Source organism: Mesorhizobium sp. LSHC420B00 (genome assembly GCF_000503055.1).
Classification (GTDB): Bacteria; Pseudomonadota; Alphaproteobacteria; order Rhizobiales; family Rhizobiaceae; genus Mesorhizobium.
The window spans coordinates 1-56,112 of the sequence record NZ_AYVY01000023.1 but is presented as its reverse complement, the minus strand read 5'-3'; the positions used below and the strand labels follow the sequence as shown (position 1 = coordinate 56,112).

56 protein-coding genes, 1 tRNA gene and 2 pseudogenes (1 of these 59 only partly in view) are annotated in these 56,112 nt (G+C 63.6%); 38 read left to right on the top strand and 21 right to left on the bottom strand.

The window, feature by feature from the left end:
• From X760_RS65470 to X760_RS65430, 9 genes are all read left to right on the top strand, one after another.
• A protein-coding gene (locus X760_RS65470) for a spermidine/putrescine ABC transporter substrate-binding protein (RefSeq protein ID WP_023721356.1) crosses the window boundary here: on the top strand, positions 1 to 1,081 show its 3' portion. The gene continues 83 nt to the left of window position 1, outside the view; the window shows 1,081 of its 1,164 coding nt (coding positions 84–1,164); the start codon falls outside the window, past its left edge; it ends in the stop codon at positions 1,079 to 1,081.
• Between the two features lie 76 nt (positions 1,082 to 1,157).
• A complete protein-coding gene (locus tag X760_RS65465) occupies positions 1,158 to 2,021 on the top strand; it encodes an ABC transporter permease (protein WP_023721355.1) in 864 nt (287 codons plus the stop codon).
• A complete protein-coding gene (locus X760_RS65460) occupies positions 2,021 to 2,833 on the top strand; it encodes an ABC transporter permease (RefSeq protein WP_023721354.1) in 813 nt (270 codons plus the stop codon). The genes X760_RS65465 and X760_RS65460 overlap by 1 nt, the downstream gene beginning before the upstream one ends.
• Positions 2,834 to 2,844: 11 nt before the next feature.
• The gene (locus X760_RS65455; protein WP_023721353.1) at positions 2,845 to 3,606 is read left to right on the top strand and encodes a glucose 1-dehydrogenase; all 762 of its coding nucleotides are present in this window, start codon (positions 2,845 to 2,847) and stop codon (positions 3,604 to 3,606) included.
• A gap of 140 nt (positions 3,607 to 3,746) precedes the next feature.
• Positions 3,747 to 4,955 (top strand): 3-oxoadipyl-CoA thiolase, encoded by a 1,209-nt coding sequence (pcaF, locus tag X760_RS65450; protein ID WP_023721352.1) that lies wholly within the window; start codon positions 3,747 to 3,749, stop codon positions 4,953 to 4,955.
• A gap of 167 nt (positions 4,956 to 5,122) precedes the next feature.
• Positions 5,123 to 6,154 carry a BMP family protein gene (locus X760_RS65445; RefSeq protein WP_023721351.1) on the top strand — a complete coding sequence of 344 codons (1,032 nt, stop codon included), beginning with the start codon at positions 5,123 to 5,125 and terminating at the stop codon, positions 6,152 to 6,154.
• Between the two features lie 183 nt (positions 6,155 to 6,337).
• A complete protein-coding gene (locus tag X760_RS65440; RefSeq protein ID WP_023721350.1) occupies positions 6,338 to 7,843 on the top strand; it encodes an ABC transporter ATP-binding protein in 1,506 nt (501 codons plus the stop codon).
• Positions 7,843 to 8,898: an ABC transporter permease gene (locus X760_RS65435; protein WP_023721349.1), complete on the top strand. Its 1,056-nt coding sequence runs from the start codon at positions 7,843 to 7,845 to the stop codon at positions 8,896 to 8,898. The genes X760_RS65440 and X760_RS65435 overlap by 1 nt, the downstream gene beginning before the upstream one ends.
• Complete coding sequence (locus X760_RS65430) at positions 8,895 to 9,839, top strand: ABC transporter permease (protein ID WP_023721348.1); 945 nt, start codon at positions 8,895 to 8,897, stop codon at positions 9,837 to 9,839. Before X760_RS65435 ends, X760_RS65430 begins: the two co-directional genes overlap by 4 nt.
• Positions 9,840 to 9,853: 14 nt before the next feature.
• Here X760_RS65430 and X760_RS65425 read toward each other — a convergent pair whose 3' ends face one another.
• Entirely contained in the window at positions 9,854 to 10,621 is a 768-nt protein-coding gene (locus X760_RS65425; RefSeq protein ID WP_023721347.1) for an SDR family oxidoreductase, read from the bottom strand.
• Positions 10,622 to 10,887: 266 nt separating this feature from the next.
• On the opposite strand from X760_RS65425, the gene X760_RS75145 reads away from it, so the two are divergent.
• On the top strand, positions 10,888 to 11,043 hold the full coding sequence (locus tag X760_RS75145; RefSeq protein ID WP_023678176.1) for a hypothetical protein: 156 nt from the start codon (positions 10,888 to 10,890) through the stop codon (positions 11,041 to 11,043).
• A 130-nt stretch (positions 11,044 to 11,173) separates the two neighbouring features.
• Complete coding sequence (locus tag X760_RS65420) at positions 11,174 to 12,121, top strand: LLM class flavin-dependent oxidoreductase (protein ID WP_023721346.1); 948 nt, start codon at positions 11,174 to 11,176, stop codon at positions 12,119 to 12,121.
• Between the two features lie 36 nt (positions 12,122 to 12,157).
• Here the strand turns inward: X760_RS65420 and X760_RS65415 are convergent, their stop codons facing one another.
• The 3 genes from X760_RS65415 to X760_RS65405 all read right to left on the bottom strand — a co-directional run bounded on the left by X760_RS65415 (position 12,158) and on the right by X760_RS65405 (position 15,059).
• Positions 12,158 to 13,108, bottom strand: a complete 951-nt coding sequence (locus tag X760_RS65415) for a dihydrodipicolinate synthase family protein (protein ID WP_280940428.1) — start codon at positions 13,106 to 13,108, stop codon at positions 12,158 to 12,160.
• Positions 13,098 to 14,093 (bottom strand): Gfo/Idh/MocA family oxidoreductase, encoded by a 996-nt coding sequence (locus X760_RS65410; RefSeq protein WP_023721344.1) that lies wholly within the window; start codon positions 14,091 to 14,093, stop codon positions 13,098 to 13,100. The genes X760_RS65415 and X760_RS65410 overlap by 11 nt, the downstream gene beginning before the upstream one ends.
• 93 nt (positions 14,094 to 14,186) lie before the next feature.
• Positions 14,187 to 15,059 (bottom strand): Gfo/Idh/MocA family oxidoreductase, encoded by an 873-nt coding sequence (locus X760_RS65405; protein ID WP_023721342.1) that lies wholly within the window; start codon positions 15,057 to 15,059, stop codon positions 14,187 to 14,189.
• Between the two features lie 97 nt (positions 15,060 to 15,156).
• Here X760_RS65405 and X760_RS65400 point away from each other — a divergent pair, with 97 nt between their 5' ends.
• From X760_RS65400 to X760_RS65370, 7 genes are all read left to right on the top strand, one after another.
• Positions 15,157 to 15,870, top strand: coding sequence for a FadR/GntR family transcriptional regulator (locus X760_RS65400; RefSeq protein ID WP_031194640.1), 714 nt, complete (start codon positions 15,157 to 15,159; stop codon positions 15,868 to 15,870).
• Between the two features lie 32 nt (positions 15,871 to 15,902).
• A complete protein-coding gene (locus X760_RS65395) occupies positions 15,903 to 17,483 on the top strand; it encodes an ABC transporter substrate-binding protein (protein WP_023721340.1) in 1,581 nt (526 codons plus the stop codon).
• Between the two features lie 66 nt (positions 17,484 to 17,549).
• Positions 17,550 to 18,509 (top strand): ABC transporter permease, encoded by a 960-nt coding sequence (locus X760_RS65390; RefSeq protein WP_023721339.1) that lies wholly within the window; start codon positions 17,550 to 17,552, stop codon positions 18,507 to 18,509.
• Positions 18,509 to 19,411: an ABC transporter permease gene (locus X760_RS65385; protein WP_156948179.1), complete on the top strand. Its 903-nt coding sequence runs from the start codon at positions 18,509 to 18,511 to the stop codon at positions 19,409 to 19,411. The genes X760_RS65390 and X760_RS65385 overlap by 1 nt, the downstream gene beginning before the upstream one ends.
• Before the next feature lie 18 nt (positions 19,412 to 19,429).
• Complete coding sequence (locus X760_RS65380; RefSeq protein WP_023721337.1) at positions 19,430 to 20,347, top strand: dihydrodipicolinate synthase family protein; 918 nt, start codon at positions 19,430 to 19,432, stop codon at positions 20,345 to 20,347.
• On the top strand, positions 20,344 to 21,354 hold the full coding sequence (locus tag X760_RS65375) for an ABC transporter ATP-binding protein (protein WP_023721336.1): 1,011 nt from the start codon (positions 20,344 to 20,346) through the stop codon (positions 21,352 to 21,354). Before X760_RS65380 ends, X760_RS65375 begins: the two co-directional genes overlap by 4 nt.
• Positions 21,354 to 22,322 (top strand): ABC transporter ATP-binding protein, encoded by a 969-nt coding sequence (locus tag X760_RS65370; protein ID WP_023721335.1) that lies wholly within the window; start codon positions 21,354 to 21,356, stop codon positions 22,320 to 22,322. Before X760_RS65375 ends, X760_RS65370 begins: the two co-directional genes overlap by 1 nt.
• A gap of 16 nt (positions 22,323 to 22,338) precedes the next feature.
• Here the strand turns inward: X760_RS65370 and X760_RS65365 are convergent, their stop codons facing one another.
• The 3 genes from X760_RS65365 to X760_RS65355 form a co-directional block, all read right to left on the bottom strand.
• On the bottom strand, positions 22,339 to 23,052 hold the full coding sequence (locus X760_RS65365) for a haloacid dehalogenase type II (RefSeq protein WP_023721334.1): 714 nt from the start codon (positions 23,050 to 23,052) through the stop codon (positions 22,339 to 22,341).
• 290 nt (positions 23,053 to 23,342) lie between these two features.
• Positions 23,343 to 23,675, bottom strand: a complete 333-nt coding sequence (locus X760_RS65360; protein ID WP_023721333.1) for a DUF167 family protein — start codon at positions 23,673 to 23,675, stop codon at positions 23,343 to 23,345.
• Positions 23,672 to 23,974 carry a YggT family protein gene (locus tag X760_RS65355; protein WP_023721332.1) on the bottom strand — a complete coding sequence of 101 codons (303 nt, stop codon included), beginning with the start codon at positions 23,972 to 23,974 and terminating at the stop codon, positions 23,672 to 23,674. Before X760_RS65355 ends, X760_RS65360 begins: the two co-directional genes overlap by 4 nt.
• 164 nt (positions 23,975 to 24,138) lie before the next feature.
• Here X760_RS65355 and X760_RS65350 point away from each other — a divergent pair.
• From X760_RS65350 to X760_RS65330, 6 genes are all read left to right on the top strand, one after another.
• Positions 24,139 to 24,214: transfer RNA gene (locus X760_RS65350), tRNA-Ala, on the top strand.
• A gap of 629 nt (positions 24,215 to 24,843) precedes the next feature.
• Positions 24,844 to 25,743 carry a DMT family transporter gene (locus X760_RS65345; RefSeq protein WP_023721331.1) on the top strand — a complete coding sequence of 300 codons (900 nt, stop codon included), beginning with the start codon at positions 24,844 to 24,846 and terminating at the stop codon, positions 25,741 to 25,743.
• A complete protein-coding gene (locus X760_RS65340; RefSeq protein WP_023721330.1) occupies positions 25,740 to 26,369 on the top strand; it encodes a LysE family transporter in 630 nt (209 codons plus the stop codon). Before X760_RS65345 ends, X760_RS65340 begins: the two co-directional genes overlap by 4 nt.
• A gap of 65 nt (positions 26,370 to 26,434) precedes the next feature.
• Positions 26,435 to 27,274: a hypothetical protein gene (locus X760_RS0139035; protein WP_031194636.1), complete on the top strand. Its 840-nt coding sequence runs from the start codon at positions 26,435 to 26,437 to the stop codon at positions 27,272 to 27,274.
• Between the two features lie 51 nt (positions 27,275 to 27,325).
• Positions 27,326 to 28,012, top strand: a complete 687-nt coding sequence (locus X760_RS65335; protein ID WP_084642899.1) for a TIGR00730 family Rossman fold protein — start codon at positions 27,326 to 27,328, stop codon at positions 28,010 to 28,012.
• Entirely contained in the window at positions 28,009 to 28,230 is a 222-nt protein-coding gene (locus tag X760_RS65330; RefSeq protein WP_023721327.1) for a hypothetical protein, read from the top strand. The genes X760_RS65335 and X760_RS65330 overlap by 4 nt, the downstream gene beginning before the upstream one ends.
• Here the strand turns inward: X760_RS65330 and X760_RS65325 are convergent.
• The 6 genes from X760_RS65325 to X760_RS65300 form a co-directional block, all read right to left on the bottom strand.
• Complete coding sequence (locus X760_RS65325) at positions 28,227 to 30,281, bottom strand: M3 family metallopeptidase (RefSeq protein WP_023721326.1); 2,055 nt, start codon at positions 30,279 to 30,281, stop codon at positions 28,227 to 28,229. The two genes, X760_RS65330 and X760_RS65325, sit on opposite strands and share 4 nt — an antisense overlap.
• 90 nt (positions 30,282 to 30,371) lie before the next feature.
• Positions 30,372 to 30,782, bottom strand: a complete 411-nt coding sequence (locus X760_RS65320) for a hypothetical protein (RefSeq protein WP_023721325.1) — start codon at positions 30,780 to 30,782, stop codon at positions 30,372 to 30,374.
• Between the two features lie 11 nt (positions 30,783 to 30,793).
• A complete protein-coding gene (locus tag X760_RS65315) occupies positions 30,794 to 31,438 on the bottom strand; it encodes a carbonic anhydrase (protein WP_023721324.1) in 645 nt (214 codons plus the stop codon).
• A 167-nt stretch (positions 31,439 to 31,605) separates the two neighbouring features.
• Entirely contained in the window at positions 31,606 to 32,631 is a 1,026-nt protein-coding gene (locus X760_RS65310; RefSeq protein ID WP_023721323.1) for a transporter, read from the bottom strand.
• 84 nt (positions 32,632 to 32,715) lie between these two features.
• Complete coding sequence (locus X760_RS65305) at positions 32,716 to 34,320, bottom strand: inorganic phosphate transporter (protein ID WP_023721322.1); 1,605 nt, start codon at positions 34,318 to 34,320, stop codon at positions 32,716 to 32,718.
• A 120-nt stretch (positions 34,321 to 34,440) separates the two neighbouring features.
• Positions 34,441 to 34,977, bottom strand: a complete 537-nt coding sequence (locus tag X760_RS65300; RefSeq protein WP_023721321.1) for a TetR/AcrR family transcriptional regulator — start codon at positions 34,975 to 34,977, stop codon at positions 34,441 to 34,443.
• Between the two features lie 144 nt (positions 34,978 to 35,121).
• Between X760_RS65300 and X760_RS65295 the strand changes: the two genes are divergently transcribed.
• The gene (locus tag X760_RS65295; protein WP_023721320.1) at positions 35,122 to 36,405 is read left to right on the top strand and encodes an efflux RND transporter periplasmic adaptor subunit; all 1,284 of its coding nucleotides are present in this window, start codon (positions 35,122 to 35,124) and stop codon (positions 36,403 to 36,405) included.
• Positions 36,402 to 39,327 (top strand): annotated as a pseudogene (locus tag X760_RS65290) (efflux RND transporter permease subunit). Before X760_RS65295 ends, X760_RS65290 begins: the two are co-directional and overlap by 4 nt.
• A gap of 70 nt (positions 39,328 to 39,397) precedes the next feature.
• On the opposite strand, the gene X760_RS65285 reads toward X760_RS65290, so the two are convergent.
• Positions 39,398 to 39,862, bottom strand: coding sequence for a L,D-transpeptidase (locus X760_RS65285; RefSeq protein WP_023721319.1), 465 nt, complete (start codon positions 39,860 to 39,862; stop codon positions 39,398 to 39,400).
• Between the two features lie 604 nt (positions 39,863 to 40,466).
• Here X760_RS65285 and X760_RS75135 point away from each other — a divergent pair.
• On the top strand, positions 40,467 to 40,634 hold the full coding sequence (locus tag X760_RS75135; RefSeq protein WP_023721318.1) for a hypothetical protein: 168 nt from the start codon (positions 40,467 to 40,469) through the stop codon (positions 40,632 to 40,634).
• A gap of 78 nt (positions 40,635 to 40,712) precedes the next feature.
• Here the strand turns inward: X760_RS75135 and X760_RS65280 are convergent, their stop codons facing one another.
• Entirely contained in the window at positions 40,713 to 41,399 is a 687-nt protein-coding gene (locus X760_RS65280; protein ID WP_023721317.1) for a response regulator transcription factor, read from the bottom strand.
• A 46-nt stretch (positions 41,400 to 41,445) separates the two neighbouring features.
• On the opposite strand from X760_RS65280, the gene X760_RS65275 reads away from it, so the two are divergent.
• Positions 41,446 to 42,225 carry a response regulator transcription factor gene (locus X760_RS65275; RefSeq protein WP_198030534.1) on the top strand — a complete coding sequence of 260 codons (780 nt, stop codon included), beginning with the start codon at positions 41,446 to 41,448 and terminating at the stop codon, positions 42,223 to 42,225.
• A gap of 39 nt (positions 42,226 to 42,264) precedes the next feature.
• Positions 42,265 to 44,352: a PAS domain S-box protein gene (locus X760_RS65270; RefSeq protein ID WP_031194628.1), complete on the top strand. Its 2,088-nt coding sequence runs from the start codon at positions 42,265 to 42,267 to the stop codon at positions 44,350 to 44,352.
• A 93-nt stretch (positions 44,353 to 44,445) separates the two neighbouring features.
• Here X760_RS65270 and X760_RS65265 read toward each other — a convergent pair whose 3' ends face one another.
• Complete coding sequence (locus X760_RS65265; protein ID WP_023721314.1) at positions 44,446 to 44,850, bottom strand: hypothetical protein; 405 nt, start codon at positions 44,848 to 44,850, stop codon at positions 44,446 to 44,448.
• A 420-nt stretch (positions 44,851 to 45,270) separates the two neighbouring features.
• On the opposite strand from X760_RS65265, the gene X760_RS65260 reads away from it, so the two are divergent.
• Entirely contained in the window at positions 45,271 to 46,473 is a 1,203-nt protein-coding gene (locus X760_RS65260; protein ID WP_023721313.1) for an aromatic ring-hydroxylating dioxygenase subunit alpha, read from the top strand.
• Positions 46,474 to 46,504: 31 nt separating this feature from the next.
• Here X760_RS65260 and X760_RS65255 read toward each other — a convergent pair whose 3' ends face one another.
• From X760_RS65255 to X760_RS65245, 3 genes are all read right to left on the bottom strand, one after another.
• Positions 46,505 to 47,287, bottom strand: a complete 783-nt coding sequence (locus X760_RS65255) for a DUF429 domain-containing protein (protein ID WP_031194627.1) — start codon at positions 47,285 to 47,287, stop codon at positions 46,505 to 46,507.
• 62 nt (positions 47,288 to 47,349) lie between these two features.
• Positions 47,350 to 48,234 carry a pyridoxal kinase PdxY gene (gene pdxY / locus X760_RS65250; RefSeq protein ID WP_023721311.1) on the bottom strand — a complete coding sequence of 295 codons (885 nt, stop codon included), beginning with the start codon at positions 48,232 to 48,234 and terminating at the stop codon, positions 47,350 to 47,352.
• 11 nt (positions 48,235 to 48,245) lie between these two features.
• Positions 48,246 to 48,497: a hypothetical protein gene (locus tag X760_RS65245; RefSeq protein ID WP_023721310.1), complete on the bottom strand. Its 252-nt coding sequence runs from the start codon at positions 48,495 to 48,497 to the stop codon at positions 48,246 to 48,248.
• Positions 48,498 to 48,659: 162 nt separating this feature from the next.
• Here X760_RS65245 and X760_RS65240 point away from each other — a divergent pair, with 162 nt between their 5' ends.
• From X760_RS65240 to ppa, 7 genes and pseudogenes are all read left to right on the top strand, one after another.
• A complete protein-coding gene (locus tag X760_RS65240; RefSeq protein ID WP_023721309.1) occupies positions 48,660 to 49,298 on the top strand; it encodes a LemA family protein in 639 nt (212 codons plus the stop codon).
• Positions 49,299 to 49,404: 106 nt separating this feature from the next.
• A pseudogene (locus tag X760_RS65235) lies at positions 49,405 to 50,241 on the top strand (YgcG family protein); the annotation flags it as partial.
• The gene (locus X760_RS0139020; RefSeq protein ID WP_348633246.1) at positions 50,187 to 50,951 is read left to right on the top strand and encodes a TPM domain-containing protein; all 765 of its coding nucleotides are present in this window, start codon (positions 50,187 to 50,189) and stop codon (positions 50,949 to 50,951) included. The pseudogene X760_RS65235 and the gene X760_RS0139020, both read left to right, overlap by 55 nt.
• A 52-nt stretch (positions 50,952 to 51,003) precedes the next feature.
• A complete protein-coding gene (locus tag X760_RS65230; protein WP_084642903.1) occupies positions 51,004 to 51,390 on the top strand; it encodes a TPM domain-containing protein in 387 nt (128 codons plus the stop codon).
• Between the two features lie 10 nt (positions 51,391 to 51,400).
• Positions 51,401 to 52,039: a TPM domain-containing protein gene (locus tag X760_RS65225; protein ID WP_023721305.1), complete on the top strand. Its 639-nt coding sequence runs from the start codon at positions 51,401 to 51,403 to the stop codon at positions 52,037 to 52,039.
• A gap of 117 nt (positions 52,040 to 52,156) precedes the next feature.
• The gene (locus X760_RS65220) at positions 52,157 to 52,663 is read left to right on the top strand and encodes a GNAT family N-acetyltransferase (RefSeq protein ID WP_023678138.1); all 507 of its coding nucleotides are present in this window, start codon (positions 52,157 to 52,159) and stop codon (positions 52,661 to 52,663) included.
• A 115-nt stretch (positions 52,664 to 52,778) separates the two neighbouring features.
• Entirely contained in the window at positions 52,779 to 53,309 is a 531-nt protein-coding gene (ppa, locus tag X760_RS65215) for an inorganic diphosphatase (protein WP_023721304.1), read from the top strand.
• A 17-nt stretch (positions 53,310 to 53,326) separates the two neighbouring features.
• Here ppa and X760_RS65210 read toward each other — a convergent pair whose 3' ends face one another.
• Both X760_RS65210 and X760_RS65205 read right to left on the bottom strand, forming a co-directional pair.
• On the bottom strand, positions 53,327 to 53,917 hold the full coding sequence (locus X760_RS65210; RefSeq protein WP_023721303.1) for a hypothetical protein: 591 nt from the start codon (positions 53,915 to 53,917) through the stop codon (positions 53,327 to 53,329).
• A gap of 97 nt (positions 53,918 to 54,014) precedes the next feature.
• Positions 54,015 to 54,620 (bottom strand): TetR/AcrR family transcriptional regulator, encoded by a 606-nt coding sequence (locus X760_RS65205; protein WP_031194622.1) that lies wholly within the window; start codon positions 54,618 to 54,620, stop codon positions 54,015 to 54,017.
• An 81-nt stretch (positions 54,621 to 54,701) separates the two neighbouring features.
• On the opposite strand from X760_RS65205, the gene X760_RS65200 reads away from it, so the two are divergent.
• Positions 54,702 to 55,985: an MFS transporter gene (locus tag X760_RS65200; protein WP_031194621.1), complete on the top strand. Its 1,284-nt coding sequence runs from the start codon at positions 54,702 to 54,704 to the stop codon at positions 55,983 to 55,985.
• Positions 55,986 to 56,112: the final 127 nt, after the last annotated feature.

Genomic DNA, 56,112 nt, shown 5'->3' with positions numbered 1-56,112 from the left:
CGGCCGCCGCGAGTTCCTTGGCCTTACCGGCCTGGGCATCGCAACGGCGGTGATGGCCCGCGAGCTCGGCATCATGCCGACGCCGGCTTTCGCCCAGGAAGGTCTTGGCGACCGCATGTCGATTGCCACCTGGCCCAATTATCACGACCCGGCGACGTTCGAGAATTTCCAGGCCGAGACCGGCGTTGCCGTCGAGGTCAATGTGTTCGGCTCAAACGAGGAGATGCTGGCCAAGCTGCAGGCCGGCGCCTCGGGCTGGAGCCTTTTCGTTCCAACCAACTACACGATCTCGACTTACAAGAAGCTCGGCATCATCGAAGCGCTCGATATGGCCAAGCTTGCCAATTATGACGGCTCGCAAGAAGACCCGCGCTTCACTGGGGAAGGCACCATCGACGGCGTGACCTACGCTGTGCCGAAGAATTGGGGCACCACCGGCTTTGCCGTCAACACCAAGAAACTGGCCAAGCCGATGACGAGCTGGAAGGAATTCTGGGACACGGCGATGGCGGAGGGCGACGGCCGGACCATGGTTCATGATTACCAGCTGACCACGATCGGCAACGCGCTGAAATATTTCGGCTTCTCGTTCAACTCGCTGAAGCCGGACGAACTCGCCAAGGCGGAGGAATTGCTGCTGAAGGTCAAGCCGCATCTGTTCGCGGTCTCCAGCGACTACCAGCCGTCGATGCGTGCCGGCGACGCCTGGATGACGATGTGCTGGACCAATGACGGGGCGCAGCTCCACCGCGACATCCCCGAAATCGCCTACGTGCTTGGCAAGGAAGGCGGCGAGATCTGGACCGACTTCTACGCAATCCCCAAGGATGCGCCCAACAAGCCTGCGGGTTATGCCTTGCTCAACTATTTGATGAACCCGAAAGTCGCGGTCAGGGAGCACCTGGCCAACGGTGCGCCTTCCACCGATGCGCGGGTCAATGCGCTGCTGCCCAAGGAGGTGCTGGAAAATCCGATCCTCTATCCGGCGGCGGATCTGCTCAAGCCACTCGAATTCGGTGCAGCCGCGACCTTGACCGACCCGGGCCGGGCCGAATTGATGGCACGCTTCAAGTCGGCTTGAACCGGGCGGACCAAAGGTCCGATGCAGGCAACTCCCCCGGCGGACAGATGTCCGCCGGCATCGGGGCGATTTTTCAATGCGCAGCAATGTTCTTCGTCACAATCTCCTGACCGCCCTGCTGCTCGGTCCGGCGACCGCATGGCTGTTGGTGTTTTTAGTTTTGCCGTTCGTGGCGATCGCCGTTTTCAGCGTCGGCGAGCGGGCGCCGGAAGGCGGCTATCAGGCCGCTTTCACCTTGGCGCAGTATGCCAATCTTCCGGCGCGGGCGACCGCCTTCTGGAACACCATGGTGCTGGCGCCGGCCGGTGCACTGGCCTGTCTTCTCGTTGCCTATCCGGTCGCCTATTACCTCGCCTTGCGCGCGCCGGAGCGGTGGCGGCTGATCCTGCTTGCGCTTGTCGTCATCCCGTTCTGGACCAGCCTGCTGATGCGGACTTATGCCTGGATGTATGTGCTTGGCGGGCGCGGCGTCCCAGCTCTGCTGGCCTATGTCGGGATGGAGGATGTGCGGCTGATCAATACGCCGGGAGCGGTTCTGCTCGGCACCGTCTATGGTTATCTGCCGCTGATGATCCTGCCGGTCTATGTCAGCCTCGAGCGGCTCGATCGCCGGCTGCTGGAGGCCTCCGCCGATCTCGGCGCGACGCCGATCTCGACATTCCTCGGCGTGACGCTGCGGCTGTCGCTGCCAGGTGTGATGACCGGCTTCTCGCTGGTCATGATCCTGTTGCTCGGCGAATATCTGATCCCAACGCTACTCGGCGGCGGCAAGGTCTTCTTCATCGGCAACGCGCTGGTCGATCTGTTCCTGCAATCGCGCAACTGGCCGTTCGGATCGGCAATCGCCATAACCCTTGTAGCGGTTTCCGTGGTCGTGCTGCTTGCCGCGAACCGCATTTCGACACGGCTTTCGGGTGCCCGCCGGGTGGACCTGATCTGATGCGTGCCTTCGTCGTTGCGGTCTTTGCCTTTCTCTACCTGCCGATCGCGCTGGTGGTGCTGTTCTCGTTCAACGCCGGCCACCACGCCAGCGAGTTCACTGGCTTCTCGGTGCAATGGTACGGCAAGGCACTGGCGAACCCGTTCCTGGTCGAAGCGCTGAAGAACAGCCTGTTAATCGCCACGACCAGCGCCTTGCTCGCGGCACTCTGCGGCACCGCGGCGGCGCTTGGCCTGGCGCGTGTCGGCGCGCGGACGCGAGCCGTCTTCGATGCGCTTTTGGGTGCTGCGATCGTCGTTCCTGGCGTCGTCATCGGCATCTCGACGCTGGTCGCGCTGGTCCAGCTATTCGGGGTGGTCAACCCGTTTGTCGCTTCGCTGTGGCCGAACGATCAGCCACCGCGCCTGGCGCTCGGCTATGGCTCGATCATCGCCGCGCACGGGCTGTTTTCGATGGCGCTGGTGGCGATGATCGTCGGCACGCGCCTCGGCAGCCTCGACCGCAATCTGGTCGAGGCTTCGAGCGATCTTTACGCCACCCCGCTGACGACGTTCCGCAGCATCGTGTTGCCGCAGATCATGCCGGCGGTGGTCGCCGGCTTCCTGCTCGCCTTCACATTCTCCTTCGACGATTTCATCGTCGCTTTTTTCGTCGCCGGCGCGCAGACGACATTGCCGATCTATGTCTTTGCCTCGATCCGGCGCGGGGTCACGCCGGAGATCAATGCCATCGCGACGATCGTGCTCGTCGCCTCCGTTCTGCTCGTGGTGCTCGCCCAATGGCAATTGCGCCAGCGAAAACCATCCCACTGAAAGACAAAAACATGATTCTGAAAGATCGCATCGCCGTGGTGACGGGCGCCGGGTCGGGGATCGGGCGTGCCGGCGCCATGATAATGGCCAGGGAAGGCGCGCTCGTGGTGATCGCCGACAGGGACCAGGCGGCGGGGGAAGCAACCGCTTCCGACATTCGTGCGTCCGGCGGTCGGGCCGAAGCCGTCGCCACCGATGTCGGCGACGATGCGGCGGTCGAGCAGCTCGTCGCAGGAACGCTGGGCCGGCATCGGCGGATCGACATCCTGCACAATCATGCCGGGATCCAGGTCGGCGGCACGCTGACCGAAGTCGGCGCCGACGGCATGGATGCCTCCTGGCGGATCAATGTGCGGGCGCAGTTCCTCGCGGCCAGGCTGGTCATGCCGTCGATGATCGCGCAAGGCGGCGGGGTGATCCTGAATACCGCCTCGAATTCGGGTGTGTTCTACGACCGCGAAATGATCGCCTACGCGACCTCAAAACATGCCGTGGTGGCGATGACCCGGCAGATGTCGCTCGACTATGCCCGGCACAATGTCCGCGTCAACGCGTTGTGCCCCGGCTGGGTCGACACGCCCTTCAACGAACCGTTTATCGCGCAGATGGGCGGGCGGGCGGCGATCGAAAACTATGTCCGCACCAAGATCCCCATGCAGCGCTGGGCCAGCGCCCAGGAAATCGCCGAAGCGATCCTGTTTCTCGTTTCCGACCGCTCGTCCTTCATGACCGGGCAGGCGTTGGTGATCGACGGCGGTGAAAGCATCGGCTGATCCGCAGCTCCCGGCGGGCGGGAGCTGAAATTCCCTTTGGCCTAACGGCCGGCGGCAAGATGTGCTTTCGTCTCAAGGAGAATGCGGCCAACATGGCTGGGCCGGGAGCAGAAATCGTCAGCGCAAAGGGAAGCTGCATAATGGCCGAGGCCTATATCTGCGACTATATCCGCACGCCGATCGGCCGCTTCGGCGGTTCGTTGTCGGCGGTGCGTGCCGACGATCTCGGCGCAATCCCGCTGAGGGCGCTGGTCGAGCGCAATCCCGGCATCGACTGGGCTGCCATCGACGACGTCGTCTATGGCTGCGCCAATCAGGCCGGTGAGGACAATCGCAATGTGGCGCGCATGGTACTGCTGCTGGCCGGCCTGCCGAAGGAGATTTCCGGCTCGACCGTCAATCGCCTCTGCGGTTCGGGCATGGATGCCGTCATCATCGCAGCGCGCGCGATCAAGGCCGGCGAGGCGGAGCTGATGATATCCGGCGGCGTCGAATCGATGTCGCGCGCACCGTTCGTGCTGCCGAAGGCCGAGACCGCGTTTTCGCGCAATGCCGAAGTTCACGATACCACGATCGGCTGGCGCTTCGTCAATCCACTGATGAAGAAGCAATACGGCGTCGATTCGATGCCGGAGACGGGCGAGAACGTGGCGGAAGAGTTCGCCGTCTCTCGCGCCGACCAGGATGCGTTTGCCGTGCGCAGCCAGGACAAGGCGGTCGCCGCACAAGCCAATGGCCGGCTGGCAAAGGAAATCACGCCGGTGACGATCGCGCAGCGCAAGGGTGACCCGATCGTCGTCGTCTCGAAGGACGAACATCCGCGCTCGGGTACCACGATCGAGGCGCTGGCCAAATTGCCGACGCCGTTCCGGCAAGGCGGCACGGTTACGGCCGGCAACGCGTCGGGCGTTAACGATGGTGCCGGGGCGCTGATCGTCGCCTCGGAAACCGCCGTGAAAAGATACGGGTTGACGCCGATCGCCCGCATCCTCGGCGGTGCCACCGCCGGCGTGGCGCCGCGCATCATGGGCATTGGTCCGGTGCCGGCCACGCAGAAGCTATGCGCCCGGCTCGGCCTGGAGCCGCAACAATTCGATGTCATCGAGCTCAACGAGGCCTTCGCCTCGCAAGGCATCGCCGTGCTGCGCCAACTCGGCATTGCCGAGGATGCGGAGCACGTCAACCCGAATGGCGGCGCCATCGCGCTCGGCCATCCGCTCGGCATGTCCGGGGCGCGCATCACCGGCACGGCGGCATTGGAACTGCGCGAACGCGGCGGCCGCTACGGCCTCGCGACCATGTGCATCGGTGTCGGCCAGGGCATAGCGGTGGCGCTGGAGAGATTGTGAGCGAGCAACTCCGGCCGTTCTGAAGGTGCGGCTGCGCGAATTCCCACGTCGTTCTGCCCTTCAAATTTGACCATGTGGACAAAAGCCGGGCACCGTTCCATAGTTCCTTCGCTGATATTCCAGAGAAGAGAGCCGGCTCGACACGGCGCCAATCAGAGGGGCATGCAATGGACAACGGGAAGAGCAGAATCCAATCGAAACGCGAAGGGCTTTCGCGACGCAACGTGCTGGAGCTGGGCGCGCTCGGCCTTGCGGCGGCGATGCTGCCGGGCAGCGCCTTTGCTAAGACCAAGAAGCTGAAAGTGGCGGCGATCTTCGCCACGCCGATCGAGGAGCCGTGGGACAACCAGATCCACGTCGCCCTGCAGAAGGCCGAGAAGGAACTCGGCATCGAGTACAAATGGTCGGAGAAGGTGCAGACCGCCGATTTCAGCCGTGTCATGCGCGAATATGCGCAAGGCGGCTATGAGCTGGTGCTGGGCGATGCCTTCGCCGCCGAGCGCGAATCCCGCAGGACCGCCAAGCAGTTCCCGAAGACCGCCTTCCTGTTCGGCTCCGGCGCCGGGCCGGCCGAGCCGAACTTCGGCGTTTTCGACAACTGGATTCACGAGCCGGCCTATCTGTCCGGCATGATCGCCGGAAAGATGTCGAAATCGGGCACGATCGGCGCGGTCGCGGCTATGGGCATTCCGGAAGTGAACCGGCTGGTCAACGCCTTCTTTGCCGGCGCCAGGGAGGTCAATCCCAACATCAAGAAGAAGGTCGCCTTCATCGGCTCGTTCTTCGATCCGCCAAAGGCAAAGGAAGCGGCTGTTGCCCAGATCGACGCTGGCGTCGACGTCATCTATGCCGAGCGCTTCGGCGTCATCGAAGCGGCGGCGGAGAAGAAGATCCTCGCCATCTCCAACATGTCGGACCAGTCGAGCCTCGGCCCCGACACGGTGATCACCGGGCCGGTCTGGGACATGTATCCGACCGTCGAGCAGGCGATCAAGCTGGTCAAGGCCGGGGTCTTCACCGCGCAGGATTACGGCGATTTCTCGCGCATGGCCAAGGGCGGCTCCTACCTCGCGCCGTACCATAAATTCGACAAGACGCTGCCGGCCGAGGTCAAGGAATTGGTCGAGAGGAAGAAGGCCGAGATCCTCGACGGCAATTTCCGAGTCGACGTGGACGAGAATACGCCGGTCTCGGACTGAGTGCGCCCGCCCCTCCCCCTTGAGGGGAGGGTGGCCCGCAGGGCCGGGTGGGGTCCTCCGCGACGCGCTCCGTCTCTTAAGTCAAAAGTCGAGGCGGTTGAGGCGACCCCTCCCGCCTCGCTTCGCTCGGTACCTCCCCGCAAGGGGGAAGGGTATCCGCGCCATCTCTCACCAGGAGTGCCCTTGCCCGCCCCTCTCATCGAAATGCGCGGCATCACCAAGAGCTTCGGCGCCGTCAAGGCGAACGAGGCCGTCGATCTCAGCGTCGCGCCGGGTGAAATCCTCGGGTTGCTCGGCGAAAACGGCGCCGGCAAGACGACGCTGATGAACGTGCTGTTCGGCGCCTATGCGCCCGACGCCGGCGAGATCCTGGTGCAGGACCGGCCAGTGGCGATCAACAGCTCGGCCGATGCGCTGGCCGCCGGCATCGGCATGGTGCACCAGCATTTTCATCTCGCACCGCGACTTTCGGTGCTGGAGAACCTCTTGATCGGCATTCCCGGCAGATCGGGCCGGATCGACCGCGCCGGGGGGCTGGCGCGGCTCGCCGAGATCGGCCGCCAGCATGGGCTGGCGCTCGACCCGGACCTTCCCGTTTCGGCGCTGTCGGTCGGCGAGCAACAGCGGCTCGAAATCGTCAAGGCATTGTTTCGCGGCGCAAGGCTGCTGATCCTCGACGAGCCGACGGCGGTGCTGGCGCCAACCGAGGTCGACGGACTGTTTTCGGCGCTGCGCTCGATGGCGGCACAGGGGCTCGGCATCATCTTCATCTCGCACAAGCTCAACGAGGTGCGGGCGCTGACGCATCGCTGCGTCGTGCTCAGGCACGGGCGCGTTGCCGGCCGCGTCGATACGCCGGCCAGCACGATATCTTCGGAGATGGCGCGGCTGATGTGCGGCCACGAGATCGTGCCTCCGGCCAGGGGACCGTCGACACCGGGTCCGGCGGTGCTGACCCTCGATGGTATCTCGACATCGCATCATTCCGGCATGGCGCTGCGCGATGTGTCGCTGTCGGTACGCGGCGGCGAGATCCTCGGCATTGCCGGCGTCTCCGGCAACGGCCAGCGGGCGCTTGCCGGGGTCATCTCCGGCGTGCGAGCGCCCGATGCCGGCCGCATGACGATAGCCGGCAAAGCCGTTTCGCGGTTCTCGCCGAGCGCAGTGCAGGCGCTCGGCCTTGGCCGCATCCCGGAAGACCGTATGACGACCGGGCTGGTCACCAATCTGCCGCTTGCCGATTCGATGGTGCTGCCGCGCATCGGCACGGTGGCGTTCAGCCGCAACGGCCTGCTCAGACAGGATGCGATCCGCACCTTCGCCGAGGCGCAGATCAAGGCCTACGATATACGTTGCCCCGGGCCGATGACGCGCGCCGGGGCGCTGTCCGGCGGCAATCTGCAGAAGGCGCTTTTGGCGCGCGAACTCGCCTTCGACCCAAAGGTGCTGATCGTTTCGCAGCCGACACGCGGCCTCGATATTGGTGCCGCGCGCTTCATCCACGAAAAATTCCTCGACATGCGCGCCAAGGGCTGCGGCATTATCGTTATCGGCGAGGACCTGGAAGAGTTGCTGATGCTCTGCGACCGCATTGCCGTGATGTATGAGGGCCGCATCGTCGGCACGCTGAACAGCGCCGATGCCAGCGTCGCCAGACTCGGGTTGATGATGACCGGGGCGGAGGCCTGATGTTCCGTCTCGAGGCCCGCACCTCAACGCCCGCCTGGTTCAATCTGGCGCTGCCGCTGCTCGCCATCGGCGCGACGCTGATCCTGTGCAGCGGCCTCATTGCATTGGCCGGCGCCGGCGTCGTCGAGGCATATGGCGTGATGTTTTCGGCGTCGTTGGGCGACAGCTACGCCATCACCGAAACGCTGGTGCGTGCCGCGCCGATGATCTTCACCGGTCTTGCCGTGGCGGTCGCTTTCCGCGCCAAATTCTGGAACATCGGCGCCGAAGGGCAATTGCTGGCCGGTGCGGTGGCGAGCTGTGCCGTCGGCGCCATCCCGATGCCGGGGCCGCTCGCCATGTTGCTGATGGCGCTGGCGGGCGCCGCCGCCGGCGCGGCCGTCGCCCTGATCCCTGCCACACTGCGGGTAAAATTCAGGGTCGATGACGTGGTCAGCTCGCTGCTGCTCAATTCGGTCATTTTCTACGCGCTGATGGCGCTGATCGAGGGCCCATGGAAGGATAGTTTCAGCGGCTACCCGATCTCGCCGCCGATCGAGGATTCAGCGAATTTCCCAGTGCTGCTCGAAGGCACGCGACTGCATCTCGGCGTCGTCGCGGCGCTGGTCGCCGCACCGGTCATCTGGTTCGTGGTCGCGCGCACGACGCTTGGTTTCCGCATCAGGGTCACCGGCGAGAACCCGGAAGCCGCGCGCTATGGCGGCATCAATGTCGAGCGGGTGCTGATTTCGACGGCGCTGCTATCAGGCGCGCTGGCCGGCCTTGCCGGCGTCGGCGAGGTCGGCGGCGTGCATTTCCAGGTGATGAGCGACATCTCGCCGGGCTATGGCTATTCCGGCATCGTCGTCGCCATGCTGGCGAGGCTCAATCCGCTCGGCGTCGTGCCGGCGGCGATCTTCCTTGCTGCCGTCATGACCGGCGCCGAGGCGATGTCGCGGGCGACCGGCGTTCCGGCCTTCCTCAGCGATGTCATCCAGGGAACGGCGCTGCTCGCCATGCTGGTGGCGCTGCTGTTCACCGCCTATCGCATCCGTCGCGTGGGAATAGCCAAATGAGCGTGGTGCTGGAGCAGATATTCCAGGTCGGCTTCCTGGCCGCCATCATCCGCATCGCCACGCCGCTTGCCTTCGCGACGCTGGGCGAGATGTTTTCCGAGCGCGCCGGCGTGCTCAATCTCGGCATCGAAGGCATCATGCTGTTGTCGGCAATGACCGGCTTCACCGCGGCGAGCCTCAGCGGCAGCCTTTGGCTTGGCGTGCTCGCCGCCGTGCTGACCGGCGCGCTGATGGGCGCCGTGCATGCGCTGTTCACGGTGGCGCTCGGCCTCAGCCAGCATGTCTGCGGCATCGGCGTGACGCTGTTCAGTTCAGGCCTTGCCTATTTCCTCTACAGGCTGATCTTCGGCCAGCAATCGGTACCGCCGAACATCAAGGGGTTCGAGACGCTGCCGATCCCGATATTATCCGGTATTCCGGTGCTTGGGCCGGCGGTGTTCAACCAGTTTTCGCTGGTCTACATGGCAATGCTGTCTATTCCCCTGGCCGCCTTCGTGCTCTACCGCACGCCATGGGGCCTGTCGGTCCGCATGGTCGGTGAAAACCCGCGCGCCGCTGATTCGGCCGGCGTCAGCGTCATCGCTACGCGCTTCCAGGCGGTGATCCTCGGCGGTGCCTTGATGGGGCTGGCCGGTGCCTTCCTGTCGATGGCGCAGTTCAACGCCTTCACCTTCGGCGTGGTTTCGGGGCGTGGCTGGGTGGCGATCGCACTCGTCGTCTTCGGCCGCTGGGATCCATGGCGCTCGGCAGGCGCCGCACTGTTGTTCGCCTTCGTCGACGCGCTGCAATTGCGCATGCAGGCAAGTGGGCTCGGCCACATTCCTTATGAGGCGTTCCTGATGCTGCCCTTCATCTTCACCATCGTCGCCATGGCGGTGATGTCGCGCAATGCGGTGGCTCCTTCGGCACTGCTCAAGCCGTTCCGGCGCGAAGAGCGGTAGCGGCGCGCCGTCCTTCACATCGCGGTAAAGCCGTTATCCACGAACAGATGGGCGCCGTTGACGAAGCTGGCCTCGTCGCTGGCCAGGAACAGGGCTGCCCTCGCCACCTCTTCCGGCTCGCCGATCCGCCCCTGCTGCGCCGCCATTGCCGCGTCTGAGACATCGACGCCGAGTTTGTCGAGATCGGCGACCTCGCGCAGGCCATGCGGCGTCCTGATGAAGCCGGGGCAGACCGCATTGCAGCGGACGTTGCGGTCGCGGAATTCGACGGCAATGGCACGCGCGAACATGTGGCAGGCACCCTTGGTGGTGTCGTAAAGCACCTCCATCGGCGTCGCCGCCACCGCCGAGATCGACGAGGTGCAGACGATGGAACCGCCGCCGGCGGCGATCATGCCGGGCAGCACGGCGCGCGTCATCAGGAACATCGAACGCACATTGACGGCATGCAGCCAGTCCCATTCCTGCAGCGTGGTCTCCAGGAAGGGTTTGATGACGATGGTGCCGGCATGGTTGAACAGAACCGTGACCGGGCCGAATTTTTCCATCACGCCCTTCACCGCCGCTTCGACCTGCCGCTCGTCCGATACGTCGGCGACCCAGTGCTCGGCGATATGGCCGCGTTGCCTGATTGCCGCTGCGGTGGCAGCCGCCGCTTCGCCGTTGCGGTCGACGATCGCCACCTTGGCGCCCTCGGCCGCGAAAAGCTCCGAGGCCGCACCGCCCATTCCCGTCGCGCCGCCCGAAATGATGGCGACCTTGCCGGCCAGTCTTGTGCCCATGTTTTGCTCCCTGCTGCCTTGCCGTGACGTCGCGGCTTCCGCTCAAGCAGCGATGCTATCCCGCATCCATTGGATGGCCAAGGAGCCACACACACATGGACCTGACGTTTTCTGCCGTCTTCCCCGGCACGCCCAAAAGCCAGCGCTAAGCAGCAAAAACACCAATTTGTCTGCGGTTTGGGGAAAATTGTTCTAAAGATCGCGCGAAAATAGCACTCGACAAAGTCTACTGATTTTATAGATTAAGCGCCGAGACGGAGGTCGATATGTCCTATAGCCAGAACGCTCAGACTGCCCGCAAAGGCCAAAGGCTGGGTTCCGACCAGGTGTGGCGGCCGGCCTATGCCGGCGCTTTCGCCTATCTCGTCTTTGCCCTTGCGTTCGTATTCACCGGGGCAGTGGTACTGGGGCTGATCCCCTGATTAGTAAGGCTCTGATCGTCGAGGCTTGCTCGGGATAGCGGCCTGCCGTTTGCAGAAATTCCGGAGTTGAATGAACCGAATGCCGGTGCGCTTTTGCGTGCCCTGATTCAACGTGATGGAGGAGATGGCAATGCCGATCGAGTTCACGCATGTTCCCGGTAAGATCCACGCTGCCGACGCCAGCTTTTTCTACGACTTTGTCGAGACCGCGACGAAGCTGTCGCTGATCGAGGATGCCGGATTCCAGAAGATCGTCATCGACGACCAGGCCGGGCTGCTGACCAATATGGACCTTGCCGCCCAGACGCTGGACCGGACCTCCTCCCTCGAGGTCGTGCTCACCCATTGGGCAGGCGTGATCGAACCAACCGTGGCGGCGCGGCAGCTCGCTGCCCTCGACGCGAGAAGCCGTGGCCGGCTGTCGCTCAGGATGCTCAGCGAGCCGCTGAACGACGACGATGCCGAGGCACGTCCGGCCGGCCATACGGTGGTCTGGCAACGCATCGACGAATATCTGGTGCTGCTGAAGCGGTTGTGGTCGAACGACAGGCCGTTCGACCATGAAGGCGCCTTTTACAGCGTCAACGGCGGCTATGTGCCGCGCAAGGGGCTGCATGGTGCCGACGTGACCATCCGCATGGGCGGACAGTCGGGCACAGCGCTCAGGGTCGCGGGCAGGCATGCGGATGTGTTCGAGCTGGCGCCCGGCTCGCTTGCAGAAATCCGACAGTCAATGGAGCGCGTGCGCGGCGCTGCCGCCGAACACGGTCGGGCCGGCAAGCTGCGTTTCGCGCTTCCCGTCCGAATCCGTTCGGCAGACAAACCTGCCGCTTCCTGCCAGAAGGCGGTCGAACTTGCCGGGCCGCCGGCGCAGGTCGCGCTGTCGCTGCTTTCCTACGCCGCTTTGGGGATCAAGGAGTTCATGATCGTCGGCGTCGACAGGCCGCGCGAGATTGCGACTGCCGGCCGCGAGGCGATCGCACTGCTGCGCAACTCACTGGCACGGCGCGAGGCGGATGCCCCTGCATCGGGGACGTTTGTGTCACGCGCGATACCGGGCCTGCGAGCCGAGTGCTGAAGAGCCGCCGTCGTCACGCACCTTGGCTGACGGATCCTACCACCATTCCGGGAAAGCCGCGTGAGCGGCCCTGGCCAGCGTCGGGATTTCCTGATCGGGAACGGAGCTGTAGGGCCAGAGCAGTCGCGGGCCGAGTGGCGCCCAGCCGCCGGCCGCCGCCATCGCCTTGTCGAGCGCTGCATCGCTGACATTGTAACGGGTGCGAAACGGTAGGACATGTGCGGCGAGGAAGGCCTGTATGCGGGCCTCGACCTCGGCAGCGGCGGCCATGTCGGTGCGGATCATCTGCCACCACTGTACCGCACCCTTCGGGTTGAGGCAGGCAACGTTGGAATAGCTGCCATGGGCTCCCCCAGCATAGCCTGTCGCCAGCGTGTGGCCGGGGACGAAGACGGAGAATCCGTCCAGTTTGTGGCGCATATCGGCATACCAGTCGGCGTCACCGCCCGGCAGTTTGGCGCCGACCAGCGACGGCACGGCCGCGCGCAGCCGGGCGATGCCTTCGAGTGTCAGGCGACGCTTGGCGTGCGGCGGGTTGTAGAGCACCAGCGGCGTTTCGGGCGCGGCCTCGCAGAGGCGGCCGACAAAACGCATGACCTCGTCGTCGCTGGGCGGCCACCAGTCGGGCAGTGTGAATTGCACCGCCGCCGGGCCAAACGCCGAGACCCGCGTCAGCCGCTCCAGTGCGACGCGCGGATTGGACTGGCTGATGCCGATCTGGAAAGGAAGGCGCGCGCCGCCGGCTGTTGCGGCGACCAGCCCACAAAGCCGGTCGAATTCGGGCTCGGTCTGGCAATGGAATTCGCAGGCCGTGCCATTGGAATAGACGCCGTCGACGCCTGACGCGCAAAGCCGCGCGATCGTCTCTTCCGTCGCCTGCCAGTCGATCGCTCCGCGATCGTCGATGGCCAGCATCACCGCGCCCCAGACGCCGCGCGGTGCGTGTGCGGGCAAGCGGGCCAGATGGTCGTCGAGGTCAGCGTGCACCGGCGATCTCGTGTTCGTGGCGGGTTTCGTTCGACGCGAAGGCAGCCTCGATAATGCCGATGATCTTGCGTGCATAGAGACCGTCGACCGGCACCGGCGTGTCGTCGGCAATGGCATCGCGCATCGCGCTCCATTCGCGCACCAGCGCGTTGTGCATCCAGTTCGGTTCGAATGAACCGGGCAACTCGGTCCAGACCGTATCGCGTCCAAGCATCGTGCCGCGATCCATGTCGATGCGCAGCGTTCCCTGCTCGCAGACCAGATCCATGGCGTAGGTGGTAGCGCCGGTGCGATAGCCGATGCTCTGCACCTGGCCGATGCCGCCGCCGGCGAAGCGCAGCCCAAGCAAGGCGCTGTCGTCTGCTTCCTGGTCATGGAACTTGGCGCCGAGCATGCCGCTCACCGACACGACATCGTCATCCATCAGCCAGACCAGGCGGTCGAGCGCGTGGATGCCGGCCGTCAACAGCATGCCGCCGCCGGTCGACTTGCGCAGATGCCAGTCGCGGCGATTGTGCTCCATCCATAGCTTGATGATCCAGCTCGATCCGATGAGCGGCCGGCCGAGCTCTCCTTGCTCCAGCTTCTGCCTGGCTGCCATGCAGGGCAGGGCGAAATGCATGAGATGGGCGACCATCAGCTTGACGCCGCTATCGGTTACGGCGGCGTTGATCGCGTCGCAGGCAGCCGCCGTCGGCGCCATCGGCTTTTCGAGCAGGATGTGCTTGCCGGCGTTTGCTGCGCCGATGGCCATTTCGGCATGGAGATGGTGCGGGGTGGCAATGAGGACCGCGTCGACCTCCTTGTCGTCCAGCAGCTTGCGCCAATCAGTGTAGCCGCAGCCGCCATATTCGGCGGTGAAGCGCTGCAGCGCATCGGCATTTCCACGAGAGGCGGCGACGAGACGAATGCCTCCCACCTCACGGATTGCCCGCGCATGGGCTGCGCCGAAATCGCCGGCGCCGATAATTCCTATCCCAATCATGATCCTGCCTTTTCATAAGCGGCGTCGATCAGAGACATCGCCGCAACATAATCCTCGATGGACACCGGCGGAGGCGCCTTTCTGGCCAGCCGGTCAAGCGTATCGCGCATGAACAGACGATAGCCTTGCCGGCAGTTCGACCGGCAAATCGGCAACGGCCGCATCGTCGAGCGTTGCGCAGGTGGCATGGTCGCCATGATCGATGAGGGTGGCATTGGCACTGACGATACGCCACTCGAAGTCACCGCCGGGGCGCATCGAGGCAAAGGTGTAACCGGCCTCGACGATGAACACCGCGCCGGCCTCGTCTTCCAGCACCAGCAGCGCATGGTCCTCGACCGGGCCGGGATGAATGCGGTTCGCAATCGAAACGCTTTTCAGGCCGAGCTTGCCGGTTGCGAGGCTGAGTGCCGCGTCGACGCCGTGTATGCCGAGATTCCTCAACGCACCCCCGCCGCCAACCGCCGGATCGACGACCCAGGCGACACCGTCGGCGATGTAGCGTTGCGGCGGGCCGTTGACCAGCCGGAACTGGCAATGCGCCACCGGCCCGGCGCGACCTTGCCGGCGCAGCCGTTCAAAGCCGGCAACGGCCGGCCCGAAACGGTTGGGCAGGGGAACAGCGACAAAAGCCTGGTGCTGCCTGGCAAGCTCGCGCAGCGCCATCAGTTCCCTCGTATGGCTGGCCGCCGGCTTCTCCAGGATCAGCGGTATCCCTGCCGCGATGATCGCGCGTGCCCGCGCCGGCACCATCGAAGGGTGCCCCATCAACAGGATCGCATCCGGCGGGCTGGAGAGTATCTCCGTGAAATCTTTGATAAACGGCAGATCGTGGTGCGCGGCGAACCCATGCGCTTGGCCAGGATCCTCGTCCCAGATGCCGGCGATCTCCGCACCGTAAAAGCGTGCGGCGTCGAGGTGCATTTCGGCGTGCCAGTGGCTCGAGCCGGCGAGGGTAATCTTCATTCGAAGGCAGCAGGTTTGTTATGGGCTTGCAGGATATCCTACAAGTAGCTATACGACAAGCGGGCAGGCTAATCCGGCGGATGATGAAAGCAGTGGGATGGCGGAACTGAAGTCGATCGAACCGTTGAGCAGACCGCCGCTTCTTCACGTCACCGTGCAGGAAAGCCTCAGGGCCTATATCGAAAGCAACCAGCTCAAGGCAGGCGATCCCTTGCCGCCGGAAACGTTCCTGGCGCAGCGGCTCGGCGTCGGCCGCAACTCAGTGCGGGAAGCCATCAAGGCGCTGGAATCGATCGGCATCCTGGAGACGCGGCGCGGCATCGGCGTCTTCGTCAAGGAGTTCTCGTTCAAGCCGCTGCTGGATAACCTGGCATACGGCTTGCAGGATTCGCTGCGCGATGTCGAAGAGCTGCGCGAAATCCGCCGCGTGCTGGAAACCGGCCTCATCGCCAAGACGATCGAGATGATCAGTGCCGAGGATATCGAGGCGCTGCGCCAGTTGACCGAGCGCATGCGGCAACGTGCCGAGCGCCATGAGAGCTTCGCCGAAGAGGACCAGCAATTCCACCAGCTGCTGTTCCGCTGCCAGAACAATCACATGCTGAGCGCACTGATCGACATCTTCTGGACGGCGTTCGACAAGGCCTCGAATTTCACCAATCTCGATAATCCGACGCCGCTGGCGACATGGCGCGACCATCACGAGATCGTCGAGGCTGTCGCCGCCAAGGATGTCGACCAGGCGCGTCGGCGGCTCGACGACCATTACCGGGGGATCCAGCAGGTTATCGCCAAAAACCGAGCAAGCTGAAAAACAACCTGAATATGCCAAGGGAGGAAACCATGCGCATCAGGACCATCGCATTCTCAGTCGCCGGGCTGCTGCTCGCCAGCATTGCCCCATTGACCAATGTCCAGGCACAAAGCGCCAAGACCATTGCGGGCGGCTTCGACGTCGGCCCGGGCGGTTTTCCCAAGAACTTCAACCCGCTGGTCGCGACCGGCGGCTTCACCTGGCTCAGCACCTATTTCGAACCGCTGGTCATCTTCAATGCCGGGCTGACCGAGATCGAAGGCGACCTCGCCAAGGACTACAAGATCAGCGACGACCAGCTGAGCTATACGTTCAACCTGGTCAACGAGACCTGGCATGACGGCAAACCGTTCACCTCGAAGGACGTCAAGTTCACCCTCGAGCTTGCCAAGAACAAGGCCTCCGGCAGCCTGTTTGCCGCCCGCCTCGCCAACATCGCCTCGGTCGATGCACCGGATGACCACACCGCAGTGGTGAAGCTATCGAAACCGAACGGCTCGTTTCTATCCATCCTCTCGCAGCTAATGATCCTGCCGGAGCATGCCCTGGCCGCTCTGCCGCCGGAATCACTGGCGACAAGCACCTGGTGGTCGACCGCTCCGGTGGGCACCGGCCCGTTCAAGTTCAAGCGCTACGTGACCGACCAATATGTCGAACTGGCAGCCGATGACGACTATCGCAGCGGCAAGCCGAAGGTAGACGTGCTCATCAACCGCTATTTCGAGTCGCCGGCGGCGGCCGTCGCCGCGCTCCGCGCCGGCGAGATCCAGTTCACCTATGTCGAGCCCGACGATGCGGCATCCTTCAAGAGCGACAGCAATTTCAAGGTGATCGAAGGTGCCTCGTACGTGGTCAACTATATCGGCCTGAACCAGAAGGTCGACCTGTTTAGGGATATCCGTGTCCGCCAGGCGATTATGTATGCGATCGATCGCAACGCCATCATCGACAGCCTCTACGGCGGTGCCGCCAAGCCAGCCAATTGCGGCTATGTCGCGCCGCATCTCGTTCCGGCAGACCTCGAACCCTATGCCTACGATCCGGCAAAGGCCAAGGCGCTGCTGACCGAGGCGGGCTGGGACAAGATCAATGGCGACAAGCCGATCACCTTGCTGACCTATTACGGCTCGCCGCAAGCCGCCAATGTGATGGCCGCTGTCCAGTCGATGCTGGCCGAGGTCGGCATCAATGTGGTGCCGCGCGTCGTCGATACGCCGACCTACAATGGCATCGTCTACAAGCAAGGCACGCCGGACTGGAACGCCTTTCCGATGGTCTATGCCGGCCTGCAGAACGGCCCCAACCCGGCCGGCCTCAATCCCGGCCTCAACAAGTCGCAGATCCCGCCGGCAGGCTTCAACACCATGCGTATCGAGTTCGACGATCTGAGCACCGCATTGGACGCCGCGCTAGGCCAAACCGATCCGGCCAAGCTCGATCAATCCTGGCAGGGCGTCTGCAAGGTCATGAACAAGGAGCTACCCTGGGCGACGTTGTGGGTGGCCAACCGCTATGGCGTAGCCTCCAACAAGCTGCATGACTTCGTCTGGACGCCGGCGCCGGGCGGCGGCCCCTACGCAGCTCACCCCGAGCGCTGGGACATCCAGTAAGAAACCCGCAACCAAGCGGGCAGACGGGACCACTTTGGCGCCGCCTGCCACCGCCACGGAAAGCCCATGTTGAGCTTCATCGCCCGCCGCAGCACCACAGGATTGCTGATGCTGGTCGCGCTCAGCGTCCTCATCTTCATCCTGTTGCGGCTGGCGCCGGGCGATCCAATCGACGCCTACATCAACCCATCGGTCCCCATGTCGGCTTCCGACCTCGAGGGCCTGCGCGAACGGCTCGGGCTCGATCGGCCGCTTCCCGTGCAATATCTCGCCTGGCTGCGCGCGGCGCTGAGCGGTGACTTCGGCTATTCGATCCAGCGCAGCGGCGTTGCCGTGCTGCCACTGGTCATGGAACGCATCGGCCCGACGGCGCTGCTGATGGGTACGGGCCTGGCGATCGCCATCGTGCTCGGCATTTCCGCCGGCATTTTCAGCGCGGTGCGCCGTAACGAACCATCCGACATCGCGCTGTCGGTGCTGTCGTTTATCGGTATCTCCAGCCCGGCTTTTCTGACAGCGCTGCTCGGTCTCTATTTTTTCTCGGTGCTGCTGCGCTGGGCGCCGTCCGGCGGCATGCAGACCGCGGGTGCGCCGTTCTCGGCGACGGATGTGCTTGCGCACCTCGTCCTGCCCGCCTGCCTGCTGTCCGTCGGCCATGCCGCGCTGATCATGCGTTACATGCGCGCCTCGCTGCTGGAAGTGCTCAACCAGGATTACGTGCGGACGGCGCGTGCCAAGGGCGTGCGCGAGTTCTGGGTGATCATCAAGCACGCGACCCGCAATGCGCTCTTGCCGGTCATTACCTTGATCGGCTCGACTGTCGGCATCGCCATCGGCGGCGCCATCTTCCTGGAAAGCGTGTTCAACTGGCCGGGCATGGGACTGCTTCTGGTCAACGCCGTCGGCACCCGCGATTACCCGGTGATCATGGGCGCTACCCTGGTGATCGGCGTTTGCGTCATCCTGGTCAACCTCTTGACCGACGTCGTCTATGCCGTCGTCGACCCGCGCATTCAGGTGGCATGATGGCAATCACGGCGCCAGATCCTACAGTTGACCCGACAGCCGTGCCGCAAACCAAAGGCCCGCTTCGCCGCGCGCTCGACCGCTTTTTTGAAAACCGCGCGGCGCGTGCCGGGCTTTTGATCGTCATCCCGATCCTGCTGGCGGTTTCGACGTATCCTTTGTGGTGGCCGTTCGGTCCTAACACCATCGACCTCCGAGCAATGAACAAGGCGCCGTCGGCCATTCATTGGCTGGGCAGCGACGGCGTCGGGCGCGACGTCATGGCCCGGTTGCTGCAAGGCGGGCGGATCTCATTGCTGGTTGCCGTCAGCTCGGTCGCCATATCGACCGTCATCGGCTTCCTGGTCGGTGCCGTCGCCAGCTTTGGCGGGCGTCTTGTCGACGGCACGGTGATGCGCCTGGTCGACCTGGCGATGACGCTGCCGCCGGTGATCTTCCTGCTGGTGCTGGCTTCGATCGCCGGCACCGGCATCGCCCAGACCATCCTGGTGATCTCGCTGCTCTCCTGGCCGGTGCTGTCGCGCATGGTGCGTGCCCGGCTGCTCGAACTGCGCGAGCGCGACTTTGTCGTCGCCGCCCGCGGCATGGGGGCAGGGCTGCCGCATCTGCTGTTCCGGCACGGCCTGCCCAATTGCATCGATATCCTGGTCGTCTACGCCACCTTGCAGATTGCCAACGCCATCCTGCTCGAGGCCGGCCTGTCCTTCCTCGGCCTCGGCATCGCACCGCCCGAAGCCAGCTGGGGCAACATGCTCAATCTCGCCCGCTCCACCGTCGTGCTCGAAAAATACCCGTGGCAATGGATGTTCCCCGGCGCCGCACTGGTGCTCACCGTGCTCGCCATCAATTTCATCGGCGACGGCCTGCGCGATGCATTCGACCCCCGCTCCGATCTCAACTGACCTCAAAGGTTCATCAAAATGCCCCTGTTTACCGGCGTCGTGCCACCTGTCGTCACCCCGCTCAATGCCGATTTCAGCATCGACTTCCCGTCGTTCACCCGCACTATCGAGAACCTGCTCGACGGTGGTGTTCACGGGCTGTTTGTGCTCGGCTCGACCAGCGAGGTGGTCTTCCACGACGAGGCGGGCCGCAGGGCCATCCTCGAGCACGCGGTCAAGGTCAATAACGGCCGGGTTCCGATCTTCGCTGGGGTAATCGACCCGACTACCGACCGCGTCATCAACCACGCCCGGATCGCCAGATCGGCCGGCGCCGACGCCATCGTCGTCACCGCGCCGTTTTATACCCGCACCAGCCAGCCGGAGATCGGCGACCACTTTCGCTATATCAAGGATGCGATCGACATTCCGGTCATCGCCTACGATATCCCGGTCTGCGTTCACATCAAGCTGGAGCGCAAGACCACGGTCGGTCTCGCCAGGGAAGGCGCCATTGCGGGCATCAAGGATTCCAGCGGCGATGACGGCAATCTGCGTTACGTGCTCAAGGACATGGCCGACGATCCCAGTTTTTTCGGCATGACCGGTTCCGAGATCCTGGTCGACAGTGTGCTGGCGATGGGTGCGCATGGCGTCGTGCCGGGCCTCGCCAATGTCGACCCGCATGGTTATGTCAGGCTGTGGAAGCTGACGCAGGCGGGCCAGCATGCCGAAGCCCGCCTGGAGCAGGAGCGGTTGTTGAAACTGTTCGAGATCGTCTGCATCTCGCTCGGCAGGACCAGCGCCGGCTCGGCCGGCGTCGGCGCCTTCAAGGCGGCGATGAAGAGCCTCGGCATCATCGCCTCGAACACCATGGCGCGGCCGCAACGCAGCCTGAACGAGGAGGAAACCGCGAAGGTCGACATGATCCTTCGCGACGTGGGGCTGCTCCGCTGAGTGTCGCGCCGATCCTCTCGATTTCCGGCCTGCGCGCGGTGTTCCGCATCGCGGGGCGCGACATCGCGGCGGTAAGGGATGTCGACCTGACGATCGGCTCCGGCGAGACGGTGGCGCTCGTCGGCGAATCCGGATCCGGCAAGTCCGTCACCAGCCTGTCGATCATCGGCCTCTTGCCGAAAAGGGTCGGACATATCGCAGAGGGGTCGATCGCGCTGCGGCGCAAGAACGGCACGGTCACCGAACTGACCAGCCTCGATGCCGAGTCGCTGCGCAAGATACGTGGCAACGAGATCGGCATGGTGTTCCAGGAGCCGATGACCAGCCTCAACCCGGTCTACACGATCGGCGAGCAGATCGCCGAGCCGATCCGCATCCATCTCGGCAAATCGCACCGCGAGGCAGAGGCAGACGCGGTGCGGCTGCTGGAGCAGGTCGGCATTCCCGATCCGAAGCGGCGGGCGCGACAATATCCGCACGAACTTTCGGGCGGGATGCGCCAGCGCGCCACTATCGCCATGGCCCTGTCCTGCGATCCAGGCTTGCTGATTGCCGATGAGCCGACGACCGCGCTGGACGTCACAATCCAGGCCCAGATTCTCGATCTTTTGGCCGAGCTGCAGGCGCAGCGCGGCATGGGCATCCTGTTCGTCACCCACAATCTCGGCGTCGTCGCCGAAATCGCCGACCGGGTAGCGGTGATGTATGCCGGGCGTATCGTCGAAACAGGTCCGGTGAGCGAAGTGTTCACCCGCCCGCGTCATCCCTATACGGTGGGGTTGATGCGCTCGGTGCCGAGGCTCGGCGAGGCCACGGCGCTGAAGGTGGCGGGAACGCCGCTGCCGACCATTGCCGGAAATGTTCCGTCGCTCGCCTTGCTACCCAAAGGCTGTTCCTTCGCGCCGCGCTGCCCGATGGCTATCACTGCCTGCCGCGCCGCGGTCCCGCCACTATTTGCGGCGACGCCGACCCAGCAAAGCCGCTGCCTGCGCTGGGAGGAGCTCTGATGGACGGCGCCCCCTTCCTATCGGTCAAAAACCTGACCAAGCATTTTGCGCCGACCGCGTTTTCGCGCGGCCCCATCGTCAGGGCACTGGAGGATATTTCGTTCGAGGTCAGGCGTGGTCAGGTGGTCGGGCTGGTCGGCGAATCCGGCTCCGGCAAGACCACTATCGGCCGCTCGGTGCTGCGTCTGATCGAGCCGACATCCGGCCAGATCAGCTATGGCGGCACCGAAATCACCAGGCTGGGTGCCGCCCAGTTGCGCCGCCAGCGCCGCAAGATGCAGTATATTTTCCAGGATCCCTTCGCCAGCCTGTCGCCGCGCATGACGATCGGGCAGATCCTCACCGAAGGCTTGGACATTCAAGGCATTGGCAGGAAATCCGAGCGGCGGGCGAAGGCCGAGAATGCACTTGCCGCGGTCGAGTTGCCGGTCGACGCCTATGATCGCTACGCCCATGAATTCTCGGGCGGCCAGCGCCAGCGCATCGGCATCGCCCGGGCGCTGACGCTCGAGCCGGAATTCATTGTCGCCGACGAGCCGGTCTCGGCGCTCGACGTCTCGATCCAAGCCCAAATCATCAATTTGTTGCGCGATCTGCAGCTCCGGCTTGGGCTGACCATGCTGTTCATTTCGCACGATCTGGCCGTGGTCGAGTACATCTGCGACACGGTCATCGTGCTCTATCTCGGGCGCATCATGGAGGTTGCGCCGGCGGCCGAGCTCTATGCCCGGCCGCAGCATCCCTATACGCGCGCGCTGCTGTCGGCCATTCCGTCGCTCGATCCGTTGGCCAGGCAAGACCGGCAGGTGCTCAAGGGCGATATTCCCAGCCCGGCAAACCCGCCGTCGGGCTGTGTTTTCCGGACCCGTTGCCCGTTTGCGCTGGAGGCTTGCGCCGGGGCTGTGCCGCCGCTGAGGGCGACAGCCGAGGGTCATCTGAAGGCCTGCATCCGCGACGACATCGCTTAGGTTTTTTGCCCTGTGCCTACGCGAGAACTTGGGCGAGATGGACAAGGTCGTCGGCCACAAAGTCCCAGCTCTCAAGAGGCGAGAGATCGGTCGTCTGCGCCGGACCATGCTCTTTCGGCCGAGCAACAAAAGCGGTTCCGATACCGCACCTTCGTGCCGCAGCCAGGTCGTCGTTATGCGCGGCGACTAACACGGCCTCCGAAGGTCGCACCCCCAGGATCTCCACTGCGCGGAGATAAGCCTGTGGCGCAGGCTTGTAGGTGCCGAACACATCCGAGCCAAGGACGGTGTCCCAAGGCAGGCCGGCGCGCTTGGCAATATCCAGTAACAGCCGGGTATTGCCCCCGGACAACGGCGCGATGATGAAGCGTTCCCTCAGCCTCGCAAGGCCTTTCAGCGAATCGGGCCAGGGCTCCAGCCGATGCCAGGCGAGATTGAGTTCCTCAACTTCGGCGGCCGGCAGCTCGGATGGGGTCAGCCCGAACTGGACGAGAGCGGCGTCCAGATTCTCCCGGTTTATCCCGTCGAGTGAAACGAAAGGCCGGTGCCCTGTCCGCACCGCTTCGGTCGAGGCGTCATAACGCAACGCCCATGCATCGGCGAATTCACCGGGATCGACCTGCTGTGCACCATTTCGCGCGAGGAAGGCGCCGGCCTCCCTTGCGATACCGCTGCGCCAGTCAACGACGGTTCCCAGAACATCGAAGAATAGGACTCGAATAGTGGTCATATTGAGCTTCCGGTCGGGGTTGCGGTGCGTGTCCTGCCGCATCGGTCGCGATAGGACGGATCGACCTCGTCGAGCTGCTGATCAGATAGTCGAAATGTTTAAAAGCCTGATCGCGAAGGTGGTTCCCCCAACCTCATTGAAACGTCATCGACGCCAACCCATATGCAATCGGTGTCGGATGTTTCCTCCCATTCGTCCGGCGCGTTCCCCTCTGAAGGTTTTCGACCTTCACATCTGGCCGGGCTTGCAGCCCGGCCTTTTTTCTGCCGGGCTCGGTGAGCGAGCCGAGATCATGGCGCAGGCGTGCCGGGCGTATCGATGCGTTTGGTCAGCGCCGCGGGATCGCCAAGCACGCGCAGCGTCTTCAGTCGCGCGGTGCCGCCGGCGACGACCGAGACGGCTGATGCGGGTACGTCAAGCGCCTTGGCGACCAGCCTTTCCAGCGCTCGATTGGCGGCCCCGTTTTCCGGCACGGCGCGGACACGGGCTTTTAAATAGCTTCGCCCATCCGCCGATGTCTCGATGCCTTCCAGCCTGTCCATCGCTGATTTCGGCGTCAGCCGGACGAACAGGTCGATGCCGTCGGCGCGAAGTCGAAAGAAACGGTTCGTCCCGTGACTCACATCGATCCGATACCGAACATCGGCTGAACCGTCGTGTCTAGGAAGACGCTGATAAATGTCAGCGCCAGCAACAGGATGATCGGCGAGATATCGATGCCGCCAAGGTCCGGGAGAATGCGGCGGATCGGCCGCAATGCCGGCTCGGTCAGTCGATAGAGCATGTTGCCGATCGAGTCGACAAGCTGGTTACGCGAATTGACGACGTTAAAGGCGTAAAGCCAAGAGAAGATAGCCGCGCCAATCACAATATACCAATAGATATTAATCGCGGCATGCAGCGTGTAAAAGACTGCGATCATCGGTTGCTCCTTGCGAACGCCCGACATGTAGCCACTGCAGGGGAAAGCGGCAAGAGCCGCCTCTGCCGCATGGCGAAGCCGGACCAGCGGCAGACGAGAATTCGGCGACACGCACAGCCTTGACAGGAAACCTCAGCGGCCGATAAAAGCCCCATCCGCTGGACGGGGCTGTAGCTCAGCTGGGAGAGCGCGTCGTTCGCAATGACGAGGTCAGGAGTTCGATCCTCCTCAGCTCCACCAGCGGATTTTTCGAATCCCCTTGCCTGGTTGCATGCCGAAGACAGCGGCCTTGGGCGCTGTTCCGCTTGCGCAAGCTTACTCGGGCAGGGGCGATTTCGCGACGCCGAGAGAAGGCCGCTCGCGACTTGCGGCCATCGACCGGCGTTTACGAACGCGTTAGGCATCGGGCGGCAAAGATCAGCCTCTCAGGTCGCTCGTCCGGCAGGCCAGAGGGCGTTGCCTCCTTCTCCAACCTTCCGAACGACCCCCTAACCTTGCTGCGCTGAGCGTCGCTTCGGCACCATGACCACCTCGAAAAACGCCCCGTAAGCCATCCGTAAGCCACGTTATCGGAACCTCACCCCGTCGATAAAAGTCGATTGCCGCAGGCCCTTCGCCTGTGTCCATCGATCAGGCGGCGGGGGTTTGAAATGGCGGCTACTTCAGCACTTCGAGACAAAATCCGCGACGCCGGACCGAGCGCGCAGAGCGGTTCCAAAGGTTCTCAGCGCAGCCGGCACACAGCACCACCGGCAGCCTGCAAGCGCAGTTCCAGCGCGTCTTCAGGGCGTGCCGGCCGAAGCCCGCCAGGCTCTCGCAAACAGCTTGAATCGGCACATGCCTGCAATCGGCTCTAGGGGGAAGAGCCGATGTCGAAGCTTCACGCCAACCTGCTTCTCCTGCTTGCCGCCGCTTTGTGGGGTTTCGGCAATGTCTCGCAGAAGACTGTGCTCGGATATCTCGACCCGCTGAGCGCGGCCGGCATGCGCTGCCTGATCGCCGGACTTCTGGTGCTGCCGCTGATGATTGGAGAAAGCCGGGTAGCGAAGACCAAAGGTTTTCGCGCCAGCTTGGCAAGGGTCGGCGCGCTATTCGCCATTTCGATCGTTCTGCAGCAGATTGCCTATCTCGGCACCTCGGTCACCAATGCCAGCTTCCTGATCAGCACCGCGACCGTGATGACGCCGGTTGCAGCGTGGGTTCTGGTCGGGGAGCGGCTGACCGCGACGGTCGGGTTTGCCGCCGGCATGACCCTGATCGGCGCGCTGCTATTGTCTGGCGGCATCGCCGGCTTCAATGGCAGCGACACGACGGTGGTGCTGTCGGCCGCATGCTATGCATTGTGGACGGTCGAGCTCGGCCGCCACATGCAAACCCATGGGCGCCCGTTTGCCACCATGGCGGCGCAGTTCCTCGGCACTGCGGCGGTCACCCTGCCGCTAGCCCTCTCGCATGGCAATTTGTCGGTCGCGACGGCACTCGATGCCTGGCCGCAACTGCTTGTGCTCGGCGTGTTCTCGACTGCCGCCGGCTTCGGCATCCAGACCGTTGCCCAGCGCTTTACCTCTGCCAGCCACGCAGCGGTGATCGTCAGCGCCGAAAGCCTGTTCGGCGCGACTGGCGCCGCCCTTTTTCTCGGTGAGCGGATCTCGCCCATGGGGGCTCTCGGCGCGATGATGATGCTCGGCACCATCCTCTATCTCGTCACCTCGCCCGGGCCGGCGAATCCGGCCGATCCCGTCATATCATCGCTGGAGGGAGCTCCATGAGCTTTGCCGACGCGAGCGGATTCCAGGCTGGGCTTGCGCTCGGCATGGCCTCGATGGCCTCGATAGGGCCGAACAACCTGATGATGATCAGGGAAGGCTTGCTGCGCGGGCGGGTGATGTTCGTGGCGAGCCTGGTGTGGGCGACCTATGTCGCCCTGATCGCCATCTCCTATATGCTCGGCAGCTCGATCGCCGGCCTCGATCCCTCACTCGGAACGGCGCTCTCCTGGCTTGGCCTGGCGGCGGTCTCCTGGTTTGCGGTGAAATCCTTTCGTGCAGCATTGGCCGTCGGCGAGGCCGAGGACCGCTCCGGCAAGGCCGAGACCAGCCGCTCCTGCGTAGCCCGCGTCATGGGCGTGGTCGGGATGAACCCGCTGACCTACGTCGAGCGGCTGTTCGTGCCGGCGGCGTTCGGCCAGTCTTTCGCTGCGAGTGGTACGCAGCTCGAATTCATGGTGACGCTGATCCTGATGTCGGCGCTCGGCTGTTACGGCTATGCGCTCGGCGGCGGCCTCGTGGCGCCGCTGCTGCGCAGCCGTGCCAGCCTGCGCATCTTCGATCTCATCTCCGGGCTCATCCTGTCCACCGTCGCATTGGTCATGGCCGTGGGGCTCGTCTCGCCATGACCGCCCGTAGCAAACGCCCGCTCATCGTGCCGTCAAATGCCACCGCAGCTGAAAAGGAGGATCCAATGCAATTCGACAACGACCGTGCGCCGTTCGGCCGGCATTTCGCGCTTTCAATCTGGAACGACGCGCCGGCCAGCTGGCGTGATGCCTCCGGGCTGGTCGATCGCCTCTCCTTCGAGCCGTCGATTATCGACTTAAAACCGAAATCTGCCGGCCCCAGTCGGACCGCCCGGGCGGTGTCGCGATTTGCGGCTGCCATCCGGGCGCGCATTTCCGGTCCGGGCGGCTACTACAATCTTGGCAACGCGCTGGGGCTGGCAATGGGCGTGGCGATGCAGCTCGCCACCGGCCCTGAATGGGGTGCCGGCACCCTGTTCGACTATTTTGCCGGCAGCGGCAGCGCCGTGGCGTTGACGCTGGCGACGTCGATCTTCTTCTGCAGCGGCGAAGTCTATCACCGCGCCTGGGCTGGCCGCGATGTCCCCGATCCGGCGCTTAACCGGCGCGCCGATCTCCTGTCGGGGCTCGGCGCGATCGGGCTCGGCGTAGCGCTGTTCCTGCTCGGCCAACCGGTGCTGGCTGCGACTGCCGGACTGCTGCATGCGTTGGGAAAATTCGGCAGCGCCGTGTCCGGCATGATTGTGCCCGGTTGGCCGGCCAGGTGGCCCGATCCGTTCCGCAGCGCAGTGTTGGCCAGCCGCCTGCCTGCGGCATTGGCGGCAGCCCTTTCGGCCGGCTCCGCCGTGCCTGAAGTGTGGTCGGGGGCCTCACCCGCCCTTGTCACCGCGCCGCTGACATTGCTCGCCTGCTACGCGCTGTGGGCGAGGGCCGACCTTCTGCTGTTTGCCGACGCCGGCGAAAGCCCACCAACCCGTTCCGCCGCGGCGGGGCAGGGCGACTAGAGCCGCGCCCGCAGGACCATCGTTCAACTGAAGCCAAATGGAGACAGAGCCATGTTCGGAATTTTCAATGACGACGATGCGCCTTCCCTGGAGGGGCTGTTCTATCCGACGCAGACCCGTATCGGCACCGTCTGCGTGTTCGGCGGCGCCCGCGCCGGCAACGACCGGCGCCTCGCGCAAGCGGCCGCGGCGCTGGGCCGCGAAATCGGCAGTGCCGGCATCCGCCTCGTCTATGGCGGCGGCGGTGAAGGGTTGATGGGCGCCGTGGCTTCCGCGGCGGCAGACGCCGGCGGCGAGGTGATCGCGATTGCGCCGCACTTCCTTCTGGAGCGGATGCGGATGCCGCGCGGCGTCGCCCAAATCATAGCGGTTCCGTACATGCACATGCGCAAGCGGCTGATGTTCGACTATGCGGATGCATTTGTAGCGCTGCCGGGCGGAATCGGCACCATCGAGGAACTGGCCGAAGTGATGACCTGGCGCAAGCTCGACCGGCACGACAAGCCGATCCGGGTCGCCGACTTCTTCGGTTTCTGGTCGCCCTGGCTCGACCTGCTCGATCATCTCGAGGAGCCGGGGTTTCTCAGCGGCCACGTGTCGACGGCATGTCTTGTTGCCGACGTGCCGGCGGCAATCCTGCCGATGCTGCAGCGCGGCGTCTGCTTCACGCAAACGCAGCAAGGCGCGAGTACCGTCGGGCGCACCGCTCAATCTCTGGCACCCGTGGCGACACCATGACCGGAGCTGTCGATATGAAGGACCGCTTCGAAGCCATAGCGAACCCAAGCTGCCGGTTCGATATCTGGGACAATGAGAGCGGCGAGCCCGTGGTCCATCGCGGCCGATTGCTCTCCTTTGCCACGACCAAGACGGCGGAGCGGATCGCCGGCTTCCTCAACGAGACAGCCGCGGCCGGTGAGGCCGAGCCGGCCCGAGAAGGGCCGGGCAAGGCTTAGACCAGTCCGCGCTTGGCCATCATTGCTTCCGGTGAAGGCATCTTGCCGCGGAAGGCGGTGTAGAGTTCTTCGGGGTCCTTCGAGCCGCCGGCGGCGTAGATGTTCTTGCGCAGCCGCTCGGCCAGCGCCGGGTTGAACGGATCGCCTGCTTCCTCGAAGGCGGCGAAGGCGTCGGCGTCGAGCACTTCCGACCACATGTAGGAATAATAGCCGGCCGAATAGCCATCGCCGGCAAAGATATGGCCGAAATGCGGAGTGCGGTGACGCATCGCGATGGTGTCCGGCATATTGAGCCTTTCGAGCGTTTCGGCTTCGAAACGAAGCGGCTCTTGCGGCGCCTCCGGGCGCGCATGGTAGGCCATGTCGACCAAGGCCGAGGCGGTGAACTCGACCGTGGCGAAGCCGGCGCCGAAGGTGCGCGCCGCCAGCATCTTGTCGACCAGCGCCTTTGGCATCGGCTTGCCGGTCTTGACATGCAGCGCATGTTTTTCCAGCACCGCCGGTACCGTCAGCCAGTGTTCGTAGAGCTGCGAGGGCAGCTCGACGAAATCGCGGCTGACCGAGGTGCCAGCGACCGATGGCCAGGTGACGTCGGTCAGCATACCGTGCAGGGCATGACCGAATTCGTGGAACAGCGTCTTGGCTTCATCGACCGACAGCAAGGCGGCCTCGCCGGCCGGCGGCTTGGCGAAATTCATGATATTGTAGATGACCGGCTTCGAGCCAGGACCAAGCTTATAGCCGGATTTGAGTGCACTCATCCAAGCGCCGGAGCGTTTCGAGGGTCGCGCGAAATAATCGGCGAGGAAAAGGCCGCGCTCGCTGCCGTCGGCATTCTTCACGACGAAAACACGTGCGTCCGGATGCCAGGTGGCAATGCCCTTCTTTTCCTCGAAAGAAATGCCGAACAATCGTGTCGCCACGTCGAAACAGGCGTCGATGATGCGGTCGAGCTGCAGATACGGCTTCAGTTCGGCCTCGTCGAAAGCGAATTTCTCGGCGCGCAGCTTCTCCTGATAGAAGCGCCAGTCCCAGGCGGCGAATTTTTCATTGCTGCCGGCCTCGGCCGCCAGCCGCTGCAATTCGGCCTGGTCGGCGGCGGCCTTCTCCAATGCCTTTTTCCAAACCGGGTCGAGCAGCGTATGCACCGCCTCCGGCGTCTTGGCCATTGTGTCGTCGAGCTTCAACGCGGCATATGATTCGTAGCCGAGCAGCTTCGCCTTTTCGGCGCGCAGGCGCAGCATGTCGCGCACTACGTCGGTGTTGTCGGTGGCGCCGCCATTCTGGCCACGCATGATGAAGGCGCGGAACGCCGTCTCGCGCAGGTCTCGGCGTTCTGAGAAGGTCGAGAACGGCTCGTAGATCGAACGCGACAAGGTGACGGCGTAGCGGCCCTTCTGGCCGCGCATCTCGGCGGCTTCCGCCATCGAGCTTTTCAGGAATTCCGGCAGGCCGGCAAGGTCAGCCTCGTCGAGGAACAGCGCCCAGTCGCGCTCGTCGGCAAGCAGGTTCTGGCCGAAATTGGTGCCGAGCGACGACAATTCCTCGTTGATCGACGCCAGCCGCTTCTTGCCTTCGGCGTCGAGCTTGGCACCGGAGCGGACGAAGTTTTTCCAGGTCTTTTCCAGTACGCGCAGCGTTTCGGCATCGAGCTTCAGAGTCTCGCGGCGTTGATAGAGATCGTCGATGCGGGCAAAGAGGCGCTCGTTCATCGAGATCGCCGAGAAATGCCGCGACATCTTCGGCGAAATGTCGCGCTCCAGCGCCTGGATTGCCTCGTTGGTGTGGGCGCCAGCGCGGCACCAGAAGATCGACGAGACATGGTCGAGAGCCTCGCCGGCGAGTTCGAGCGCGGCAAGTGTATTGTCGATGGTCGGCGTCCCGGTGTTGCCGGCAATCGCCTCGATCTCGGCCTCATGCGTCTTCAGGGCGGCGTCGAACACCGGAGAAAAATCACCGTCGCCAATGCGCGTGAAATCGGGCAGGCCGAGCGGCCCTTGCCATTCAGTCAGCGGATGGGCGGCGAGGTCGACGGCGGACGGCATGGGCAAACTTTCGCTGGATGGCGGGAGGAGGCGGATCGTCACCGATGTAGGACGCCGGCCGGCTCCACGCAACAGCACGCCCCGTTCATGATTTCCTCAGTAGCCGTCGCAGTTTTCCGCGATCGCGGCTTGCGAACTGGCGGTGATCTGGTCGTTGGCGACCGCAAAGGTCTCCTGCATCAGCATGTCGTTGCTGGGAAAATCATAGCAGGCGATCACAGTGGTGACGCCGCCCTCGGTCTTCTCGATCCGGTGGCGGATTTCGGCGCCGGCGACGGCGCCTTGCCACTCGGCGATCGAAGCGATGAATTCCTGCTTGCTTTGCACGACGCCGAGGTCGTCGAGCTTGATGCGGACGTCGTCGGCGAGCAGGTCCGACAATTCGGTGCGGTCGGCGACGAGCAGTGCCGAATACCAGCGGTCGATGATCGCGCTGTCGTCGGCGCGGGCGAAATCTGCCGAGCACAGCAGTGCTGCCGCCGCGAACGCGACCGGAATTCGCACCATGCCCTTGTCTCCTACTCCGTCTCCGGCCGCTCGAAATCGCCGGTCTCCTTGTTCATCACCCAAAGCTCACCGGTCGAAATATCGAACCAGGCGCCGTGCAGCGATAGCCGCCCCTTGCCTTCGAGGATCGAGACGCAAGGGAAGGTACGCAGATTGGCGATGGAATATCGGATCGATATGCGCTCCAGCGCGGTCTGGCGCTCGGTCGCGGTCATGAAGGTGCTGGACGATACGGTCTCGGCCGCCGGCGCGATCAGGCTCATCCATTTGCCGATGAAATCACCCGGCGACAACGGCGCGGCCGTGGTGTCGAGTGCCGCGCGGATGCCGCCGCAGCGGCCGTGGCCCATCACCACGATGTTCTTGACCTTGAGGCTCTGCACGGCAAATTCGAGCGCTGCCGATGTCGAGTGGAACTGATCGTCGGGCGCATAGGGGGGCACCAGATTGCCGACATTGCGCAGCACGAACAGTTCGCCCGGCCCAGCATCGAAGATCGCTTCGGGCGCGGCGCGGGAATCGCAGCACGCGACGATCATAGTTTCCGGTGCCTGGCCTTCCCGGGCCAGTGCGCGATAACGCCCGCTTTCGGTCAGATAGCGGCCACTCATGAAATTGCGGTAGCCGGTGAGAAGATGCTCGGGAAGATGGGGCATGGGCAGCGGCGGGAGCCTTTCCGGGTTAAAGGCACGGTTCAATCCCGAAAGGCTCTAGCGCATCGGCCCGAAAATCGGAACCGATTTTCGGAAGGCGGGACGGCGTGGTTTCGACGTGCCAGCCCGTACTTTGCATACAGGCGAACGAACGCCGCCATTAGTCGGCCTCAGAACCGCAGTTTGGCGCCGGCGCACAGTAGAAGCCAGTAGAACAGGCCGGTCGCGCCGACCGCCAGCAGCATCGCCAGGATGAAGCCGCTGGGGCTGTCGGTGAATGGCAGCCCGCCGGTGTTCATGCCGAATATGCCGACGATCAGGGTGCCCGGCAAAAGCAGTGCGCTCATCACTGCCAGCGCCTTGAGGCTGCGGTTCGATTCGTCGGCAAGCTCGGCCGCAAGCTCCTCCTGCAGCAGCCTTGCCCGGTCGTTGATCATGACGACCTCGCGGTCGAGCCGTTCCAGGCGGGCAGCAAGCCGGCGCAGAACTTCATGTGCGCCGGCGGAAAGGTTCCAGGCGGAACGGTCTTCATCCTGGAAAAGTGCTGCCAGGGCCGAGATCGGCCGATGCAAGGATACGGCAAGGCGGCGCACATCCTTCAGCTGTCGTCTTTCGTCGGCAAGCCGCTCGGTCACGAGATGGTCCTCGACCGCATCGAGCCGCTTCGTCGCCGCGGCGAGCCGCAGGCTGGTGGTCTTGCAAAAAGCCATGACCAGCGTTTCGAACAGCTCGAATGCTGTGGCGGGCCGCAGCCCTGCGGCAAGGGCGGTGTGCACTTCCTCCACCGCCGCCAGCGGATGGCGCCGGCCGGTGACCAGCAGCCGCTCCGAGACCGCAAAATGCAATCTGCCGATGGTCGTCGACTGATGGGCGATCTCGCCATGCAGGTCGGCGGAAATGCCGTGGACGACGCCATTCTCATGCGCCAGCACCAGGCTGTCCTCATGTCCTTCGAGGATTGCATGAGCCGACGCCGGCAGCGCGCAGGCATGGCTGACCCAGGAATGGGCGCGCCGGTCGACAAGGTCGACATGCAGCCAGACCCAGCCGTCCAGTGAGGCCAGCGCGGCCTCTATGTCCCGGGGCGCCAGCGATTCGGGAGCTTTGCCGGGAGCGGCATGATAGGCCCAGACCAGCCCGGGGGCATGATGCTGGTCGTCCGCGGCAAGCAATGTCAGATGCGATGCGTCATTCATGGCCGCCGCCGAGACAATGCACGTTCAGGATCCGGGCGGCGCCGGAGCCGGCGCCGCGACATTCTGGCCAAGTCCTATCCCCGCTCAGAATATCTGGCGGAAGATGACGAACAGCACGAAGGCAAGACAGATGGAGACCGGAAGGGTCAGTATCCAGGCCATCAGCATGTTGCGCACTGTCGACCATTGCAGGCCCGAGCCGTTCGCCGCCATGGTGCCGGCAACGCCCGACGACAGCACATGGGTGGTCGAGACCGGCAGGCCGAGATAGTCGGCCGATGCGATGGTCGCCATTGCAACAAGCTCTGCGGACGCACCCTGGCCGTAGGTCAGATGGCTTTTGCCGATCTTCTCGCCGACGGTGACGACGATGCGCTTCCAGCCGACCATGGTGCCGAGGCCGAGCGCCAGCGCGATGGCGACCTTGACCCAGAGCGGGATGAACTTCGTCGCGTTGTCGACCGCCTTGTGATAGGTCGTCACCGCCTTCAGGTCGTCGGCCTCCATCGGCAGCAGCTTCTTCTTGTCGATCAGTTTCAGCGCTTCACCGATAAGATAGATGTTGTTGCGGGCGTTGCTGACCAGCGTTGTCGGCAGCTTTTCCACGGACGGATAGGGCGACAACATTGCGCTAGTGTCGTGGATGAAGCTCTGCAGCGCAGGCGTGGTCTCGTCCTTCCAGGTCTTGGTGCGAACGGCGTCACCGACCACGGTCGCCGCGTCGGTCACGGCGACGCCGGGCTTGACGTATTTGCCGAGTACCGTTTCGACCTGCGTCGCCGCCGATTTGTAGGCTTCGAGATAATTGATATCCGGCGTGCGGTTCAGCGCGAAGGCGGTCGGCACCACGCCGATCAGGATGAGCATGATGAGGCCCATGCCCTTTTGCCCGTCATTGGAGCCGTGGGCAAAGCTGACGCCGGTGCAGGTGAAGATAAGCAGCGCCCGGATCCACAGCGGCGGCGGGGCGCTCGACTTCGGCGCCTCGTAAAGCTCGCGGTTCCTGACCAGCAGCTTCATCACCAGAAGCAGCAGCCCAGCCAGGCAAAACCCGACCAGCGGCGAGATCAGAAGCGACAGGCCGACATTGCTTGCCTGCGACCAGTCGATGCCGCTGGTGATGGAACCGGCCGGCGCCGTGAACTGGTTGGCGAGGCCGACGCCGATGATCGAACCGATCAGCGTGTGCGAGCTCGAGGCAGGCAGGCCGAGATACCAGGTTCCGAGGTTCCACATGATCGCTGCGACCAGCAGCGCAAAGACCATGGCCAGCCCGGAGCTCGATCCGACCTGAAGGATCAGTTCGACCGGTAACAGCGAAATAATGCCGAAGGCGACCGCCCCGCTGGCGGTGAGCACGCCGAGGAAGTTGAAAAAGCCGGACCACATCACTGCAAGCTCGGCCGGCATGGAATGGGTGTAGATCACCGTTGCCACCGCATTGGCGGTGTCGTGAAAACCGTTGACGAATTCGAAGCCGAGCGCGATCAGCAGCGCCAGGCCAAGCAGAATCCACGGCACCGCGACGGTGCTGGTCAGGTCCTGGCTGAGCGCGTAGCCGACATAGGCAAGGCCGCCCAGGATGATGACGGCAAAGGCCGGCAGAAACCATTTGCCGGTGCTGTTTGGCCGGTCGAGCGGATGCTCCGGCCTTGGAATTCCTGCTTCGCTGGAAACAATATCGACCATACCCCACTCCTCTTGCGTTGCAGCAAAGAATGGGAGGACGCTATGTCGGCACAATGAAGCCTGTGTGACGGCAGAGCACTTTGAGATTGGAGCAGATAGTGCTGGACGGTGGTTCCTGATCTATTCCGCGATCTCCAGCAGGGTCGATATCAGCAACCGGCGCTCGTCGGCGGAGAGAATGTCCGAACCGAACAGGTTCATGCTGCGAAGCCCTTCGATAGCGAGATAGCAGACCAGCAGCGCCTTGAGATTCGGCGTCTCCTGCTTCAGCCGCTCGAACACTTGCCGCCTGAACGATTTTATCGGCGTCAGGAAATCGGGATCCTCGGCAATCGCCGAAAATATCCAGGTCGCCGACGGTTTCGACTCCTCGGCATGCTCGGCCGAAAGCCTGATATAGGCCGCAAGCGGGCTCTCACCGCTGACGCCGTTCGTGCGTGCGGCCTCAAGCGCCTGTTGGAACGCACTGAGGTAATCCTCCACCAGCGCCTGCATCAATTTCGCCTTGGTCGGGAAATTGTAGAGAAGACCACCCTTCGACACGCCGGCACGGCTGGCGACCGCATCCAGCGACAGGCTGCCGGGACCCGTCTCGCGCGCCACGTCGGCGGCGGCGGCGAGGATCTTCTCGCGCGAATTTGTTCTGCGGGCCTTCATCAATCGTTCCCCATTCATTAGCTTAAGCGGAATTGACAAGACCGTCCAGACGGTACAGTAAGATTGCCGTCATTTGAAATTGGGACCAGTCACAGGTATGTGTTCCGGTCATCCGACCGTTATGCTGGGCCATGGCCGAGGGGACTGTTCGTGATCAAGCGCTTCATCATCGCCTTCATTCTGCTCGTGCTGGTGTGCGGCGGCATCGTCGGCTTCAACCTGTTCCGCGACAATGCGATCAAACAGTTTTTCGCCACCATGAAGCCGCCGGCCGCGACCGTGTCGACGGTCATCGTCAAACCGATGTCCTGGACGCCCGGCGTCGAGGCGATCGGTACTGTCAGTGCCGTGCGCGGCGTCGACCTGACCGTCGAAACCGCGGGTATCGTCAAGGACATCCAGTTTCATGCCAATCAGAAGGTCGCCGCCAACGCCGTGCTGCTGCAGCTCGACGATGCCGTCGAGCGGGCCGACCTCGTGGCGTCGAAGGCGCAAGCCACATCCGACCAGACGACGCTGATGCGCGCTCTTGAGCTGCAGAAGCGCGGGGTCGGCACCGACGCTACGCTGGACACGGCGCAGGCGGCAGCATCGGTCTCCTCCGCGCAGGTAAACAAGCTGCAAGCGGTGCTCGACCAAAAGCAGTTGACGGCCCCTTTCAAGGGCACCGTCGGTATTCCGAAAATCGACATTGGCCAGTATCTCACACCCGGCACCGCCGTGGTGACCTTGCAGGACATGGACACGATGCGTGTCGATTTCACCGTGCCGGAGCAGCAGCTTCCGCTGCTGAAGATCGGACAGACGGTGCGGCTGGGCATTGGCGGCGGCGACATGCCGTTCGCCGGCAGCATCCGCGGTATCGATCCGAAGATCGACCCGACGAGCCGGCTGGTGACGGTGAGGGCGGAGGTCGCCAATCCTGAAGGCAAGCTGACGCCCGGCCAGTTCGTCCAGGTGCGTGTCGAACTGCCGGAGGAGAACAACGTGCTGGCGCTGCCGCAGACTGCGCTGACCTCCAGCCTGTACGGTGACTTCGTCTTCGTGGTGCGCCCGGCCAAATCCGCAGAAGTCAACGGCGCGGCTCCCGAGGCAAAGCCGGAAGAAAAACCAGCCGCGGATGCTGCCAAGCCCGCTGCCGAAGCACCCGCGGCAAAACCCGAAGAAAAGCCGGGCGCTACCCCAGCCAAACCGGCAGCGGAAGCCAAACCGGCAGCGGAAGAACAGAAGCCGCAGCTCGTGCTCGCCCAGGTGTTCGTCAAGCCAGGCCGCCACAACGCCGGCCTGGTCGAGATCCTGGAAGGCATCCAGCCCGGCGACGAAGTCGTTACCGCCGGCCAGAACCGGCTCTCCAACGGCATGTCCGTTGCCGTCGACAACACGATCGATCCGAGCAAGCCGGGGAACCAGCAGGCAGCCCAGCAATGAGCTTTTCCGACCTCTTCATCCGCCGCCCGGTCCTTTCGACCGTGCTTGCCTGCATGATCCTGCTTCTGGGTTTTCAGGGCATCTTCAACCTTTCGATCCGGCAGTATCCAGAGGTTGAAGAAACGGCCATCACGATCACCACGGCCTATCCCGGCGCCAGCGCCGACCTGATCCAGGGGTTCATTTCCGCGCCGATCGCGCGTGCTGTCGCTTCGACCGAAAACATCGATTATGTCACGTCGGCGAGCCGGCCGTCATCCAGCACCGTGACAGTGCAGATGAAACTCGGCTCCGACCCCGACGTTGCGCTGAACGAAGTCCTGTCGAAGGTTCAGAGCGTTCGCGGCGATCTGCCGGACGAAACCAAAGACCCGGTGATCGTCAAGGGCACCGGCCAGCAGTTCGCGATGATGTACATCTCGATGCAGAACCCGAACATGACGCCGGAACAGCTCACCGAATATATCGAGCGCGTCGTGCGGCCGCGTATGTCGACGGTCGAAGGTGTTGCCGACGTGCAGATTTTCGGCGCCGCCGAATATTCGATGCGTGTCTGGATCGACCCGATCAAACTGGCGGCGCGCGGTGTGACGGCGGCGGAAGTGCTGACCGCCATTAACGAATCGAATTTCCTCTCCGCGCCCGGCGATACCGAAAACGAATATGTGGCTTCCTCGATCACGGTTCGCTCGACCCTGCAGACGCCGGAGGCTTTCGCTGCCCTTCCGCTCCGCTCGAAAGACGGCAATGTGGTGAGACTGCGCGACGTGGCCCGCGTCGAACTCGCCGCGGTGAACACCGACACCAGGGTCACCTTCAACGGCAAGCCCGGCATCTTTCTCGCCATCTTTCCGACGCCGGCCGCCAATCCACTGACCACCGCGGCGGCGATCCACAAGATTGTGCCGACGATCCAGGAGACGCTGCCGCTCGGCATGACGATCGAGATCGTCTATGACTCGACCGAGCAGATCAGCGCGTCGATCGAGGAGGTGTTCAAGACCATCGGCGAGGCGGTCGCCATCGTCATCGTCGTCATCCTGCTCTTCCTCGGCTCGTTCCGCTCGGTGCTGATGCCGATCGTGACCATTCCGCTGTCGCTGATCGGCGTCTGTTTCCTGCTGTTTTCTTTGGGTTATTCGATCAACCTTTTGTCGTTGCTGGCCATGGTGCTGGCGATCGGACTGGTTGTTGACGATGCCATCGTGGTGGTGGAAAACATCCACCGCCACATGGAGGAAGACGGCTTGTCGCCGATGCAGGCGGCTTTCAACGGCATGCGGGAGATCTCTTCCGCCGTCGTCGCCATGACGATAACGTTGGCCGCCGTGTTCGCGCCGCTGGCCTTCACCGGCGGCCTGACAGGCGCACTGTTTCGCGAATTCGCAGTGACGCTTGCCGGCTCGGTGGTCCTTTCGGGTGTCGTTGCCCTAACCGTCACGCCGATGATGTCGGCACGCATCCTGAGGGCCGGCTCGCACAGCCGCTTCCAGCGCATTGTCGACAACACGTTCGGGCGCGTCGAAAACGTCTATGAGCGGCTGGTCAGCGGCTCGCTGAAATATCGCCCGGTGACGCTGATGATCGTCATCGCACTGGTCGCCACGACCGGCTTCATGTTCACCAAGACCGCGAGCGAACTGGCGCCGGAAGAAGACCAGGGCTTCTTGCTGTCTATTGTGAACGCACCGCGCTATGCGACGTCGGACTACACCGAGACCTATGTGAACCAGATTCTCGGGCTGGTGAATGATATCCCCGAAACCAGGGCGCGGTTCTCCGCCGTCGCGTTCCAAGGCCCGACGAACAGCGCTTTCGTCGGCTTTGCGTTCAAGGACTGGGCCGAGCGCGCGCGCAGCTCGAAGGAACTTCAGGAAGACATCACTGCCCGCCTTGCCAAGGTGGCGGGCGTCGAGGCTTTCGTCTTCGCACCGCCGACACTGCCCGGCTCCGGCGGCGGCCTGCCAATCACGATGGTGGTGCGCTCGACCGGCGAGGCCTCCCAAGTGTACGAGGCGGCCGAGAACATCAAGAACAAGGCGCAGGCCTCCGGTCGCTTCCTCGCCGTGCAGAATTCGATGTCCTACGATGCGCCGCAAGTGACGGTGACGATCGACCGCGACCGCGCCGCGGCACTCAACCTGCCGATCGCCGATATCGGCCGGACGCTGACCCTCTTGGTCGGTGGCGCCGAGGTGGCGCAATTCGACCGCGAATCCAACAGCTACGACATCATCCCGCAGGTGCCGNACGTGTGCTCTTCCGATCTCCACCGGCGACGGTTTGAAAGCGATCGAGGATATCGCCAAGGAGAGCCTGCCCGACACTTTCTTCATCGACTATACCGGCCAGTCGCGGCAGGAGAAGCAACAGGGCTACACGATCATCATCGCCTTCGCGGCAGCCGTTCTCGTCATCTATCTGGTGCTGGCGGCGCAGTTCGAAAGTTTCCGCGATCCGTTGATCATCATGATGGCGGTGCCACTCTCGATCTTCGGCGCGATCGTGCCGCTTAATGTCGGGCTCGGCACCCTCAACATCTACACCCAGGTCGGCTTGATTACGCTGATCGGCCTGATCACCAAGCACGGCATCCTTCTGGTCGAGTTCGCCAACCAGCAGCGTGAAATGCACGGCATGCGGCGGCGCGATGCGATCATCGCGTCGGCCAAGGTGCGGCTGCGGCCGATCCTGATGACGACGGCGGCGATGGCGCTCGGAGTGGTGCCGCTGATCATCTCCAGCGGCGCTGGTGCCGCGGCACGCTATTCGATGGGCCTGGTGATCTTCACCGGCATCCTGGTCGGAACCATGTTCACGCTGTTCGTGGTGCCGATGTTCTACACGTTTATCGCCAGCAAGGACCTGCCGCATCACGCCGAAAAGCCGGACCCCAAGCTGATGCCGGTGATGCCGGATTAGATTGTACTAACATTGCACAATAAAGAAGGCCGGATTTCCGGCCTTTCTTGGGAGCTACGAAAAGCATCGCTCATTTGACGATGACGATGCTGGTGTTGGCCGGGCCGAAGACCTCGACGAGCTGATAGAAATCGGCGGCGTTGTCCGGATGCAGACGCACGCAGCCATGCGAGGCCGGCTGGCCGAGGCGCTTGATGGCGCTTGTCGCATGTACGGCGTAGCCGCCGCTGAAGAACACCGAATGCGGCATCGGGGCGTTGTCGTATTTCTTCGAATACCACATTTCATGCATGCGGGTCGGCTTGAACGAACCGGTCGGCGTGACGTGCGTCCTGTCGCCGGTCGAGACTTTCCAGGCGAATGTCGGCCGGCCGTCGACCAAGATTTCCATGGTCTGCTGCGATAGCGACACACGCGCGACGATCTTGTTGGCGGCGGCGTGGGCTGCGCTGTTGCCGGCACTGACAAGCAAGGCAGCACCGGTGATGACGGCGGCGGCGATGTTGATGAGCTTGGCGGAAATGGCGGTGTACATGATGTCTCCCCTATTCTGCCGGTCGGGGCCGGCTCAATTCGATGACCGGCTTATCGGGGCATCCTGTTTCAAGTCGATTTCGCTAGATGCTCGTTTGTGTTTCGATTCTGTTTTCCCCTGGTTAACGGAAAACGCCGTGCAAAGCGGCTTACAGCTGTTGGACGTCGTCATGACAGCGGCGGCGTGTTTGCCTAAGCGGATCAGCCAAACCGCGGCACGAATACGCGATTGTCTTTCGTTTGAGAGGAATTCCACCTCACTTCGAAACCGAGCTGCAACAAAGCGCGGCCTCGGCGGCATGATCCGGATACAGCGCACGGGCAAAGTTGACGTAACGAAAACAGCCGGCAACGAACGATCGGAAGCCCACACTGTTTTCGCGACGGTCTAAATTGGTCTGGACAGTTTCCAGCCTGCGCGTCGACCGGCTCAAGTCCCTCTGGCGGGGGCGGCTTAGAGCCGTTGAGGATGCGCGGCGCCTCCGGCAACTTGCAGCCGAGAGGACCGAAGGCCCGCGCCGCAACGGGGGGCTCCGCTGGCGGCGCGGGCGCTTCGGGGGTTCCCCTGAAGCGCCCGTAAATCCCAATTTTGAGGAAAGAACAGGATGAAAACGAAATTCGCCGCTTCCGTGCTTTCTGCCCTGCTCTACGTGCAGGGCCTGCTCGGCATTGCCGGCCTCGCAACCGTGCTGCTGAAGGAACGTGCGCATGCCGGCGAGGTCAGCACGAACAGTGACATGCCGTCAGGCCCGTCGCTTCTCGTGGTGCGCTGAGGAAAGAGCATCGGACCCAAAAGCGGGAACCGGTTTTAGGAAAATCCGATACTCAAAAAAGGGGTGGCTGTCCTGCATTCAGTCGGCGAATTGCGTTGGCGGATCGAACCGGTAACCCGCACCCCGTATGGTGGTGATGGTTTCGGTGTCGAGCTTGCGGCGCAGCCGCACGATGCGCGAATCGATCGACCGGTCGAAGGCTTCGGCATTTTCGGCGGGCGCGGCGGCGATGATGTCGTCGCGCGTCAGCACCTTGCGCGGGCTGGCCAGGAACAGCCTGAGCAGCGCCACCTGCCCGGGGGACAGCTGTTCTTCCGTGCCCGAGCGGTGCATGACGATGGCCGACCGGAGATCGACGGTCGCGTTCTCCAGCACGATCAATTCCCCGGCGCTCCTGCCGCGCCGAGCCAGCAGGCCGCCAACGCGGGCGGCAAGCTCCCTGACATTGAGCGGGCTTTCGACGACGTCGGCGGCGCCGAGCTCGAGCGCCAGCACTTTGTCGACCAGATCGGCCGGGCGGCAGATCAGGATGAAATCCGGTCCACCTTCGCCGCCATGTCGCCTGAGCAGGTCGCGCCCCTCCGCCTGGCTGACGCTGTCGCCGACAACCACGACATCGATGCCCTTTTCCGAAAGCAGCGATTCGGCTTCCCACGGCTGTCGCGCGGCGCGGACGTCATGACCGCGTCGCTTGAGATGATCGGCGAGATCGGTCGCAATTACTTCAGCGACGGAAACAAGCGCGATGACGGATCGTGCAGCCATGTTTTTCTACCCCGCATACGGCAACCCAAGAAGAGTGCTGGACATCATGTTTATACCCAATCTACTTTCCGCTGAAAGCGGGAGCGAACGCATCGTGCGGGCACGAATTGTCATTGTCGAGGACGAGCCCGACCTGAGGGACGCGGTCGCCGAGTATCTCGGCGCCAGCGGCTATGATGTGGCCACGGCCGAAAGTGCGGCGGCGGCGCGCGACCTGTTGGAAGCCCAGTCCTTCCATCTGGCCATTCTCGACATCGCCATGCCGGGCGAGGACGGCCTGTCGCTCGGCCGCTGGATGCGGTCGAAAATGCCGATCGGCATCATCTATGCGACGGCCGCCGGTACCGCGCTCGACCGCATCGTCGGACTGGAGCTCGGCGCTGACGACTACATCGTCAAGCCTTACGAGTTGCGCGAAGTGCTGGCCAGGGTGCGCAGCGTGCTGCGCCGCGTTCCGGAGCCGACCGAACCACAAAAAGCCAAGGCTGAAACATCCGGTGGCCGCCGGTCCGTGAGCTTCGGCGCCTTTCACGCCGACCTCGACGGCAGGCTCGTCACCGGCGCCAACGGTGCGGTCATCGACATGGCCAAGAGCGAGTTCGACGTGCTGGAGGTGTTCCTTACCCGCGCCAACCGGCTGTTGACGCGGGCGGCGATCTCCGAGGCGATCGGTTTCGTCGAGGACGCGGAATCGTCCCGCGCCGTCGACATCCGCATCATGCGGCTGAGAAAGAAGATCGAGGCGGATCCGGCCAATCCGAAATTCCTGCGCACGGTGCGCGGCGAAGGCTATATCTTCTCGCTGCCAGCCGGCGAAAATAACTGAGGCCTGGCGGCTTGAGCAAGCCACGGCCAGGAAATGACCATGACGGCTGAAACAGCACGCGCGGACTCGCAGGGCGCCAGGCAGGGCGCGGCGATGGCGGCCGTGCATGTGGTTCGCCGGCTGCGCGAAGCCGGCGACTGGCAGCGCGAGATGGAGGGTATCCTCCAAACGCTTTGCGAAGCCATGGATTGTCACCGCGGCATCCTGTTTCGCCTGCGCGAACTGCCCGGCCAGGGCTTCGCCCAGTCGGTCGCCGCTTATTGGATCGCCCCCCGGTTTGGCGGCGAGCTGGCGTCACCGACCGTCATCATGCAGTCGGTCGTCGATTCGGACCCATTGCTGGAACAGCTGGCGGAGGACGAGCGCCAAGGCAAGATATTCGCCGGGCACACACGCGATCTCGAAGGCTTTCTGCGGACCGATTTCGAAAAGCAGAACATCAAGTCGTTCCTGTCGGTGTCGGTCTTTTCGCACGGCAATTTGTGGGGCACACTGGCGGTCAACGACTGCGTCAACGAACGCGAATGGACCGACCAGGAAGAGGCGGCGCTGCACATGGTGGCACTCGCCATTGGCGACGCCATCGAACGGTCGCCCTCCGACGCGCATGCCAGTGACGTCATTCGCCGCACCATGCTGCAGGCCTCGCTCGACGCCATCATCGTCATCGACGAGACCGGCTCGATCATCGAATTCAATCCGGCCGCCGAGAAGATGTTCGGCTATCGACGCAGCGATATCCTCGGCAAGGACCTGCTCGACACGGTCGTGCCGGAATATTACCGCAAAGGCTATGCGTCGGGCGCCGAATACATGTCGGGCCGCGGCGCGCCGATGGTCGGCCAGCGGCTCGAAACGGTCACCCAGAATGCCGCCGGCGAGGTTTTTCCGATCGAGCTGACGGCGACCGAGATGCGGGTCGCCGATCGCCATCTGATCTTCGGCTCCATCCGCGACCTGCGCGACAGATTGCGCGCTGAGGAGGAAATCAACCGTCAGCGCGAAAAACTGCACCAGAACGAGAAGATGGCGGCGATGGGCTCGCTGCTTGCGGGCGTTTCGCACGAGCTCAACAACCCGCTGGCCGTGGTCGTCGCCCAGTCGACGCTGCTGCATGAATTCGCCGCCGATCCGCAGACCAAAGTACGCGCCGAAAAGGTGCGCGCCGCTGCCGAGCGCTGCGGCCGTATCGTCAAAAGCTTCCTGTCGATGGTCCGCCTGCACCCGACGGCGCAGGCCGAGACCGACCTCAACCAGGTGATCCGCGCGGCACTCGAAGTGACCGCCTATGGCGCGCGATCAAGCGGCATCATCATCGACACCGATTTCGCCGGCGGCCCGCTGCTGGCCATGGCCGATGCCGACCACGTGACGCAGGTAGCCGCCAACTTCCTCATCAACAGCCAGCATGCCTTGGCCGGCATTGCCGGCGACCGGCGGATCAAGGTCCGGACGTTTCGCAGCGACCGCGGCAATCCCGGATTCTCGGTCGAGGACAACGGGCCAGGCGTGCCGGAAGCGATACGCTCACGCATATTCGAATCCTATTTCACCACCAAGCCAGTCGGCGTCGGTACCGGTATCGGCCTGTCGATTTCCAAATCGATCATCGAGCGGCACAATGGCAATATCTGGTTCGAGGAGGTTTCGCCGAGAGGCGTGCGTTTTGTCGTGCAGTTGCCGGCGATCGCTGCCGGCGCGGTCGCCGCCGGCGACAGTCCGTCGCGGTCGAGCGGCTTGCGTCACGCGCTGATCATAGACGATGAGCCGGATGTCGCGGCGTCGCTGTCCGACATTCTGGAGTTGATGGGCATCAAGTCGCGGATCGTGCCGGCCTGGGTCTCGGCCGCCGCGACCCTGAGCGGCCACATGCCGCCGGACATCGTGTTTTCCGATTTGCGCATGCCCGGCACCAGCGGCATAGCCGCCTATCGCGAGCTGCTTGCCGAAATGCCGGATCTGGCGCGGCGTTTCGTGCTTGTCACCGGCGATCTGATCGGCGCAAAAGGCGAAATCGAGGCGCTGCCGGCGCCGCAGCGGCCGCCAATCCTCGAAAAGCCGTTCAGCACGCTGGATGTGCGCGGCGTGCTCTCGGCCATTGCCGAGCAGGTCGCTTTGGGCGGCTAGACTCCCAGAGAGACAAAAAGGAAAGAAAAAAGGCTCCCAGCCGACATTGCGGCGGGAGCCTGACTGGAGTGCTGGAGGGCGCTCGCGAAAAGATCAAAAAACGTTCGGCGTATCGGCCAGCGGGGCGGCGTTGGCGATCATGCGGACGGGCCGTGCCTTGCCCGACTGGGCAGCGATAGCGCGCAGGCAGTCCAGGCTCTCGGCGCCCCAGGCCTGACCCTTGCAGGCAAAATCGATGTCCGGGATCGGCAGGCGCGCCGTCTTGGTCGTGGTCGTCGCGCCGTCGATGAGGTTGACCGGCGGGTTCAGCGAGGCGAAGGCCGGACCGACGGTCGGCGTGAACGCCATGCCGGCAAACGCGGCAGCGGCAAGCAGCAGGAACATCGCCATCGGGTGATCGCTGGCGCGCTGGCGCAGCGCCAGCTTCGGGCGCCGGTCGTTGCGCTGCGGACCCTGCAGGCGATGGTCGTTGTCGGTGATCTGGGTTTTCGTATGCATCGTCGTTTCCTTCGGTGTTCTTCTTTTCCCTGTTGAAACGAACTTAACCGCACCTTGTAACGGGCCAACGATGATGGATTAACGATTGTGTAACCGGCATGAAACCAGGCCCGCGGCCATTCCGGGGGCAAACCGATGATGCGTAGCTGGCCGCACCGGTGACATTCAGCGCTCGTTTTCCGCTATCCACGGCACCGGATCCACGTCGACTTTTCCGGTCCACGGAGGGCTGGGCGCTCAACAAGCGTAAGGGGATTAACGCCCGGAATTCCCGGGATTTTCCCGGCTTCGATCGTTCGAGCTCGGCTCTCAATTACCGATCGGTTTCGCGCCGGGAATTCGCCCTATTCTCGCAAGCTATTGCATTTCAACAGAAAATATGCTTGTATTGAACGGCCATTCAATAAATAAGAGCCTTTTATGAACCCGCATCTGCGTGACGTGGCAATCCCCAACGATTGGGATCGGCGGGGCCTGCCGGGCTGGAGCTATCATTCCGACGCCTTGCTCGAACTCGAGAAAGAGCACGTCTTCCGCAATCACTGGCAGATCGCCGGCCATGTCTGCGACCTGCCGAACGCCGGCGACTATCTGACGATGGATGTGGTCGGCGAGCGGGCGCTGATCGTGCGCGGCAAGGATGGCGTGGTGCGCGCCTTCAACAATATGTGCCGCCACCGCGGCAGTCGCGTCGTTGCCGATAGCCAAGGCACTTGCAAGAATGCGCTGGTCTGCCCCTTTCATGGCTGGGTCTACAATCTCGACGGCACGTTGCGCGGCGCTGCCCGCCCGCGGTCCTTCCCCGACCTCGACAAGACCGAATTCGGCCTGATGCCGCTCGAGCTCGAAATCTGGATGGGCTTCATCTTCATCCGCTTCCGCAAGGGTGGCCCGCAGCCATCCGTTGCCGAGCTGTTGAAGCCGATCGAAGCCGAGATTGCCCATTACGGCGTCGCCGAGATGGTGCCGTCCTGGGGCATCTGGACCCAAAAGACGCCGGTCAACTGGAAGTCGGTGCGCGACGTCGACAATGAAGGCTACCACGTCGCCATGGCGCATCCGGCGCTGCAGGATCTTTATGGCGCGACCTACTTCGACGAGCCGTTCGTCAACGGCGTGTCGCGCTCGTTCGCCACTTACAACCCGCATGCCGGACGGCGCTGGAGCGTCGCGCAATACATCAAGCTCGCACCCGAGGCGAAGCAACTGCCGGAGCACCTGCGCAAGGCCTGGATCTATTACGGCATCTTCCCGAACAACGCGCTGTCGATCATGCCGGAGTCGGTGCAGTTCTATCAGGAGGTCCCGCTGTCGACGGGTGAGACGCTGCTGCGCGGCGCCATCTACCGCTATCGCGACGAGAGCAGGGAGCAGGCGGCTGCCCGCTACCTATCCTACCGCATCGACCGCGACACGCTGGCCGAAGATGTACAGCTTTCGATATGGTCGAACGAATCCATGCTGTCAGAAGCCTTCGGAGGTTTTTACCTCTCCGATCTCGAATATGGCGTGCGCACCCACCACGACCATTTGCGCAAGCAAATTCCCGTGCTCGGATTGGAGACCGCGCCCGAGGAGAAGGATATGTGGGCGCTCAACGAGGCGCTCAGATCACGCTCCTGACGCATGCCACCTAAAACGTTAGCCCTGGTCCTCAAGCCCAGATGGCGACGGGAATGCCGAAACGATCGGCGAGCGGCGGATCCGGAAACGGCATTGCCTCGCCTCTGGCGATGCGGCCGGCAATCAGCATCATCGCCGCGGCATCGAGGAAATCGTCGGTGGCCGCGCCGCGCGGCGGCCTCTGGTCGAGAAAATGCTGGCCATAACCATGCCGGGCAAGCAGCGCCTTGCGTTCGGCCATGCCGGCCGGATTGATGTTGCCCTTGATCTTCTTCGGCAGACGCATCGCCCGGTCGCCGTTCAGTCTGCAGAAGGCAACTTCCGGATGCGATTCGAAGACGCGGCTGCGCAGTTCGGGCCGCGCGATCAGCAGCGAATCGATCTCACGGATCTTGGCAAAGACGCCGAAGGCCTGGATCGAGACACCGCGCGGCGGATCTGAGGTCGTCTTGGCCACGTCACTTGCCCTGCGATGTGCCGCGTACCAGGCTTCGACCGTGGTGAAGGCTTCGATCTCCGCATAGAGCGCGGCGCGGGAGGGGATGGCAAAGACACTGGATTGCCGGGCGCCAAGAAATGGCCGCACCAGCGCCTCCGGACCGCGACCGCCTCTTTGCGAGAAATCGGGCAGGCCGATCGGCATATCGACCGCTACGATTGCATTGACGGGTAGCTGGTCGAGCAACGCCGCGAAGCTTGGGAAAACGGCTGTCGACGGTGCGGCACCGGAATCGCGGCGGACGGCTATCCAGCCGGTCTTGCAACCGTCGACGCCGACAAGCACAACATCCCTAGGCGCAACATCCCCAGGCACAACATGGTCGGGCACAGCACCCTTGGGCGCATCATCCTGGGGCACGGCGTCTTCGGCCTGCGTCACGCCCGGCGATCCCGTCCCGGATGCAGGAGATGGCGAAGCTGCACCATCGCCATCGGGTGCGACAGGCTCTGGGCATCGGTCTCGAGCTGCAATTCGTCGCCGCCGCGCTTGGCGGTGCGCGCCAGGATCTCGTAGACCGCTGCCGTGGTCGATTGCAGCGCCTTGGCGGCCGTTTGGCCGGACAGGATGCGCGCCAGGTAGACGGCCGCCGTCAGGTCGCCGAGCCCATTCGGAGGCTTGTCGATTAGCCGGTGTTCGGCAAGCAGCGCCTCTCTGCCGTTGAGCAGCAAATTGCCGATGCCGCCGGCCATCATCGCCGGTGCCGAAGTGACCAGCATGGCCGGTGGGCCGGCTTGCAGGGCAGCAGCCATTGCCGATTTCAGGTCGGGCAGCGGCGCTCCGGCCATCCATTCCAGCTCGTAGCGGTTGGGCGTGGCGATATCGGCGATCGGCATCAGCCGGTCGCGCATGGCGATTGCGGTCGGCTCAGGTACGTAGAGGCCGCCCGAATCGCCCATCACCGGGTCGCAGATATAGAGGGCGTCCGGCGTCTTCGCCTTGACGGCGCCGACCAGCGAAGCGACGGCTTCGGCCTGGCCAGCCTCGCCGAGATAGCCGGACAGCACGGCGCCGACCTCGCCCAGCCACGGCGCGCGCTCGAGGTCGGTCATCAGCGCCTTGAACTGGTCCAGCGGCGGCACGATGCGGGTGGCCCGGCCGTGCCCCGGATGCCAGGGCAGAATGACGGTCGGCACCGCCCAAACCGGAAACCCCAGCGTCTCCAGCGCAAACACGGCGGCACGGTTGCCGACCGAGCCACGTGCGACATGGCTGGAGACGACGATGACCGCGCGCGGCGCGTCGGCTTTTTCGGCGCTCATTGATCTTTGTCCTAACCGCCCCTGGTGATGAAAAGCACGAGCCAGATCAACAGGCCGATGGCAATAAGCAAGCCTGCCGCCCGACCAATACGGGTGCCCCAATATTCGATCGGGTCCGATCGGTCGGCATCGGCCGCTGTGACGTGGTCGCGCGCGCCTCTGGCGGTTCGTGCGAGGAACGAGGTGCCGCCCGGGTCGGTCTCGCGCGCCACCCGTTCGATGATGCGGCGCGATTCCGCGTCGCTGTCGTGGCGTTTCGCCATGGTGATATCCCGTTTCATGCCGAGCTTAACCCGTTCGCCTCGTCTGTCACAGGGCCTGACGGCGAATGGTAGAAACCAGTAACGCTTCTCGGCCGAAGTCATTTTCTTGCGCAAGGATTGTGCTAATGCTTCGCGTGCCAATGCTATCGAGGGGACCTTATCATGCTTGTCCAGCGCCTTGCTTTACCGCCAATCTTCCGTAATTTAGCTGCGTTCCTGGTGATGGCCGTCATGCTGCCGCTGCTTGCCGGCTGCGGCTACAACACCATCCCGACGGCTGAGGAAAACGCAAAGGCCGCATGGAGCGAGGTGTTGAATCAATACCAGCGCCGCGCCGATCTCATCCCCAATCTGGTCAACACGGTCAAGGGCTATGCCGCGCACGAGAAGGACACGCTCGATGCCGTGGTCGAAGCGCGCGCCAAGGCGACGCAGGTGACCGTGACGCCGGAAACGCTGAACAATCCGGAAGCCTTCAAGAAATTCCAGGACAGCCAGGCCGGCCTGACCAGCGCGCTGTCGCGCCTGCTGGCGGTGGTGGAGAACTATCCCGATCTCAAGGCCAACCAGAACTTTCTGGCGCTGCAAGCACAACTCGAAGGCACCGAGAACCGCATCACGGTCGCCCGCCGCGACTATATCCAGGCGGTGAGAGAGTACAATCTGACGCTGAGGACCTTCCCGTCGGTGATCTGGGCGACCTTGTGGTTCCGCGGCAACCAGCCGTTTGCGAATTTCACCATCGAGGAGGACAAGATGCAGCCGCCGAAGGTCGATTTCGGCACGCAGCAGGGCGGGTGAACGGCGCTTAGCGGGTCTGTTCCCGTTGGCCTTGTACTCCGTCCCACCCCCCTCTGTCCTGCCGGCCATCTCCCCACAGAGGGGGGTGGGAAGAAATGCCGGCCGGATTTTTTTTGGCTTCGTTCTAAGCTTTCTCCTCCTCCCTCTCACCGTTCTCGCGGCCGAATTGCCGGCGCTGACCGGACGGGTCGTCGACAATGCCGGCATCATCGATGCCGCGACCAAGGCGGCGCTGACGCAGAAGCTTGCCGATTTCGAGACCAAGGGTTCGGACCAGATCGTCGTTGCGACCATTCCCAGCCTCGACGGCGAGGAGATCGAGCCTTACGCCAACCGGTTGTTTCGCGCCTGGAAACTCGGCCAGGCGAAGGAGAACAACGGCGTNGAGGAGATCGAGCCTTACGCCAACCGGTTGTTTCGCGCCTGGAAACTCGGCCAGGCGAAGGAGAACAACGGCGTGCTTTTGCTGGTGGCGCCGAACGACCGCAAGATGCGCATTGAGGTCGGCTATGGGCTTGAAGGCACGCTGACTGACCTGCACACCAAGTTGATCATCGAAAATGACATGGTGCCGGCCTTCCGTGCCGGCGATTTCTCCGGCGGCATCAGCAAGGCCCTCGACGACATGATCATGGTGCTGGAAGGCAATCCCGAAGAGCTGCAAGCGCGCGGCGAACGCAACCAGCAGCCGCCGTTCAACAGCGACGATCTGTTCTTCACCATCTTCATAGCCATCTGGGCAATCATCTTTTTCGGCGGCCTCGCAGCCTCCATCCTGCCGCCGATCTTCGGCCAGAAGATCGGTCCCGGCCGCTATCGCTGGCTGGGCATGACCTTCGAGCCGAGCCGGCGGTCGTCCGGCGGCTGGTCGGGAGGTTCAGGCAGTGGTTGGTCGTCAGGAAGTTCCGGCGGCGGGTTTTCCGGCGGCGGCGGTTCGTCCGGCNCGAGGAGATCGAGCCTTACGCCAACCGGTTGTTTCGCGCCTGGAAACTCGGCCAGGCGAAGGAGAACAACGGCGTCCTGCTTCTGGTGGCGCCGAACGACCGCAAGATGCGCATCGAGGTCGGCTATGGGCTTGAAGGCACGCTGACCGACCTGCACACCAAGTTGATCATCGAAAACGACATGGTGCCGGCCTTCCGTGCCGGCAATTTCTCAGGCGGCATCAGCAAGGCCGTCGACGACATGATCATGGTGCTNATGGTGCCGGCCTTCCGTGCCGGCAATTTCTCAGGCGGCATCAGCAAGGCCGTCGACGACATGATCATGGTGCTGGAAGGCAATCCCGAAGAGCTGGAGGCGCGCGGCAAGCGCAATCCGGCGAATGACAATCCTGTCGATCCCATCTTCATGCTGTTCATCATCCTGTGGGCGACGATGTTCTTCGGCGGCTTGGCAATGGCGTTCCTGCCGCCGATCTTCGGCACGAAACTGTCGCCGGGCGTGTACAAGTGGCTGGGCATGACGTTCCGCTACGGCCGCGGGCCAGGTTCGTCACCCTCCGGTGGCGGTGCCTGGACGTCGGGGACCTCGTCCGGCAGTGGCTGGTCGTCGGGAAGTTCAGGCAGTGGTTGGTCGTCAGGAAGTTCCGGCGGCGGGTTTTCCGGCGGCGGCGGTTCGTCCGGCGGCGGCGGCTCCTCGGGAAGCTGGTGACGAGATGACAAGACACGCCGTCAGCCCGGTGGAATCCGGCCGTTTCATCAAAATGACCGGCACCGCGCTGTTGGCCATAGCGGTGCTGCTGTTCGGCTTCGCGGCCTTCGCCGCCGAATTGCCGGCGCTGACCGGACGGGTCGTCGACAATGCCGGCATCATCGATGCCGCGACCGAGGTGGCGCTGACGCAGAAGCTTGCCGATTTCGAGACCAAGGGGTCCGACCAGATCGTCGTCGCGACCATTCCCAGCCTCGACGGCGAGGAGATCGAGCCTTACGCCAACCGGTTGTTTCGCGCCTGGAAACTCGGCCAGGCGAAGGAGAACAACGGCGTGNCGGGAGGTTCAGGCAGTGGTTGGTCGTCAGGAAGTTCCGGCGGCGGGTTTTCCGGCGGCGGCGGTTCGTCCGGCGGCGGCGGTTCTTCAGGAAGCTGGTGAGACATCAATCATGGCAACACGACCGATCAGCCCCGAGGATCATGAGCGCATCGCCGATGCGATCCGCGCTGCCGAATCAAAGACCGACGGCGAGATCTACTGCGTCGTGGCGCATGCAAGCGACGGCTATTTCTTCCCGGCCGCCTTCATGGCGATGCTCGGCATGCTCGTCGTCAGCCTCGCCGTCGGTTACGGGCTGGAAGCCTGGTGGCTGTCGATCCGCTTGCCGCATTTCGTCATAGCCGAGCTTCTGGCGCTTGCCAGTGTGCTCATCCTGTTGTGGGCATTGCCCGCATTGCGCATCCATTTGGTGCCGAGGCGGCTGCGCTACCAGGCCGCCCACGCCAATGCGATGAAGCAGTTCCTCGCCCGCAACGTCCACCGCACCGCGGCGCGCACCGGCGTGCTGGTGTTCGTCTCGATCGCCGAGCGCTATGCTGAAGTGGTCGCCGACAGCGGCATCGATTCTCGTGTCGGCCAGCATGTCTGGGACGGTGTCGTCCGCGACCTTACGGCGCATGCCGGCGACGATCGGCTTGCCGACGGCTTCGTCAGGGCGGTCGAAGCGGTCGGTGCGGTACTGGCCGAGCATTCTCCGGTGTCGACCGGCGACAGCAACGAACTGGACGACCATCTGGTCGAGATTTGATCTCGCTAAAGGCGGTTTTGCAGCGTCTCAAGGACGCACCGTTCGGCTGTGCGAAAGCATCGCAGTGGCTGACCGGACTCTTGCAATCGGGCGCCGCGGGTTTATGGTTAACCAATCATGAATACGCTGAGCATCGACATCAGGAAAGCCGAGCCGCGCGATGCAGCCGCCATTGCCGACGTGCATCTCGAGGCCTGGCGCGGCGCCTATTCGGGCATCATCCCACACCGCACTCTGACATCGATGATCAACCGCCGCGGTGCCGACTGGTGGGCGAATGCCATTCGCCGCGCCGCCACCGTCCTGGTCGTCGAAATCGGCGGCAAAATTGCCGGCTACGCGACGATCGGCAAGAACCGTGCCCGCGAACTCAGGCAGCAGGGCGAGATCTACGAGCTTTACCTGCGGCCGGAATATCAAGGCATCGGGCTCGGCAGCCGGCTGTTCTCGGCGGCACGGGCACGGCTGGCCGACCATGGCTTGAAGGGCATGGTGGTGTGGGCGCTGGAAGACAATCAGAACGCACTTGCCTTCTATGCCGGCGCCGGCGGTCGCGATGTGGCCGAGGGGGTCGAGATATTCGAGCAGAAGGCGCTGAAGAAGGTCGCTTTCGTCTGGGAATGACGGCCAGCGCATGATCCGACCGGTTTCGGTTCGGACGATCCCCCAGTACCATTCGCCGCATTGCACCATTCGCCGTCGCCCGCTATCGATCTTCAATCGAGAGAGGGATAAAGCGATGCGTATCGAAGCGATTGCCAGCGGAAAGAACCCGCCCGAGGACGTCAACGTCATTATCGAGGTGCCGATCGGCGGTGAGCCGATCAAGTACGAGATGGACAAGGAGGCCGGCACGCTGTTCGTCGACCGCTTCCTGCACACGTCGATGCGCTATCCCGGCAATTACGGTTTCGTACCGCACACGCTGTCGGGCGACGGCGACCCGATCGACGTGCTGGTCTGCAACACACGCGCGCTGGTGCCGGGCTGCGTCATCAATGTGCGGCCGATCGGCGTGCTGGTGATGGAGGACAATGCCGGCCAGGACGAGAAGGTCATCGCAGTACCTTCGCCCAAGCTGACCTTGCGCTATGAGGACGTTCACGAATACACGCAGCTGCCTGATATCACCCGCCAGCAGGTGCAGCACTTTTTCGAGCACTACAAGGATCTCGAACCCGGCAAATGGGTCAAGATCGAGGGCTGGTACGATGCCGCCTATGCCAAGAAGATGATCGTCGAGGCAATCGAGCGGGCCAAGCGCAAGTAATTAACGGGCGCAAATCGTCAGTTGTCGACGCGGCCGAAATCGGGCGTGTTGCCGATCACCACACGCTTGTCCTTGCCGCAGGCGAAGGTGCGTGCCTTCTCGTCGGCAAGCTTGCGCGCCTGATCGTTGGCGGCGGGATTGCCAGTGGCGAGCACAAGAGCGATCGTGCAGCCTTCGTAGGCGCCAGGCTGGGCAACCTTGGCGACGATCAGCACTTCCGTCGACTTGTTCTCGCCCTCGCTATCGCTGATCGAGCGACGATGGATGACTGCGAAAGGAACGGCCATATCGCCCTTGGTTTCGATACGCCACTCGACTTTGGGTCCAGCCGAGTTGAGGCCGGAAAAGCTTTCCCAGACCGTGGTCATGTCGCCAGGTGGAAACCCGTAGAACAGCGATTCCCGCGCATCGTCGTAGGAAACCATCACCGGGTAGCCGCCATAGCCCGAACAGGCCAGGTCGGCCCAGTCGCCGTCGCCTTCCTCCGCCTGGGCATAAGTCACGCAGTCCTTCTCCCAGACGAGATCGGTATAGACGCTGGATATGTCGCCAGCCCGGGCCGCCTGGCAGAAACCGGCGAGGGCAAGCGGGATCAAAAGAGCGCGCATGGCGGACAACTCCGTTCGGGCTGCCGCAGCGTACCGTCAAATTCAGCAGCAGCCTAGACGAAGTCAGGCTGCTCACAGTTACCTGGTAAACGGAACGCTATTTCCTCAAGCTTGCTTCGATCAGAAGGTCGGCGTTGCGGGCCACCGACTGCGCCGGTCCGCCGGCACCGAACAACTGACCGCTGATATAGGCGCCCTCGATCAGGAGCAGCAGCCCGTCACCCAGCGTGTCGGCGTCGCCGGCACCCATCGCCGCCGCCATGGTGCGCAAGCGCCGGCGCAATTCCTGCTTGTTGGCCTCGCTCACGACGCGGGCCGGATGGCCGTGTTCGGGATATTCGACCGCGGCATTGGTCATGCCACAGCCGCGATAGTCGGGCCTTTGCGTGCGCTTGCCGACACGCGTCAGGAAGGCGACGATCTGCGCGCGCGGATCGCCGGGATGGGCATTCACCGCCTCGTCGAAGCGCTCCCAGAATTCGAGGTCATAGTGCCGAAGATAGGATGCAGCCAACTCATCCTTGGACGGAAAGCTGCGGTAGAGGCTTGGCTTGGTGACGCCGGCACGCCGTACGATCTCGTCGACACCGATCGCCCTGATGCCTTGCCGGTAGAACAGGTCGCGCGCCACCTGGAGGATCCGTTCGGCGGCGCGAGGCAGCGGTGCGCCATTCTCCTTGATCGTTGGTTCAATGCTTTTCATGTCTGGTTTGCCGATGCCTGGTTGACAATGTTACCGGTCGGTACGTATGTTCCGCGCATCTGAAACGTACCGGTCAGTAACATGATAGCTCAATCCCGCCCGTTTGGCCAGCGCTACGCTTTCGTCGTGGTCGCCGTCATCTTCCTCTGCCTGCTGATCGCCGCGGGCCTGCGTTCGGCGCCGGCAGTCATGATGCTGCCGCTGGAGAATAGTTTCGGCTGGCGGCGCGACGTCGTCTCGCTGGCGGCGGCCACCGGCATCTTCCTCTATGGCCTGACCGGGCCGTTTGCCGCGGCGCTGATGGAGCGGATCGGGCTGCGCCGCACCTTGCTTGCCGCGCTGCTTTTGATGTCGGGATCGACCGCGCTCAGCCTGCTAATGACCAAGCCGTGGCATCTGCTCCTCACCTGGGGCGTGTTTTCCGGCATCAGTTCGGGCGCTGTCGCCACCGTGCTCGGCGCGACCATCGTCAACCGCTGGTTCAAGACCAATCGCGGCCTTGTGATGGGACTGATGTCGGCGTCCAGCGCCACCGGGCTGCTGGTCTTCCTGCCGCTGCTCGCCTCGCTCGCCCAGTCCGGCGGCTGGAAGCCGGTCGCCATTGCCATTGCCGTGGCCACCGCCGCCTTGGTGCCGCTGGTTTATATGCTGGTACCGGAGCGTCCGGCCGCGATCGGCATGGTCCGCTATGGCGCCGAGCTCGACGATGTGCCGCCCGCGCCGCCGGCCGCGCAAGGCAATTTCCTCGCGCATACGCTGAGCACGTTGCGCCGCGCCGCCGGTACGCGTGTGTTCTGGTACCTGTTCGCCACCTTCTTCGTTTGCGGCTTCACCACCAACGGGTTGGTCGGCACGCACCTGATCGCCTTTTGCGGCGATATGGGCATCGGCGAAGTGCAGGCCGCGGGCCTGCTCTCGATGATGGGTATCTTCGATCTTATTGGCACGACGCTGTCGGGCTGGCTCACCGACCGTTTCGACCCGCGCAAGCTGCTCGGCATCTATTACGGCATTCGCGGCCTGTCGCTGATCTATCTGCCCTATTCCGGCTTCTCGGCGACCAGCCTGATCATCTTCGCCGTATTTTACGGACTGGACTGGATCGCCACAGTGCCGCCGACGCTGCGGCTTTCCAACGAGGCGTTCGGCGACCGCAGCGGGCCGATCGTCTTCGGCTGGATCGTCGCCGGCCATCAAGTCGGCGCAGCGACAGCGGCCTTTTTCGGTGGCACTATGCGTGAGTTGCAGGGCAATTACGAGCTTGCCTTCCTGATCGCCGGCATGACGGCAATAGCCGCCGCCTGCATCTCGCTGCTGATCAACACCAGCCGCCCGGCGTTCGATCCTGAACCGCAGGCGGCATAGCTTCTCGTTGCAGGAGAGATGCCGTCGGCCAAATTGCCGATCTCCCCCTCGCGGGCAGGGGAATCGCATATGGCGATTTTGGGGTTGAGTTTAGGCTGAGAAAGGATTCTTTGGAGAGGCAGTTGAG

Coding starts and splice junctions, on each gene's coding strand:
- X760_RS65310 (WP_023721323.1), bottom strand. CDS start 32,631: ATGAATGACGCATCGCATCTGACATTGCTTGCCGCGGACGACCAGCAT.
- X760_RS65390 (WP_023721339.1), top strand. CDS start 17,550: ATGTTGAGCTTCATCGCCCGCCGCAGCACCACAGGATTGCTGATGCTG.
- X760_RS65355 (WP_023721332.1), bottom strand. CDS start 23,974: ATGATCGCAGTCTTTTACACGCTGCATGCCGCGATTAATATCTATTGG.
- X760_RS65270 (WP_031194628.1), top strand. CDS start 42,265: ATGACGGCTGAAACAGCACGCGCGGACTCGCAGGGCGCCAGGCAGGGC.
- X760_RS65420 (WP_023721346.1), top strand. CDS start 11,174: ATGCCGATCGAGTTCACGCATGTTCCCGGTAAGATCCACGCTGCCGAC.
- X760_RS65395 (WP_023721340.1), top strand. CDS start 15,903: ATGCGCATCAGGACCATCGCATTCTCAGTCGCCGGGCTGCTGCTCGCC.
- X760_RS65385 (WP_156948179.1), top strand. CDS start 18,509: ATGGCAATCACGGCGCCAGATCCTACAGTTGACCCGACAGCCGTGCCG.
- X760_RS65275 (WP_198030534.1), top strand. CDS start 41,446: ATGTTTATACCCAATCTACTTTCCGCTGAAAGCGGGAGCGAACGCATC.
- X760_RS65225 (WP_023721305.1), top strand. CDS start 51,401: ATGGCAACACGACCGATCAGCCCCGAGGATCATGAGCGCATCGCCGAT.
- X760_RS65465 (WP_023721355.1), top strand. CDS start 1,158: ATGCGCAGCAATGTTCTTCGTCACAATCTCCTGACCGCCCTGCTGCTC.
- X760_RS65410 (WP_023721344.1), bottom strand. CDS start 14,093: ATGATTGGGATAGGAATTATCGGCGCCGGCGATTTCGGCGCAGCCCAT.
- X760_RS65430 (WP_023721348.1), top strand. CDS start 8,895: ATGAGCGTGGTGCTGGAGCAGATATTCCAGGTCGGCTTCCTGGCCGCC.
- X760_RS65305 (WP_023721322.1), bottom strand. CDS start 34,320: ATGGTCGATATTGTTTCCAGCGAAGCAGGAATTCCAAGGCCGGAGCAT.
- X760_RS65405 (WP_023721342.1), bottom strand. CDS start 15,059: ATGAAGATTACCCTCGCCGGCTCGAGCCACTGGCACGCCGAAATGCAC.
- X760_RS65340 (WP_023721330.1), top strand. CDS start 25,740: ATGAGCTTTGCCGACGCGAGCGGATTCCAGGCTGGGCTTGCGCTCGGC.
- X760_RS65365 (WP_023721334.1), bottom strand. CDS start 23,052: ATGACCACTATTCGAGTCCTATTCTTCGATGTTCTGGGAACCGTCGTT.
- X760_RS65380 (WP_023721337.1), top strand. CDS start 19,430: ATGCCCCTGTTTACCGGCGTCGTGCCACCTGTCGTCACCCCGCTCAAT.
- X760_RS65315 (WP_023721324.1), bottom strand. CDS start 31,438: ATGCCCCATCTTCCCGAGCATCTTCTCACCGGCTACCGCAATTTCATG.
- X760_RS65425 (WP_023721347.1), bottom strand. CDS start 10,621: ATGGGCACAAGACTGGCCGGCAAGGTCGCCATCATTTCGGGCGGCGCG.
- X760_RS65265 (WP_023721314.1), bottom strand. CDS start 44,850: ATGCATACGAAAACCCAGATCACCGACAACGACCATCGCCTGCAGGGT.
- X760_RS65435 (WP_023721349.1), top strand. CDS start 7,843: ATGTTCCGTCTCGAGGCCCGCACCTCAACGCCCGCCTGGTTCAATCTG.
- X760_RS65460 (WP_023721354.1), top strand. CDS start 2,021: ATGCGTGCCTTCGTCGTTGCGGTCTTTGCCTTTCTCTACCTGCCGATC.
- X760_RS65220 (WP_023678138.1), top strand. CDS start 52,157: ATGAATACGCTGAGCATCGACATCAGGAAAGCCGAGCCGCGCGATGCA.
- X760_RS75135 (WP_023721318.1), top strand. CDS start 40,467: ATGAAAACGAAATTCGCCGCTTCCGTGCTTTCTGCCCTGCTCTACGTG.
- X760_RS0139035 (WP_031194636.1), top strand. CDS start 26,435: ATGCAATTCGACAACGACCGTGCGCCGTTCGGCCGGCATTTCGCGCTT.
- X760_RS65210 (WP_023721303.1), bottom strand. CDS start 53,917: ATGCGCGCTCTTTTGATCCCGCTTGCCCTCGCCGGTTTCTGCCAGGCG.
- X760_RS65455 (WP_023721353.1), top strand. CDS start 2,845: ATGATTCTGAAAGATCGCATCGCCGTGGTGACGGGCGCCGGGTCGGGG.
- X760_RS65285 (WP_023721319.1), bottom strand. CDS start 39,862: ATGTACACCGCCATTTCCGCCAAGCTCATCAACATCGCCGCCGCCGTC.
- X760_RS65245 (WP_023721310.1), bottom strand. CDS start 48,497: ATGGCGAAACGCCACGACAGCGACGCGGAATCGCGCCGCATCATCGAA.
- ppa (WP_023721304.1), top strand. CDS start 52,779: ATGCGTATCGAAGCGATTGCCAGCGGAAAGAACCCGCCCGAGGACGTC.
- X760_RS65330 (WP_023721327.1), top strand. CDS start 28,009: ATGACCGGAGCTGTCGATATGAAGGACCGCTTCGAAGCCATAGCGAAC.
- X760_RS65260 (WP_023721313.1), top strand. CDS start 45,271: ATGAACCCGCATCTGCGTGACGTGGCAATCCCCAACGATTGGGATCGG.
- X760_RS65205 (WP_031194622.1), bottom strand. CDS start 54,620: ATGAAAAGCATTGAACCAACGATCAAGGAGAATGGCGCACCGCTGCCT.
- X760_RS65370 (WP_023721335.1), top strand. CDS start 21,354: ATGGACGGCGCCCCCTTCCTATCGGTCAAAAACCTGACCAAGCATTTT.
- pdxY (WP_023721311.1), bottom strand. CDS start 48,234: ATGAGCGCCGAAAAAGCCGACGCGCCGCGCGCGGTCATCGTCGTCTCC.
- pcaF (WP_023721352.1), top strand. CDS start 3,747: ATGGCCGAGGCCTATATCTGCGACTATATCCGCACGCCGATCGGCCGC.
- X760_RS65335 (WP_084642899.1), top strand. CDS start 27,326: ATGTTCGGAATTTTCAATGACGACGATGCGCCTTCCCTGGAGGGGCTG.
- X760_RS65320 (WP_023721325.1), bottom strand. CDS start 30,782: ATGGTGCGAATTCCGGTCGCGTTCGCGGCGGCAGCACTGCTGTGCTCG.
- X760_RS65240 (WP_023721309.1), top strand. CDS start 48,660: ATGCTTGTCCAGCGCCTTGCTTTACCGCCAATCTTCCGTAATTTAGCT.
- X760_RS65200 (WP_031194621.1), top strand. CDS start 54,702: ATGATAGCTCAATCCCGCCCGTTTGGCCAGCGCTACGCTTTCGTCGTG.
- X760_RS65345 (WP_023721331.1), top strand. CDS start 24,844: ATGTCGAAGCTTCACGCCAACCTGCTTCTCCTGCTTGCCGCCGCTTTG.
- X760_RS65280 (WP_023721317.1), bottom strand. CDS start 41,399: ATGGCTGCACGATCCGTCATCGCGCTTGTTTCCGTCGCTGAAGTAATT.
- X760_RS75145 (WP_023678176.1), top strand. CDS start 10,888: ATGTCCTATAGCCAGAACGCTCAGACTGCCCGCAAAGGCCAAAGGCTG.
- X760_RS65300 (WP_023721321.1), bottom strand. CDS start 34,977: ATGAAGGCCCGCAGAACAAATTCGCGCGAGAAGATCCTCGCCGCCGCC.
- X760_RS65445 (WP_023721351.1), top strand. CDS start 5,123: ATGGACAACGGGAAGAGCAGAATCCAATCGAAACGCGAAGGGCTTTCG.
- X760_RS65400 (WP_031194640.1), top strand. CDS start 15,157: ATGGCGGAACTGAAGTCGATCGAACCGTTGAGCAGACCGCCGCTTCTT.